This window comes from Bdellovibrio sp. HAGR004 (assembly GCF_055397015.1).
Genome location: NZ_AP029176.1, coordinates 2835307 through 2892977, shown reverse-complemented (window position 1 = coordinate 2892977; position 57671 = coordinate 2835307). Strand labels below are relative to the sequence as shown.

The 57671-nt window shown below is 49.2% G+C and carries 46 protein-coding genes and 1 pseudogene (2 of these 47 only partly in view); 34 read left to right on the top strand and 13 right to left on the bottom strand.

Annotated elements, in window-relative coordinates:
• Nucleotides 1-271, bottom strand: the start of a protein-coding gene (locus tag ACZ5ZV_RS14405; RefSeq protein ID WP_464117871.1) for an Mrp/NBP35 family ATP-binding protein. Its footprint begins 530 nt before the window's first position; only the first 271 of its 801 coding nucleotides appear in the window; the start codon lies at nt 269-271; the stop codon falls past the left edge of the window.
• 74 nt (nt 272-345) lie between these two features.
• Here ACZ5ZV_RS14405 and ACZ5ZV_RS14400 point away from each other — a divergent pair, with 74 nt between their 5' ends.
• Nucleotides 346-741, top strand: coding sequence for a hypothetical protein (locus ACZ5ZV_RS14400; RefSeq protein ID WP_464117869.1), 396 nt, complete (start codon nt 346-348; stop codon nt 739-741).
• Between the two features lie 5 nt (nt 742-746).
• Here the strand turns inward: ACZ5ZV_RS14400 and ACZ5ZV_RS14395 are convergent, their stop codons facing one another.
• The 5 genes from ACZ5ZV_RS14395 to ACZ5ZV_RS14375 form a co-directional block, all read right to left on the bottom strand.
• Nucleotides 747-5384, bottom strand: coding sequence for a CUB domain-containing protein (locus tag ACZ5ZV_RS14395; protein ID WP_464117867.1), 4638 nt, complete (start codon nt 5382-5384; stop codon nt 747-749).
• Nucleotides 5385-5706: 322 nt separating this feature from the next.
• Nucleotides 5707-6162, bottom strand: a complete 456-nt coding sequence (locus tag ACZ5ZV_RS14390) for a hypothetical protein (protein ID WP_464117865.1) — start codon at nt 6160-6162, stop codon at nt 5707-5709.
• Nucleotides 6163-6274: 112 nt separating this feature from the next.
• The gene (locus ACZ5ZV_RS14385; protein ID WP_464117863.1) at nt 6275-6658 is read right to left on the bottom strand and encodes a YbaN family protein; all 384 of its coding nucleotides are present in this window, start codon (nt 6656-6658) and stop codon (nt 6275-6277) included.
• Nucleotides 6655-9723 carry an efflux RND transporter permease subunit gene (locus ACZ5ZV_RS14380; protein WP_464117862.1) on the bottom strand — a complete coding sequence of 1023 codons (3069 nt, stop codon included), beginning with the start codon at nt 9721-9723 and terminating at the stop codon, nt 6655-6657. Before ACZ5ZV_RS14380 ends, ACZ5ZV_RS14385 begins: the two co-directional genes overlap by 4 nt.
• Before the next feature lie 138 nt (nt 9724-9861).
• Nucleotides 9862-10218: a photosynthetic reaction center cytochrome c subunit family protein gene (locus ACZ5ZV_RS14375; protein ID WP_464117860.1), complete on the bottom strand. Its 357-nt coding sequence runs from the start codon at nt 10216-10218 to the stop codon at nt 9862-9864.
• A 105-nt stretch (nt 10219-10323) separates the two neighbouring features.
• On the opposite strand from ACZ5ZV_RS14375, the gene ACZ5ZV_RS14370 reads away from it, so the two are divergent.
• Nucleotides 10324-11664, top strand: a complete 1341-nt coding sequence (locus tag ACZ5ZV_RS14370; RefSeq protein WP_464117859.1) for a glycine--tRNA ligase — start codon at nt 10324-10326, stop codon at nt 11662-11664.
• Nucleotides 11665-11879: 215 nt separating this feature from the next.
• On the opposite strand, the gene ACZ5ZV_RS14365 is transcribed toward ACZ5ZV_RS14370, so the two are convergent.
• Nucleotides 11880-12368 (bottom strand): hypothetical protein, encoded by a 489-nt coding sequence (locus ACZ5ZV_RS14365; RefSeq protein WP_464117857.1) that lies wholly within the window; start codon nt 12366-12368, stop codon nt 11880-11882.
• Nucleotides 12369-12473: 105 nt separating this feature from the next.
• Nucleotides 12474-12788: a hypothetical protein gene (locus ACZ5ZV_RS14360; RefSeq protein WP_464117855.1), complete on the bottom strand. Its 315-nt coding sequence runs from the start codon at nt 12786-12788 to the stop codon at nt 12474-12476.
• A gap of 274 nt (nt 12789-13062) precedes the next feature.
• On the opposite strand from ACZ5ZV_RS14360, the gene ppdK reads away from it, so the two are divergent.
• The 11 genes from ppdK to ACZ5ZV_RS14305 all read left to right on the top strand — a co-directional run bounded on the left by ppdK (nt 13063) and on the right by ACZ5ZV_RS14305 (nt 30305).
• Nucleotides 13063-15774: a pyruvate, phosphate dikinase gene (gene ppdK / locus ACZ5ZV_RS14355; protein ID WP_464117853.1), complete on the top strand. Its 2712-nt coding sequence runs from the start codon at nt 13063-13065 to the stop codon at nt 15772-15774.
• Nucleotides 15775-15963: 189 nt separating this feature from the next.
• Nucleotides 15964-17451 (top strand): catalase, encoded by a 1488-nt coding sequence (locus tag ACZ5ZV_RS14350; RefSeq protein WP_464117852.1) that lies wholly within the window; start codon nt 15964-15966, stop codon nt 17449-17451.
• Nucleotides 17452-17466: 15 nt separating this feature from the next.
• Nucleotides 17467-17949: an ankyrin repeat domain-containing protein gene (locus ACZ5ZV_RS14345; RefSeq protein WP_464117851.1), complete on the top strand. Its 483-nt coding sequence runs from the start codon at nt 17467-17469 to the stop codon at nt 17947-17949.
• 310 nt (nt 17950-18259) lie between these two features.
• Nucleotides 18260-18781 (top strand): hypothetical protein, encoded by a 522-nt coding sequence (locus ACZ5ZV_RS14340; protein WP_464117849.1) that lies wholly within the window; start codon nt 18260-18262, stop codon nt 18779-18781.
• 398 nt (nt 18782-19179) lie between these two features.
• Entirely contained in the window at nt 19180-22767 is a 3588-nt protein-coding gene (gene smc, locus ACZ5ZV_RS14335; RefSeq protein ID WP_464117847.1) for a chromosome segregation protein SMC, read from the top strand.
• A gap of 141 nt (nt 22768-22908) precedes the next feature.
• On the top strand, nt 22909-24420 hold the full coding sequence (locus ACZ5ZV_RS14330; RefSeq protein ID WP_464117845.1) for an AarF/UbiB family protein: 1512 nt from the start codon (nt 22909-22911) through the stop codon (nt 24418-24420).
• A gap of 173 nt (nt 24421-24593) precedes the next feature.
• Nucleotides 24594-24866, top strand: coding sequence for a hypothetical protein (locus tag ACZ5ZV_RS14325; RefSeq protein ID WP_464117843.1), 273 nt, complete (start codon nt 24594-24596; stop codon nt 24864-24866).
• Nucleotides 24867-24942: 76 nt separating this feature from the next.
• On the top strand, nt 24943-26127 hold the full coding sequence (locus tag ACZ5ZV_RS14320; RefSeq protein ID WP_464117842.1) for a hypothetical protein: 1185 nt from the start codon (nt 24943-24945) through the stop codon (nt 26125-26127).
• 222 nt (nt 26128-26349) lie between these two features.
• The gene (locus ACZ5ZV_RS14315; protein WP_464117840.1) at nt 26350-27897 is read left to right on the top strand and encodes a hypothetical protein; all 1548 of its coding nucleotides are present in this window, start codon (nt 26350-26352) and stop codon (nt 27895-27897) included.
• Nucleotides 27898-27909: 12 nt separating this feature from the next.
• On the top strand, nt 27910-29592 hold the full coding sequence (locus ACZ5ZV_RS14310; RefSeq protein ID WP_464117839.1) for a twin-arginine translocation signal domain-containing protein: 1683 nt from the start codon (nt 27910-27912) through the stop codon (nt 29590-29592).
• 8 nt (nt 29593-29600) lie between these two features.
• Complete coding sequence (locus ACZ5ZV_RS14305) at nt 29601-30305, top strand: hypothetical protein (protein WP_464117838.1); 705 nt, start codon at nt 29601-29603, stop codon at nt 30303-30305.
• Nucleotides 30306-30447: 142 nt separating this feature from the next.
• On the opposite strand, the pseudogene ACZ5ZV_RS14300 reads toward ACZ5ZV_RS14305, so the two are convergent.
• A pseudogene (locus ACZ5ZV_RS14300) lies at nt 30448-31089 on the bottom strand (NAD(P)H-dependent oxidoreductase).
• A gap of 147 nt (nt 31090-31236) precedes the next feature.
• Here ACZ5ZV_RS14300 and ACZ5ZV_RS14295 point away from each other — a divergent pair.
• The 8 genes from ACZ5ZV_RS14295 (at nt 31237) to ACZ5ZV_RS14260 (ending at nt 39186) form a co-directional block, all read left to right on the top strand.
• Nucleotides 31237-31650 carry an RrF2 family transcriptional regulator gene (locus ACZ5ZV_RS14295; RefSeq protein WP_464117836.1) on the top strand — a complete coding sequence of 138 codons (414 nt, stop codon included), beginning with the start codon at nt 31237-31239 and terminating at the stop codon, nt 31648-31650.
• A complete protein-coding gene (locus ACZ5ZV_RS14290) occupies nt 31647-32201 on the top strand; it encodes a GNAT family N-acetyltransferase (RefSeq protein ID WP_464117834.1) in 555 nt (184 codons plus the stop codon). The genes ACZ5ZV_RS14295 and ACZ5ZV_RS14290 overlap by 4 nt, the downstream gene beginning before the upstream one ends.
• The gene (locus ACZ5ZV_RS14285) at nt 32191-32400 is read left to right on the top strand and encodes a DUF5522 domain-containing protein (protein WP_464117832.1); all 210 of its coding nucleotides are present in this window, start codon (nt 32191-32193) and stop codon (nt 32398-32400) included. Before ACZ5ZV_RS14290 ends, ACZ5ZV_RS14285 begins: the two co-directional genes overlap by 11 nt.
• A gap of 120 nt (nt 32401-32520) precedes the next feature.
• Nucleotides 32521-34077, top strand: coding sequence for an OmpA family protein (locus ACZ5ZV_RS14280; RefSeq protein WP_464117830.1), 1557 nt, complete (start codon nt 32521-32523; stop codon nt 34075-34077).
• 12 nt (nt 34078-34089) lie between these two features.
• Nucleotides 34090-34995, top strand: a complete 906-nt coding sequence (locus ACZ5ZV_RS14275) for a hypothetical protein (protein WP_464117829.1) — start codon at nt 34090-34092, stop codon at nt 34993-34995.
• The gene (locus ACZ5ZV_RS14270) at nt 34996-37341 is read left to right on the top strand and encodes an FHA domain-containing protein (protein WP_464117828.1); all 2346 of its coding nucleotides are present in this window, start codon (nt 34996-34998) and stop codon (nt 37339-37341) included. It begins immediately after the preceding gene.
• A gap of 107 nt (nt 37342-37448) precedes the next feature.
• The gene (gene ftsY / locus ACZ5ZV_RS14265) at nt 37449-38651 is read left to right on the top strand and encodes a signal recognition particle-docking protein FtsY (RefSeq protein WP_464117826.1); all 1203 of its coding nucleotides are present in this window, start codon (nt 37449-37451) and stop codon (nt 38649-38651) included.
• 97 nt (nt 38652-38748) lie between these two features.
• A complete protein-coding gene (locus ACZ5ZV_RS14260; RefSeq protein ID WP_464117825.1) occupies nt 38749-39186 on the top strand; it encodes a hypothetical protein in 438 nt (145 codons plus the stop codon).
• A 15-nt stretch (nt 39187-39201) separates the two neighbouring features.
• Here ACZ5ZV_RS14260 and ACZ5ZV_RS14255 read toward each other — a convergent pair whose 3' ends face one another.
• Nucleotides 39202-39873, bottom strand: coding sequence for a Rossmann-fold NAD(P)-binding domain-containing protein (locus tag ACZ5ZV_RS14255; protein ID WP_464117823.1), 672 nt, complete (start codon nt 39871-39873; stop codon nt 39202-39204).
• 15 nt (nt 39874-39888) lie between these two features.
• The gene (locus ACZ5ZV_RS14250) at nt 39889-41439 is read right to left on the bottom strand and encodes an SH3 domain-containing protein (protein WP_464117822.1); all 1551 of its coding nucleotides are present in this window, start codon (nt 41437-41439) and stop codon (nt 39889-39891) included.
• Between the two features lie 167 nt (nt 41440-41606).
• Here ACZ5ZV_RS14250 and ACZ5ZV_RS14245 point away from each other — a divergent pair, with 167 nt between their 5' ends.
• The 13 genes from ACZ5ZV_RS14245 (at nt 41607) to ACZ5ZV_RS14185 (ending at nt 56929) form a co-directional block, all read left to right on the top strand.
• Complete coding sequence (locus tag ACZ5ZV_RS14245) at nt 41607-43235, top strand: hypothetical protein (protein ID WP_464117820.1); 1629 nt, start codon at nt 41607-41609, stop codon at nt 43233-43235.
• A 657-nt stretch (nt 43236-43892) separates the two neighbouring features.
• Entirely contained in the window at nt 43893-45227 is a 1335-nt protein-coding gene (locus tag ACZ5ZV_RS14240) for an ISL3 family transposase (RefSeq protein WP_464117818.1), read from the top strand.
• A 133-nt stretch (nt 45228-45360) separates the two neighbouring features.
• Nucleotides 45361-46617 carry a hypothetical protein gene (locus tag ACZ5ZV_RS14235; RefSeq protein WP_464117816.1) on the top strand — a complete coding sequence of 419 codons (1257 nt, stop codon included), beginning with the start codon at nt 45361-45363 and terminating at the stop codon, nt 46615-46617.
• Nucleotides 46614-48032 carry a hypothetical protein gene (locus ACZ5ZV_RS14230; RefSeq protein WP_464117815.1) on the top strand — a complete coding sequence of 473 codons (1419 nt, stop codon included), beginning with the start codon at nt 46614-46616 and terminating at the stop codon, nt 48030-48032. Before ACZ5ZV_RS14235 ends, ACZ5ZV_RS14230 begins: the two co-directional genes overlap by 4 nt.
• A 125-nt stretch (nt 48033-48157) precedes the next feature.
• Nucleotides 48158-49876 carry a L,D-transpeptidase family protein gene (locus tag ACZ5ZV_RS14225; protein ID WP_464117814.1) on the top strand — a complete coding sequence of 573 codons (1719 nt, stop codon included), beginning with the start codon at nt 48158-48160 and terminating at the stop codon, nt 49874-49876.
• Nucleotides 49876-50724 (top strand): hypothetical protein, encoded by an 849-nt coding sequence (locus ACZ5ZV_RS14220; protein WP_464117813.1) that lies wholly within the window; start codon nt 49876-49878, stop codon nt 50722-50724. The genes ACZ5ZV_RS14225 and ACZ5ZV_RS14220 overlap by 1 nt, the downstream gene beginning before the upstream one ends.
• A 64-nt stretch (nt 50725-50788) precedes the next feature.
• Nucleotides 50789-51379, top strand: a complete 591-nt coding sequence (locus ACZ5ZV_RS14215; RefSeq protein WP_464117811.1) for a hypothetical protein — start codon at nt 50789-50791, stop codon at nt 51377-51379.
• A 135-nt stretch (nt 51380-51514) separates the two neighbouring features.
• Nucleotides 51515-51823, top strand: coding sequence for a cell division protein ZapA (locus ACZ5ZV_RS14210; RefSeq protein WP_464117810.1), 309 nt, complete (start codon nt 51515-51517; stop codon nt 51821-51823).
• Nucleotides 51824-51849: 26 nt separating this feature from the next.
• Nucleotides 51850-52413: a 5-formyltetrahydrofolate cyclo-ligase gene (locus ACZ5ZV_RS14205; RefSeq protein ID WP_464117809.1), complete on the top strand. Its 564-nt coding sequence runs from the start codon at nt 51850-51852 to the stop codon at nt 52411-52413.
• Nucleotides 52414-52420: 7 nt separating this feature from the next.
• Nucleotides 52421-53986 carry a ribonuclease Y gene (gene rny / locus ACZ5ZV_RS14200; protein ID WP_464117807.1) on the top strand — a complete coding sequence of 522 codons (1566 nt, stop codon included), beginning with the start codon at nt 52421-52423 and terminating at the stop codon, nt 53984-53986.
• A 138-nt stretch (nt 53987-54124) separates the two neighbouring features.
• Nucleotides 54125-55345, top strand: coding sequence for a tyrosine--tRNA ligase (tyrS, locus tag ACZ5ZV_RS14195; protein ID WP_464117805.1), 1221 nt, complete (start codon nt 54125-54127; stop codon nt 55343-55345).
• Nucleotides 55346-55401: 56 nt separating this feature from the next.
• Nucleotides 55402-56058 (top strand): 2Fe-2S iron-sulfur cluster-binding protein, encoded by a 657-nt coding sequence (locus ACZ5ZV_RS14190; protein WP_464117803.1) that lies wholly within the window; start codon nt 55402-55404, stop codon nt 56056-56058.
• A gap of 61 nt (nt 56059-56119) precedes the next feature.
• Nucleotides 56120-56929 carry an alpha/beta fold hydrolase gene (locus ACZ5ZV_RS14185; RefSeq protein ID WP_464117801.1) on the top strand — a complete coding sequence of 270 codons (810 nt, stop codon included), beginning with the start codon at nt 56120-56122 and terminating at the stop codon, nt 56927-56929.
• Nucleotides 56930-56984: 55 nt separating this feature from the next.
• Here ACZ5ZV_RS14185 and ACZ5ZV_RS14180 read toward each other — a convergent pair whose 3' ends face one another.
• Both ACZ5ZV_RS14180 and ACZ5ZV_RS14175 read right to left on the bottom strand, forming a co-directional pair.
• Complete coding sequence (locus tag ACZ5ZV_RS14180) at nt 56985-57311, bottom strand: HesB/IscA family protein (RefSeq protein ID WP_464117799.1); 327 nt, start codon at nt 57309-57311, stop codon at nt 56985-56987.
• A gap of 108 nt (nt 57312-57419) precedes the next feature.
• Nucleotides 57420-57671, bottom strand: partial view of a cysteine desulfurase family protein gene (locus ACZ5ZV_RS14175; RefSeq protein ID WP_464117797.1) — the end only. 936 nt of this gene lie beyond the right edge of the window; only the last 252 of its 1188 coding nucleotides appear in the window; its start codon lies off the right edge, out of view — the gene reads right to left on this strand; it ends in the stop codon at nt 57420-57422.

Genomic DNA, 57671 nt, shown 5'->3' with positions numbered 1-57671 from the left:
TCAGTTTGATGCCATAGCGAACGATCGGCTCCAGTTGATTGGTGTCCGGGTTGATATGGGGCTTTTGTGCCAGAGTACCTAACATACGAGGAATGCTCGGGCCGTAAATATCAGCATCCAAAAGGCCGACTTTGTTTTTTCTGCCTAACGCCATAGCAAGGTTTGTGGCCACGGTACTTTTGCCGACGCCACCCTTACCGGAACTGACGGCGATAATGTGTTTCACTCCGGGAATGCCTGCCTGTTTTTCAAAGGGATTTGGGGCTGCCATGAAGGTGACTCCTTGCTAATTTGGTCCACACCACCAATAATAGAACTTGGATGAATAGCCAAGACTTTTTGACATTGAATCTAGTGGGAGCAGGGGCTTTCATATTCTGGTATCTCGTTTCTCGGGGCGGCAGCCGTCGTCCGACGCAACTGAACCTGAAGGCAAAGGACAGTGCCCCGCCTTTAATCGATCCTGCGCCATCTCAGACGCCGGCAGTCGAGCCTTTGCGTCGAAATGTTGCACCCCCTCAGGTTCACCCTGATCTTGCGGGGAGCCAATCCAAGAATCTGAATGTGATGTTTAACTACAATGGGCATTCCTGGGATGCCTATGAGGTTTTAGGGGTTCCAGCGGGGGCCTCCATCAAAATTGTGACCGAGGCCTATCAGGCCGCCATCCATCGCAGCGACCGCGAATCGCTGGAGTTTTTGGAGACGGCTTACAAGGCTATCCTTAATAAATCGGCTTAGAATTTTTACTGTCTTCGGTAAGGCATATAGCGTGGGGTGGATACGAAAGTTCCATCCCATCTTGCTTTTGAACACCACAGTTTTGAAGAGGTGTCCATGGCGCAGTAAGTGTACCCTGCGCCATGACCTTTGATGCTGGTGAAAGTCGTCGCAGGCTGAATGGCTATGGGTGCCTGGTCAAAGCGTGCGGTTGGCCAGTAGTGCAGTTTTCCGTCCGTGGTCATCGCCAGGGCGGAGCTGCTTCCAACCTTGATGTCCAGATAGGATGTTCCAGCGTTGACCACAGTGGGCGAAGTGACCGTCAAATTCCCAGTGTAATCCCCCCAGTAGCCCCAGCATTTCAAAACTTGTCCACTGGTGATCGCGCAGACCGGGCTGGAGCCAACACTTAGCTTGGTGAAGGTTTCAGTTGAGTCCACAGTGTAAGGAACGCTGGTGTTGGTGGTGGTACCATTGCCCACTTTACCTGTGCTGTTTGCGCCCCAGCATTTGACTTTATCCGCGGTGGTAATTCCGCAGATGAGCGCGTAGGCGACAGACACAAATCGATATTGGGTGCCGCTGTCCATAAGGGTTGGTGTGTTGCGCGAGACACCGCCCAAATGACCTGTTCCACCATCGTAGCCAAAGCACTTCAGTTGATCTCCGGTGGTGATGGCGCAAGCTAAACTGTCGGCGACGGCCAGGGTTTCAGGTTTGTACGTTGTGCCCGTATCCACCGCTGCCGGTGTGCGACTGGGGCAGCTTGATTCAGATCCCCAGGCGTAAAAGGTGCCGCTGGTTGATATGCCATACCCGCAATAGAAAGTTTCCCTGGCTGTGTTGGCAAAAGCAATTGAGTGAGCAACCGGAGACATATAAGGGACATACGATTCCGTCGCACCATTTCCGACGGCACCAAAGCCATTGGCTCCGGAACAGAACATCTGCCCGCTGCCATTGATGACACAACTGCCGTTATTCGAAGGAACCGCCTTGCCTCCGGTAAAGTTAGAGCCGTTGTCGACAATAGCGGGGGTGGACACTGTCGATCCCGCTCCGGCATGTGCGCCAAGGCACAGGGCCAGGCCGTCGGACTTAATCGCGCAGGCACCCGCAGACCCGACGCCGTAGTCTGATACGGTGGTATCGGTATCCACAAGGGTCAGGTCAAAGAGGATCGCGGGCTCAAACCAGTTGTTGTAGTGATCGCCCATGCAGACAATCTGTCCATCCGTAGAAACACCACAAGCCCCATAACCAGCCATCGCAATCTGAGAGTACTTGATCCCGTCGTTAACAGCGGTGGGCGACGTCAAAAGTGTGGTTTGATTGGAGTTGACCGTGCCGCGAACCTCGCCCCAGCACTTCAGGTCATTGTTAGAGGTGATGGCGCAGCGATAACCCATATCATCTGATATAAAAAGATAATTGGTGGCGCCGTCGATGGTGGCCCGTGTGACAACGGGGTTGGTGCCAGCATAAGCTCCGACATTTGAGTTGTTGTTCCATCCCCAACATTTCAATTTGTTGGCTGTTGTAATCCCGCAGACAGTGGACCCGCCAGTCGCAGAAAGATACGTCGTTCCGGCGTCGACCACGGTCGGTGTCAGCACATTGCTGGTGCTTCCGACAACAATCTGCTGGTAAGAGTTCCCGCCCCAGCATTTCAATTCCTGAGCCGCCGTGATTCCGCAGGCAGTACCGGATTTTCGGTGAACACTGGTATAGGTGACAGAACTGTCAATCAACTGAGGCGTGGAGCTGTTGGCGGTGGTGCCATCTCCGTTCGTTCCACTCACATTTCGCCCCCAGCATTTCACTTTTCCGAGTTCGGTCAAGGCGCAGGCCCCATTGGCTCCAAGGGATACCTGCACATAGTTTTCTGCACTGTCGACATCTGCAGGAGAGGTCTGATCTGTGGTGGAGCCGATCCCCAGATCGCCGTAGTAGTTGTATCCCCAGCACTTGAGTTTTTTGGCGGAGGTGATGGCGCAAATGGATTGGGTCGTGATGGAGACATCGATGAAGGTGGTTCCTGGAAGGGGCTCCACAATAGTGCCAACCCGATTTTTGTGACCCAAACCAAGTTGACCGTAGTAGTTGTCACCCCAGCAGAACAGGCGGTTGTCAGAATAAATAGCACATTGATTGTTGCGGGCGGCGACGACTTTGAGGACGGTTTTAAAGACTGCGTCGTTGTCCTTGATCAGATGAGAGACCAGACTTGTCGCGCCAATGCGGACGGCCGGCTGGTCGGTATGCGATATATAAATTCTTAAGTCCCGATCGCTGTCGTTCAGTCCGTTATCGAAAGTATCATAGCTGACGGATGCAGTGAGAGTTCCCGCCGGGATTGTGACAAATCCGGGAGCCAGGTTGTGATCCGCCATGTAGATTTGTCTGCCGAAGTAGTCGAAGTAAATTTTGACGTCATAGGTCTTCGTGCCGGAAAGGGCGAAGGTGATCGTGTTATTGGTGGTGCCCTCGTCGACGGAAATATTTTTTGAAGTGATGGTGGCGACCACTTCGGAATCCTTGGTCCAACTGACACTGCTGGCCGAAGCGAAGTCCTGCCATAATCCATTGACCGGATTTTTACCCACGGCACACAGAGTGACGTTACCATTGCTCAGCCCGGAAATATCCAGCGTTCTTGTTGCCGGAGCTGCAGTTTCCGTTGAATAGCCTGTTGACGAAGAGCAATCGGTGGAATTTCCTATTTTGTAGCGAACCGAGCCGACGTTGGTGCCGCCAAAGTTGACATTTACAGAGCTCAGAACGCTGACGCCAGAAGGCGCTCCTGTGATCTGCACCGTCGGCGGAGTGGTGGACAAAGTGTAGGTGGCGGATTTTGTCTCTTGAACGATTGAATTGTGCAGAAGCTGCGCGGTTAAGGTGATGGTGGCTCCGTCAGCTCCAGGAACATTGATGGAAGCCGACCAGCTTCCAGCCGTACACGTGGTCGTTGTCGTCACCGGACTTGTGATATTGATCGTCGCCCCTGAAATATTGCACGAACCGCCAAATTGAGTTGTGGGTCCGATCGTGGTTGCGGGAGCGGGCGTTTGCAGTGAAAGAGTTCTGGTGATTGTATAGGTCTTGGCATTGCTGGCCAGGGTCTCGCTGCCGTCTTTGAGGGTGGCGGTGACATTGACCGCCGAGTTGTTAGCCAGAGCGCTGGTGTCCAGCGTAAGCTCCCAGCTCTGGTCCGGGGCGCAGGTCGTACTGCCTGTAAGAGTGCCGCTAATTTGGACTTGTTTATTGGGGATCGAACAATACCCACCGATCACAAGCGAATTGCCGATCTGATCCTCAGTTGCGGGATAATCAATGGAAATCTCTGGAAGTTCCAGACGGATGCTGGCCGAAGAACAGAAGGTCTCCTGGTTAAAGGCGTCTCGAAACTTGACAAAAAGTTCTTTGGGGCCTGAGCTGGCAGTTGCAAAAGTCCAGGTTGTCGCAGCGGTAAATGCTGTCCAGGTTCCTCCAGAAGAACAACTAGGGTCTTCGGTAAGATAGGTTTGGAACATGGGAGAGGGTGTGCTGAGCGCGACATCAACAAGATTTTTGACCGCGATCGCATCGCCGTTATTTAAAGAGATGGTTTGAGTGGCGCCAGTCCCAGCGCTTTCCCAACGAAGATTAAAGCCGGCTTGCGTGTAACTTACATCTGATATGAATTCGACCCGAACGTTGTTCGAGGTCGTGGTGAAAGAATCTGGCAACTCGGTGCCGGAGTGATCTAAAATCTTGGTCTCGCCGTCATAGATTTTGATGAAGTCATAGCCTTCTTCTGTATCAAAAAGGTCAAATGTGAAGTTTGTTGGGCCAGCAAGTGTCAGGTTCAGTGCGCAGTTTTCGTTGTTTTGATAAGGTCCCGATGTTCCACCGGAGTCGACGATACGTCCGCGAGAAAGGCTGGAGCTGGTGCTGGTGCACATAGTGTGGGAGGTGTAGATAGGCCACTGAATGGAGTCGTGGTAACAGGCGGATTCCTGCATGGTTGCAGTTCTAAACTTTACACTGACATAGGCAGTGCCACCTTCAGCGGTTGGGTCCAGTGCCCAGTTAGGCACAAAGTTTTCGGTGCTGATCCAATTCTTGGTCCCAGAACAAGTTTCATTGTTGAACAGGGCCATCTCCGGAAGGGAGGCCGGGGCCAGGATATTCAGATCTTCGATACCATTCAAAGTCAGTTCTTTTGAAAGCGCGCCGATGAATATTTTCGGCTGGCCCACGTACAGTTGGACTTGGACCGGAGCAGACAGATTTTGTGCCTTATCAGTGGCTTGGATGTATAGATAACGAATGCCCGGCGTAGACAGTGAAGCGCTGGCGGTGCTGTTGAAGTCTTCAGCAACGAAGACAAAGGCTGGAGAATCACTTTCCTGAACGCGGAACTGGCACAGATCCAGAGGGTCGAGGCAGCTCCAGGAGGCTGTTTGCGGTAGAGCAGGTATAAGCTGGCTGCTCAGGGGAGTGAGTTGCGGTGGAAGAGTGTCTTTAAGGAGCACGGCTGTATCTGTGAGAAGTTCTCCATTGACGGTAGTTTCCTGGACTGTGAGAGTCAGGTTGTCACTGTCCGGAGTTGGTGAGAAGTCATGAAGAATGGACCACTGATTGTTGTTGCAGGCAGCGGATGCAAGGGCATCAGTGTTCAACGTAATTTGGACGGAGCCATCATTGTTCGTGCAGGTTCCTGAAATGGATTTGGCTGCGACATTGGCGGCATTGACGATAAGATAAGGATTTTTTCAGAGATCTTAAGTTGAATGGGGCCTTGAGATTCCGCTTCCAGAAGGTCTTGAATCTGTGCGCTAAGGTTGCATCCTGATAACGCCAATATCAGAGAGAGAAAAACACCAATTTTTCCGAGACGTGCCTGGCAATTCATGACTATTTATTCGGAATAAAAAGGACCTGCAATTAGCCAATAAGCTCATATTCCCACTTTGAGACAAAAAGAATGTTTCGAGGAATACACTACCTGGTGTAGAGACAGCTGTAGCCTCGCCCATTACGGCTGTGTTCCCATAGGAATTTTTTGGGACCGTCCTGAATGACAGTGTCCTCTTGCAGCAAGCTGAGAGAGTTGTCTTTATCCAAATAAAGGGTCGTCTCTTTTTTAGTGATGTAGTTGTCGCGACTGACCACTTCGCGCAGAACCTTTTTTCCCGGTGATTGAAGAACCTTAAATCCCCGGTTGATCTGGCAGAATCGAATGGTGTCCATGGAGGCTCCCTGCGAAGAAGGATACAGAGCGAAGCCGTCGCAGTCTTCCGCCCACTCCACTTCTGTGGGGCAGTTGTCGGTACCACTGATCAGGCGGTAGTAACCTTCTGCGGTCTCAGCGCCAGGCAAGGGGGGTGAGGCCGTTAGCGCCAGCGCAACATCGGACAACAGCAGTCCCAAAATGAGAATCAAACGAGGCCAGTGCATGCACACTCCTTCATTCCTTTTTCAAGGAGCAAGCTTCGTGCACACGTCAGATGGGTTATAGCTGAGGTCACAGGCAAAATCTTAGGTTGATACGTCGAAATGCCGTCTCTTGTCAGTCTCGGGCCGAAGGACGGGTCCAGATAAAAGCCAATACGCAGGAGCAAACCACAGCCGCGCTGACCTTGGCGTACAGTGGAACGTCGCCAAAGAAAAGGGAGATCGACACCAAAGGAACCATCAGCACCGTGGCCATGATCTTGGCCCGCGTGCGGATGACACCGTGTTTTTGCCAGTCCAGAATCATCGGGCCCAGGTGGGGTTGCGTCAGCAGCCACTTGTGCCAGCGAATGGAGCTGCGAGCAAAAAAGAACGCTGTCAAAAGCAAGAACGGTGTTGTGGGAAGCAGAGGCAGGAAGACACCAATGCCCCCCAAGACCAGAAACAGCCAACCCAACACAAAATAAATTGTCCGTCGGGTTTGCTTTAAAATCTTCACAGTTCGACCTTTTTCCTTTTGCTTTCAAGTGGTGAAAGCATCAAATACAAAGCTGGGACCACAAACAGGGTCAGCAGTGTTGAAACAATGGTTCCCCCGATGATGGAAAGACCCATTGGAATGCGCGTCTCAGAACCGATACCATGACCGATGACCAAAGGCAAAGCCGCAGCGACGGTGGCGACAGAGGTCATCAAAATCGGGCGCAGGCGGATCGGGCAGGCCTCGAGCAAGGCCTTGGCGATGTCGGTTTGTCCATGGTGCCGCACTTGGTTGGTGAATTCGACCAGGAGGATAGAGTTCTTCTTGGCGATACCCATCAAAACAATCAGGCCGATGAAGCTGAAAAGATTCAGGGAAATATCAAACATCCAGAGAGCCACCAATGCTCCGGTCACCGAGAAGGGCAGCGCCACCAGAACCGAGATGGGATGAATGAAAGAATTAAACTGCACCGCCAGAATCAGATAGGCCACCAGAATTCCGACCATCATGGCGGAATAAAGGCTTTTAAAAGAATCAGCAAATCCGGCCGAAGCCCCTTCCAGCGCAAAAGAATACCCTTGAGGCAGAATCTCTTTAGCAATGGCACTGGCACGTTCCAGCACCGCGGCCTGGGATTGACCTGGCGACAGGTTCCCGAAGACCGAGATCGCACGCTGACGGTTTACGCGGCTGATGCCCTGGATGGCTTTTTTCTCTTCAATCTTCACCAACTGTGAAAGCGGGACCAGATTGCCGAAGTTGTTGCGCACATAAAGACGTTTGAAATCCGCGGGTTTTTGGATTTGCTCTTCCAGAAACTTGAAGCGGATGTCGTAGCGTCGTCCATCGGCGGTGTAGCGTCCCTGACGAAGCCCACCCACGCCGGCGGAAAGAATGGCGCCGACGTCCTCGACAGAAACACCACGGGCCGCCATGGCTTTCCGGTCCGGGGTCAGAACCAGTTCAGGGATCCCTTTGCGGAAATCCGTATCCAGATCCACGGCCAGATTTTCTTTTTCCAGGCGAGCCATCAGCTCGTTGGATTTTTCAAACAGCACATCCAGATCCGGCCCTCGCAAGTTGATAGCCAGCGGATTTTGTCGTCCGGAGGAAAGATTTCGCGCCGAGATGTCTCGCATGGACACACGCATATCCTTGATCTTGCGGAATTCCTGACGCCAGCGATTCATGATCTGCAAATGTCCTTCGCTGCGATCGGCGCGGGGTTTTAAGGCGACAGGCATAAACACCTGATTGACGTTGGATCCACCGCCACCGCCGCCGACAGACACAACAAATCCTTCAACCGTGGCATCGCCCTTCAGGACGGCTTCAAGTTTTTCAGCGGCTTTGCTGGTGGCCTCCAATGACGTGCCCGGCGGCATTTGCGCATTTAAAATAATAAAATCCTGATCCTGTGCCGGGACGAATTCCTGACGGACCTTGCTGACTAAAACCAAGGACACGACAAAGAAGATCATCGAGCCCAGAACCACCAGATACTTGAAACGTAAAGTCCCGTGCAGAACTTTTTGGTACGAGTGGGCGAACTTTTCAAACAACTCATCCAGGAAGTGTTCCAGTTTTGAAACTTTCGGTTCTGTACTGAGAAGGGCCGCCGCCCGCATCGGGGTGATGGTGACTGCTTCAAGCAGTGACAATGAAACCGCGGCACTCATCGTGACGCCGAATTGGAAGAAGAATTTGCCGATGATCCCGTCCATGAACACCACAGGCAGGAACACGGCGATCACCGCCAGCGTGGCGGCAATGGCGGCAGGCAGAACCTCTTTTGATCCATCCGATGCGGCTTTGGCGGACCCTTTCCCCATGCGGTAGTGGCGAATGATATTTTCCAGCAGCATGATGGCATCATCCACGACGATGGAGATCGACAGTGTCAAAGCAAGCAGAGTGAACAGATTCAGAGTGAAGCCTGAGAAGTAAAGAATGATAAACGTTCCAACAATGGAGGTCGGAATCGAGAAGAGAATGTTGATGGCCGCCTGGACGTTTCCAAGGAACAGGAAGCAGATCAAAATCGTAATCAGGGCTGCCACCCATAGTTTTTCAATCGTCAGATTGACCGTGGCCTCTGTCGGACGGGTGAAGTCCACATTGACCCGGAAATTGAAACCTTCGGGGAAAGAACTTTTGATGCTTTCCAGTTTTTCACGAACTTCATTGGCAACGGTGACTTCATTGGTGCCACGCTGCTTTCGCACGATGATGGAAACGGCCTGACGTCCATCCACACGAGCGGTTCGACGGATGTCTGAAAGGCCGTCTTCCACGCGGGCCACATCTTTGATGAAGATGTCACGATCAAAAATGCGTTGACCGCCCCGGCGCAGGATCTGGATATTAGCGACCTCGTTGACGTCAGTGGCCTCGCCCAGCCAGCGCACGCGAAGTTCGCGCTGACCTTCAGTGAACTGACCTGCGGCACTTTCCAGGTGCTGGGTGTTGATCGCTGCCACGACATCGTTCAGGGTCAGATACAAGGATTCCAGTTTTTTGGTGTCCACCCAGATGCGCAGGTTGCGTTGACTGAATCCACCGATACTGACCTCGCCGACCCCCGGCAGGAAGCGGACCTGGTCCAGCAGGTAATTTTCAGTCCAATTGATCATGTCACGCAAAGGCGATTCACCAAAGACGGACAAAATGATGATCGGGTCCTCTTCGGGATTTTGTTTGCGGATGGTGGCTGGATCGACTCCGGGAGGCCAGCGCATGCGGCCCAGGGCGGTTTGGACCTCTTGCAGGACGACATCGACATTGCGGTTGATATCAAATTCCAAAGTGACAGAGCCAGACCCTTGTCGGGCGGAAGAGCGCATTTCCTTGATGCCTTCGATGGCGAGCAGACGCTCCTCGATGGGGTCCAGGAGTTCGGCTTCGACGACTTCTGGCGCAGCGCCTTCATAGTCGACGGAAACACTGACCACCGGGAAGTCCACATCTGGAAGTTGACTGATGCCCATGCGATTCATACAGATGGCTCCGAAAACGATCAGAGCGAACATAAGAACCCATGCAAACACCGGGCGTCGGATCGAGAGGTCAATCAAGTTCATGGCAGTCCTTTCGCACAATTCATTTTTCCCCAAGTTGAGCGAGAGTCAACGAGGGGACTGGAGGGCATGTCACTTTAGACGAAAGAGCGACCCGGAAGGTTCATGGAAGAGTGGACTTTTTGTAAGACCAGAGGAAATCTAGAAAGCCTTTGCGTTAGCAGGCTCTTTGTAGTCGGGCATCATTTTCCCACGATGACACATGTAGCAGGTGGCTTTGGGGCCTTTTTTTCCGTCCAGGCCATTGTCCCTCAGCATTTGCGTCAACTTCATGTGCTCTTTGCTGACTTTAAAGGCCTTTTTGTCGTCGGCTTTGAAGTTCTGAACATTGTGGCAGGCGTTGCAGGTCACTCCCAGTTCGCGGGAAATGCCGATCATCTCTTCACGGATCTTTTCTTCGTTCGTCACGAATTTAGACACGGACTGCGCCTGTGCGGGCTGGATGGAAAGGCTCAAAAAAAGGGTCAGAAGATAGAAGCTTTTTCGGATGCACTGCATAGGAATAGCTTCTCCGAGGACCCGGCCTCAGGCAAGGGAGGACCCTGATTTCTTGACTGGTTCTAGACCCCATATTAACTTGAAACCCAACCTGTGGAGTTCTGTATGAAAATTAAGCATTGTGAGGACCTCAATACTCTTGTCAGCCTCAGCAAACGTCGTGGTTTTGTTTTCCAATCCAGTGAGATCTATGGTGGTCTTGCAAGTTGCTGGGATTATGGTCCTCTGGGCTCATTGATGAAGTTAAATGTGAAACGTGCATGGTGGAATGCCATGACCCGTCGCCCGGATATCGTGGGCTTGGATGCAGCTATTTTGATGCACCCAACGGTATGGAAGGCTTCGGGCCACGTCGATGGATTCTCGGATCCTTTGGTGGATTGCAAAGACTGTAAGACTCGCTTCCGTGCCGATAACACGGATTCCTACATCAACGAAAAGAAATGCCCGAACTGTGGCAGCAAAAATCTTTCTGAAGAGCGCAACTTCAACCTGATGTTCAAAACCCACATGGGTCCGTTGGAAGATTCAGGCAGCGTGATTTACCTGCGTCCGGAAACGGCTCAGGGGCACTTCGTGAATTTCCTGAACTGTCAGCAGTCCTCTCGTAACAAGATTCCATTCGGTATTGCGGCGATCGGTAAGTCCTTCCGTAACGAAATCACGCCGGGGAACTTTATCTTCCGCACACGTGAATTTGAACAGATGGAAATGCAATACTTTGTCGAGCCAGGCACGGATGAAGGGTTCTTTAACGAGTGGAAAGAGCGCCGCTGGAACTTCTATATCAAGTACGGTATCAAGCCGGAAAATCTGAAATTCAAAGACCATGACAAGCTGGCGCACTATGCGCGTGCGGCGGTGGATGTGGAATACAAGTTCCCAATGGGCTTCTCGGAGCTGGAAGGTATTCACAACCGTTCAGATTTCGATTTGACTCAGCATATGAAGTTCTCTGGCAAAAGTCTGGAATACTTCGATGAACCGAACAAAAAGAAATACATCCCTTACGTGATTGAAACAGCCGTGGGTTGTGACCGTTTGTTCCTGGCCTTCCTGTGCGATGCTTATCGTGAGGAAATCACCACGGATGAGGCGGGTAAAGAAGACGTGCGCGTGGTTCTGGGCTTGCACCCGGAAATCGCTCCGTACAAAGTGGCGGTATTGCCTTTGTCCAAGAAGGAAGAACTGACGTCCATTTCCGACAAAGTTCGTGACCAATTGGCAGAAGATTTCGATGTAACTTTGGATGAATCCGGTTCTATCGGTAAGCGCTACCGTCGTCAGGATGAGATCGGCACACCGTTCTGCGTGACGGTGGACTTTGACACCATCAACGACCAGGCTGTGACCGTTCGTCACCGTGACAAGATGACCCAAGAGCGTGTAGCGATCTCTCAACTGGGTACCTACATCGCGGCAAAACTGAAGACTTTCAATCAATAAACTGCCCGTCAGAGGCAGAGTTGAAGCTCGGCTCCAGCCCGGCAGAGCTGAAGTTCGGCTCCAGCCCGGCAGAGCTGAAGCTCGGCTCCAGCCCGGCAGAGCTGAAGCTCGGCTCCAGCCGGCAGAGCTGAAGGGCCTGTCGGCCCGTAAGCTGAAGCAGCAACAAAAAAGGGAGCGTTACCGCTCCCTTTTTTATTTCCATCTCATTCGAAAAACTACTTGTTCAAGCTCCAGCAGGAGTAAGGACCGTTCTGAGTCAGAAGCACGATGCTGTCATCGCCATTGTGAGCCAGTGTTTTGCCCGTCTTTGCATCAAAGATCAGTCCATAGGGATTGTCACCTGGCCAGGTTTTAACCTGAATGTAAGTGCGACCGGTCACTTTGGATTGGAAGGTGATGATGTGCAGGTCATTAAAAGGTTGTTCACCCTCTTCAGAGAAGAACTTTTTAATTTCAGCAAAAGTCAGAGCTTTTGTTGTGTACTGTTCCTGCACCAGGTGCGCATTCACTAGTTTCAGCTCAAACGCGGTCAAAGAATTGATTTCTTTGATGTCCAGAGTGCCCAGCTCTGCAAAAGTGTTGTCGTAGTCCTCTTCGTGTTCAGCTTCCAAGGCACAAAGTTCTTTTAGGTTTTCCAGTTTTTGGCCTTTGGCGAAGGATGTGGAAACCGCGAACAAAGACAGGACAAAAATAAACAATTTCATTTAATAACTCCCCATGTGTGATGACGGATAGGCTTGTAACAAGCGGTGTGATTTTTGGTAAGTGAATAAGAAATAAGTTATTATTCAAAAATCACATGAATGTATTTAGTACAATGACAGGTGGGCCGGATCACCATCGACATTGCGATAAACGATGCCGTCAATCTGTGCTCCCACCTTGTAGTTGCAGGACGTGATCACCCCAAAAGAGCTGGCTTCGTCGATATCCAAAGGGCAGACATAAGAAGGATTGAACATCCAGTTGCCAGTCCACGCCAGCTTTACGCGGCATTGGGTCTCGGAAACAGGTTCCACCGAGGCTACCTGGGCCATCATTTGGGCTTCCAGCTGAGTGCAGGTTGGGAAGGCAAAAGACGAGCTGGCCACAAACAAGGTCAGAGCGAACGCAAGTGTTTTCACGGTTTTCTCCTTTGAATTTTATGAATGCGCTCTTCTAGCACGGTGGGCGGCTTGTTGGCGTCAGGAATGTGTCAGTATTGTGTCAGCCTGTAAAAATGCCTAAGTATTCGATAAATGAAAGCTTTTCCGAGAGTCTCCGCAACCCCGGAGGGTGGAATCTTAGCTCTATTAAACAGAGCCTCGGTGCGCCAATAAATTTCATTGATATTAAGGGTTTAGCGATGTTTTATTACATCGTATAGACGATAAATTTACTTTTCGGTGGGGGAGACTAATGCACCAGAATGTAAACTCTGAAAATAAAACGACCAAAACCACCATTCCTCAGAAGTTCGTGTACTTCTTTGCCGCCGGGGATTCCGAAGGCAATGCGGGAATGAAAAACATCCTTGGGGGCAAAGGCGCCAATTTGGCGGAAATGACCTCTTTGGGTATTCCGGTGCCTCCGGGTTTCACAATCTCTACAGAGATCTGTGCTCACTTCTATGAAGCCGGTGGAAAACTGCCAGAGTGGGTTCGTCCCTCTGTTCTGGAGGCCATGAAGAAAGTGGAAGCCAAAATCGGCAAAAAGTTCGGCGACGTGGCCAACCCGTTGTTGGTCTCCGTTCGTTCCGGAGCTCGTGCTTCCATGCCGGGTATGATGGACACCATCCTGAATCTGGGTCTGAATGATCAGACTGTTGAAGGTTTGGCGAAGTCCTCAAATAATCCTCGCTTTGCTTGGGACTCTTACCGTCGTTTCATCCAAATGTACTCTGACGTTGTGATGGGCATGAATTCTTCTCTTCTGGAGGTGACTCTGGAGGACATGAAGGAAGAAAAACACTACAAGCTTGATACTGATCTGACAGTGGATGACCTGAAGCTTCTGGTGAAGAAGTTCAAAGACCTGGTTCATCAGATGACGGGTCAGTCCTTCCCGGCGGATCCTTGGGATCAGTTGTGGGGTGCTATCTCTGCGGTCTTCCATTCCTGGAACACACCGCGTGCGATCACTTACCGTGAATTGCACTCCATCCCGGCTTCATGGGGTACGGCCGTAAACGTTCAGTCCATGGTCTTCGGAAACATGGGTGATGACTCTGCAACGGGTGTGGCATTTACACGCAACCCGTCCACGGGGGAAAAAGCTTTCTACGGTGAATTCCTGATCAACGCCCAGGGTGAAGACGTGGTGGCGGGGATCCGCACTCCGCAGCCGATCACTAAGGTCGCAGCGGCAGCAGCCGGTGTGATGTCTTTGGAAGAAGCTCTTCCGCAGGCCTACAGTCAGTTGGTCGATATTTATAAAAAACTGGAAGCCCACTATCGCGATATGCAGGACATCGAGTTCACCATTGAACGTGGTGTCCTGTGGATGCTGCAAACTCGTAACGGGAAAAGAACAGCGGCAGCGGCACTGAAAATTGCCTGCGATATGATCGATGAAAAGTTGATCACTCAGGATGAGGCGATCCTGCGCCTGGATCCTGCTGCTTTGGATCAGTTGCTGCACCCGACGTTGGACCCTAAGGCAGCCAAAACCACGTTGGCCAAAGGTTTGCCAGCGTCTCCGGGTGGTGTGAACGGTCAAATCGTCTTCACATCCGAAGAAGCGGTTGAATGGAGAGAACAAGGCAAGAAAGTCATTCTTGTGCGTATCGAGACATCTCCGGAAGACATTGCCGGCATGGTGGCAGCTCAAGGTATCCTGACGACTCGCGGGGGGATGACTTCTCACGCGGCGGTTGTGGCGCGTGGTATGGGTAAATGCTGTGTGGCGGGTTGTGGTGACATTGAAGTGGATTATCGCAACGAGACCATGAAAGTGAAAGGGTACGTCCTTAAGAAGGGCGATGTGATCACTTTGGACGGATCCACCGGGGAAGTCTTCCTGGGTGAAGTTAAAACGATTGAACCGAAGCTTGATGGCAACTTCGAACGTATCATGAAGATTGCCGATGGCATCCGTAAGTTGAAGGTTCGCACAAATGCTGACACGCCGAAAGACGCACAAACTGCGCGTAACTTCGGTGCCGAAGGTATCGGTCTTTGCCGTACCGAGCACATGTTCTTCGGCGCGGACCGCATTGATGCCGTTCGTGAGATGATCATTGCTGACAACAAAGCGGACCGTGAAAAAGCATTGGCAAAGCTATTGCCAATGCAGCGTGAAGACTTCTATGGCTTGTTCAAGATCATGGATGGTTTGCCAGTGACGATCCGTTTGTTGGATCCACCATTGCACGAGTTCGTTCCTCACACAGATGAAGAAACGAAGGAATTGGCAAAACGTTTAAATACAGACTATGAACGTCTGCGCGCCAAAGTTAAATCTTTGCATGAGTTCAATCCAATGCTGGGTCACCGTGGCTGCCGTTTGGCGATCACGTTCCCGGAAATCTATCAGATGCAAGTTCGTGCGATTGCGGAAGCCGCGGCACAGGTGATCTCTGAAGGTAAAACATTGGCTCCGGAAATCATGATTCCGCTTGTGGCGACGGATAAAGAGCTGGATACCCTGCGTGGGCAGGCGATCAGCGAAGTGAAGAAGGTTCAGACTGAAAAGAACGTGAAGTTTGAATACACTGTTGGAACCATGATTGAACTTCCTCGCGCCGCCCTGACAGCGGATGCGATTGCAGAACATGCTGACTTCTTCAGCTTCGGTACGAACGATTTGACTCAGACGACGTTGGGCTTGTCCCGTGATGACTCGGGTCGCTTCCTGGGTTCCTACGTTTCTCAAGGCATCCTGCCGAAAGATCCGTTCATGTCCATCGATCAGGTGGGTGTGGGCTCTTTGGTGAAGATGGGTGTGGACTTGGGCCGTCGCGCGAAGCCGGATTTGAAAGTCGGTGTGTGCGGTGAGCATGGTGGTGATCCGGATTCTATTGAATTCTTCCACCGTGTGGGTCTGGACTATGTGTCCTGCTCTCCGTTCCGTGTGCCGATTGCCAGACTGGCGGCAGCGCGAGCTGCGTTGGTTGGCAAGAAGCTGCACTAGTTATAAGATTGTAAGACATCTTTTAGAAACCCTCCCTGCCGGAGGGTTTCTTTTTTTCGAGAGCTGTATTTCCGCAGAGACAGGCTGAATTGCTTCGTCAACCGACACAACTTTAAAATACACCTTCATCTCAACTTCGAGCTTTTACTATCCTGTGTGAGTTTTCCTAATTCACGAAAGGATGCAAGTATGGCTCGCACGAAAAAAGGACTGACCACGACTGCGGGAGCACCCGTGGCGGATAATCAAAACTCAATGACGGTGGGCGCACGTGGCCCCTTGGTTTTGCAGGATGTGGCCCTGATTGAAAAGCTGGCGCACCAGAATAGAGAACGTGTTCCGGAACGAACAGTGCATGCCAAAGGTTCTGGTGCATACGGAGAGCTGACCATTACGGCGGACATTTCCAGATACACCCGGGCCAAGTTTCTGCAAAAGGGTAAAAAGACAGATATGCTGATTCGTTTTTCAACGGTGGCCGGAGAGCGGGGGGCTGCCGATGCGGAGCGCGACGTGCGGGGCTTTGCCATGAAGTTTTATACCGAGGAAGGGAACTTTGACCTGGTGGGAAATAACACTCCCATTTTCTTTGTGCGTGATCCTTACAAGTTCCCGGATTTCATTCACACTCAAAAGCGGGACCCGCGCAGCAATTTACGCAGTCCCACAGCGATGTGGGATTTCTGGTCACTCAGTCCGGAAAGTTGTCATCAGGTGACGATCTTGTTTTCGGATCGAGGCTTGCCAGCCACCTATAGACACATGCACGGCTTTGGTTCGCACACGTATTCATTTATTAATGAAAAAGGCGAGCGCCATTGGGTGAAGTTTCATTTTAAAACTCAGCAGGGCATTCGTAATCTTCGCAATCATGAAGCGGCCGAGCTGGTTGGGCGCACCCGGGAAAGTCACCAGGAGGACCTGTTTAATGCCATCGAGGCCAAGGATTTCCCCCGTTGGAAGTTCTATGTGCAGATCATGACCGAAGAGCAGGCCAAACAGACTCCTTATAATCCGTTTGATTTGACCAAGGTGTGGCCTCACGGGGATTTCCCGATGATCGAAGTCGGTCACTTTGAACTGAATCGCAATCCGACGAACTACTTTACCGAAATCGAGCAGGCGGCCTTTAATCCCAATAATATGGTTCCGGGGATTTCGTGGTCGCCGGACAAGATGCTGCAATCGCGTACCTTTGCTTATGCCGATGCTCATCGTTATCGCATTGGGACTCACTATGAAATGCTTCCGGTGAATAAACCCAAGGTCGAAGTGCATCACTATCATTTGGATGGAGCCATGCGCTTTGATACCCCGGAATATCATCACGCCTATTATGAGCCGAATTCTTATGGCGGCCCGGTTCAGCAGGAGCAGTATCGGGAGCCGCCTTTAAGATTCGATGACGCCACCATGGATCGCTTTAATCATCGCGAGGGCAATGATGATTATTCCCAGTGCCGGGCGCTGTTTAATCTGATGACTCCGGATCAGAAGGATCAGTTGTTGAATAATATCGCTGAACACATGAAGGGCGGGCAGGTGCCGGAAGAGATCGTGCGCCGGCAGATCGACGTCTTTATGCGGGTTCATCAGGATTATGGACTGGGGCTTGCGAATTTGATGGGGATTCGTGTGTACACGGATGCAGAACAACGGGCCCCTTCTCATCACTAATTAAAGGAGTTTTTTATGCCTACTTGGGAGGAATTTAAAAGAACAATGGTGATGGAGCCGCAGATCTTCGAAGAGGCCCGCACGGGGAACTGTGAGGCCCTTCGGCAATATCTGGCATTCGGTGGTGATATTGAGATCCGCAACCACAAAGGTCACACGTTGTTGATGCTGGCAGCTTATCATGACCAGGAAGAGGCTTCGGAGCTTTTGATTGAGCATGGAGCCGATGTGAATTCCCTGGATGATATGGGGAACTCCATTTTGATGGGCGCCTGCTTTAAGGGGCATGTGCGGGTGGTGGAGCTGTTGTTGTCTCAAGGGGCAATGACAGATCTTAAAAACCCGCACGGAATGACTGCCTTGGATCTGGCACGGGTCTTTGGGAGAAAAGAAGTGGTGTCTTTATTAAGCGATCGTCCCGCGGCCTGGAGTGACCCGATGGAGGTCGCCTGTCGTCTGATTGCGCGCAAGCTGCCGCGCCCGACACCAGAGGCGTAGAGCCCGGGATAAAAGTGTGAATTAGACCTCGTCAATTTCGAGCCAAGGAGTTGACGAGGGGCTGTCTATAAAGTGTTTAAAATTCCTGCACAGTCCTAAGTTGTTTGTTTCATTGTGGAACAACCATGAAGTGATTAATGCCTTTTCAAAACGACAATTGTCGTCACTGTCAAAGTGGCAGACGATTTAAATTTGCTCCATCTTTCTTACACGGTCTTATAACTCCTTGAAATCTTAATTGGATTTGTCCTTGGTGCCGCTGTGGCCGTGGATTTGCTTTAGGGATAGGCATAGAGAAGGAACAAATTTTATGAAAATCAAAAACTATATTCTGACGATGATGAAAGCCTTGGCGCTGACTGCAATGACAGTTGGCTTGGCAAACTGTAGCAAGGATAAAGGGAATTCGACGACCACCACGACGACAGCCTATCGCTGCTTCCAGGTGAACTCCTATAATGGAACAAGCACTCAGGTGGACAATTCATACTGCTACAACAATAGTTATCAGAATGGTTATTCCACCTATCAATGTCGCGATGTGAATAATGCCGTTGTGACAAACACTCTTTGCGCAAACACGGGCGTGGGGAATGGCTACTCTTACAATGCTTACGGTCAGTGTGTTCAGACTTCCACGGGCCAACAAGTTCCGCAGAACTATTGCACAACGACGTCAGGTAATGGTTCGGCGATTAACTGTAACGGCCAAACAGTTCGCTGGCAGAACCAGTATGGAATGATTGAACAAGGGACATGTGGCGTAACTCATACTTGCCACCCTGGATCTGTGGTTCAGACGACTTCTGGTCAAATTGTTACCTGTATGTAGTCTGAATATTCCTTCTCTAAAATCAGAATATTCAACGGCGCACCGACCCCCTCGGCGCGCCGTTTTTCATTCCCCGAAAAGGTGCCTGGTTGTTTTTTCTGGCTACAACGCATCAGGTGAGATCTGTTGTTTTCTTAAAAGTCCGTGGGCTCAGTCGATGTGGGACTTGTAAGAAGCTCCGATTTCTGCTGCGCCGTAGCCAGAAAAAACAACCAGGCACCTTTTCTTAATGCGACATGTAAATCGGTTGTAAGTCTGCTTAAGTTTTCAGCGTTAGGGGCTCTTTTGAGAGGCTCTGGTTGACATGCTTCCCAACACTCGCGAAATTCTAATGGTCTTTGGTCTAGCTAGACCTTGGGCTTGTATTTGAGGGGAAGTACTCAAGAGGGGATTGTACCTTGAGAATTAAAAAGATTGAACTGATTGGTTTTAAGTCATTCAAAGACCGCACAGTGATCCACTTCGATGCTGGTATCACGGGGATCGTCGGACCTAATGGTTGCGGTAAATCCAACATCGTTGACGCACTTATGTGGGTCATGGGTGAGATGTCTGCCAAGGACCTGCGTGGTTCCCAGATGACGGACGTTATCTTCGGTGGTGCGGAGGGGTATGCGCCATTGGGGATGTGCGAAGTTTCTCTGACTTTGGAAAATGACGGGGGCGCGTTCCCTGCCAAATACATCAAACATTCCGAGATCATGGTCACTCGTCGCCTGTACAGAAGCGGTGAGGGTGAGTACTTCGTGAATAAAGAACCTGCACGTTTGAAAGACGTTCAGGAGATCTTCATGGACACCGGTGCCGGTGCCAAAGGTTTCTCCATTATCGCTCAGGGTATGATCGGTAAGATCATCACTGCGAAACCGGAAGATCGTCGTATGCTTATCGAGGAAGCTGCGGGTATCACGAAGTTCAAAGCTCGTAAAAAAGAATCCCAGCGTAAATTGATTTCCACCGACCAGAACCTGGTGCGTTTGCAGGACATCATCGGCGAGTTGAAACGTCAGATTGATTCTTTGCAAAGACAAGCTCAGCGTGCGGAACGCTATCGCAATATCAAAAATCAAATTGAAGACCTGGATCTGTGGTTGTCTTCGGCTCAGTACATTGAGCTAAAGCGTGCCGCGGATGAAGCTCAGGCGATCTTTAATGAAGCGCAAAGCATGGAAGTGGAAGGCGAAACCAACCTTTCCACTTTGCAGGGCCAACTGGAAGTTCTGAAACTGCAAATTCTTGAAAAAGAAAAGATGGTGGAAGAACAGCAGACCCAGTACCACGAAAAACAATCCACGGTTCAAAAGAAAGAACTGGAAATCCAGGAACTTCGTTTTGAAATCGAACAGGCCCGTCGTAACGAACAAATGACCGGCACGATCCTGCAGGAGCAAGAAGCCCGCAAAGAGCTTCTGACTCGTGATAAAGCGGCTTTGGATGAACAAGTGGCTGAACTGAAAGAGGAAGCCGAAACACTGGCGGCCACTTTCGCTCAGAAAAATGAGATCTTCCAAAACTCCAATTCTCGTATCTCTGTTGTGGATGAAGAGCTGACGACCAAACGTCGTGAGTTGTTCGCGGTCGGTCAGTCTGAGTCTTCCTTGGATGCCCGTGTGAACTCTTTGACAGCACAAATCGCTGACATCACCGAGCGCCAGGATAACGAACAACTGGTTCTGAACGAACTTCGTGAAAAACAAGTTGAGTTTGAAGCCCGTCGCAAGAAGGTCTTCAACGAACTTGAAAAAGAACGTCAGATGCAACTGGATCTGGCGAACGACGTTGATTCCTTCGAAGCTAACAAAAAGATCCTTATGGATTCCGCGGCAGTTAAAAAAGCTGAAGTGGAACAGTTTAAAGACAGCTTGAACGAAGTGGCGTCCCGCTTGTACGGCTTGGAAAACCTGCAAAACAACTTTGAAGGTTTCCAAGAGGGTGTGAAGCAGGTCATGTTGTGGCAGAAAACCCGCACTCAGGAAATGATGGCGGATGGTTCTGTTGTGACTCACTTCCAACCGGTTTCTGAGGTTGTTGAAGTTCCGGCTGAATATGAAGTGGCTATGGAAGCGGCATTGGGCTCTCGCCTGCAGATGCTTCTTTCTTCCGACGCGAACATCGCGATGGATGCCGTCACTCATTTGAAAGAAAATAAATCGGGTCGTTCCAGCTTCTTGTCTGCAAATGACAATGGCAAAGGTCTGAACCGCGCAGAGGCTCCGGTTTCTGAAGCCGGTGTTCAGGCGATCCTGAAAGACGTTGTTAAATCGGCTGACAAGTTCCAGAACACAGTGGCTTACCTGCTGGATGGTGTGGCGATTGTGGATTCCATCCGCACGGCTTTGGCTTTGCGTCCTCGTTACGAGGGTTGGACGTTCGTGACTGTTGACGGGGACACCCTGACAGCTGACGGAGTTTTGACAGGTGGTTCTTCTGAATCTGCAGACTCTGGCGTTTTGAAACGTCGTCGTGAAATCAAAGAATTGTCCGAGAAAAAAGACGAATTCGCAGGCAAGCTGGCGTTGGCTCAGGCCGCTCTCAAGAAAACTGAAGAGCAACTGGCAAACGTTTTGAATGACTTCGAAGGTGCGCAAAAACGCAAAATTGAACAAGAAATCAAAGTCACTGAGCTTCGTAAGGACCTTGAGCGCGCTGAGAATGAATTGGCGAATGCTCAAACTGCTGTTGAAAGACAGGAGCGTGAGCTGAAGAAGATCACGGAACAGGTTGAAGTTCAGGAAGCCAAACTGGAAGAACTGAATTCGGCGTTGCTGGAAGCTCGCGAGAAGAAAGTTCTTCTGGAGATGGAAGTTGAAACTCTGAACACAGAGTTGAACAGCACCCGTCAGGGCTTTGACGGTTTGCAGGCTGAAGTGACAGAACTTCAGGTGAAATCCGCTTCCAAAACTCAGGAATACCAAGGTGTCCTGAGACAGCTTGAGATGGTGACCAAGTCTTTGAACGATTTGGACAGCCAGTTGACTCGTATGAGCGAAGAGGCTCAAGGGTACAACTCTCAAATGACTGAAAGCCAGATGGCTTTGGAAGAAAAGAAAATCGAATTTGAACGTCTGTTGGATGAAGTTGAGCAGTTAAAACTGCAAGTCGGCCGCACCAAAGACGAATACGAAGTGATGTCTGAATCTGCCCGTGCCATCGAAGAAGAAGCCATGTCTTCTCAGCGTGCACGCAACGAAAGACAGCACAAAATGAATGACTCCCAGTTGAAGCTGGAGCAAGCCAAGATGAAAGAGCAGTACCTCATCGATCAGATCCGTGAGCGTTACATGCTGAATCTTCCGGACGTTATTGAAAAATACGCGGGCCGTGAAGGGGACTTCCTTGAGGCTGATGCCCAGTTGAAAGACCTGCGTGAAAAGCTGGCTAAAATCGGTGAAGTCAATCTGTCTGCGATCGAAGAGTACGAAGAAACAGCTCAACGTTATGAGTTCCTGACAAAACAGCACGCTGATTTGACAGAAGCCAAAGAGCAGCTTCGCAAAGTGATCGATCGTATTAACAGAATCTGTTCCAAGCGCTTTAAAGAGACCTTCGATTTGGTTAACGACCGTTTCACTCGCGTATTCCCGGTTCTGTTCGGTGGCGGTGAGGCGAATCTGACCCTGATCGAAAACGAGGAAAAAGGCGAAGCGGGTATCGAGATCATGGCGCGTCCTCCGGGCAAGAAGACACAAAACGTGTCTTTGATGTCGGGTGGTGAAAAAGCCCTGACTGCGGTGGCTCTGGTCTTCTCCATCTTCCTGGTGAAACCTTCTCCATACTGTTTGCTGGATGAGGTTGACGCTCCACTTGATGACGCCAACGTTTTCCGTTTCAACGACCTGGTTCGTGAGATGGCAAAACGTTCTCAGATCATCGTTGTAACCCACAACAAACACACCATGGAAGTGGCTGGTAAGTTGTACGGCGTGACGATGCAAGAGCGTGGGGTTTCCACGATGGTTTCTGTGTCCTTGCAGGACATCAAGTAAGTCAAAATTTATTGAAGCTGAATCGGAAAACCCCGTTGAATTTATCAACGGGGTTTTTCTTTTGCGGACGGGAGAGGGTTTTATTTGCCCGTACTTCGCGTCGCTTGCGAAGTTCTAAACTCTGACTATAATCGTGAAGCTATGGACATAATGAAGAGCTTGCACCCTGCAGAGCGCCTTGTGCGTCTTCGAGAACAACTGGGACTTTCACAAAGAGAGCTGGCGAAAGAGTTTCAGGTTTCCAGTGGGGCTATTGCGTGCTGGGAGACTGGGGCGCGTGCGATACCGGGGCCCATCTTAAAGCTTATGGAGCTCTACGAGGACTCGTTGCCGTCAATGGGAAAACAGCGGACCTCCTCCGAAACTCAAAAACTGTTGGAGCGTATTCGTGACTCTTTGAGTTCCGCCACGCAAGACCGGGACAGTCAGACCGTGCGCTCTTTGTCCGAGGGCATGGAAGAGTATCTAGAAGATGCCATATCCATGAACAGTCTTAGCGGTAAGATTAAGCATTTGTTTATTCAGCGTCTGGTAAATTCTTTGCACAGTCGAAAGGGTGTATCAGTCAAAGTGGCTCAGTTGGCCAGTTTTCTGGAAATGGGTTTACCCATGGAGATTCGTCAGGCACTGGGTACTTTGCAGTCCCGTGCAATTCCCGAAAAACCCAAAGTGATCCAAAAGATTCTTGAGGAAGAGTACGGTAAGCCCATGAAAGAAGTCTTTTCTTACTGGCGGGAAGAACCATTGGCCGTCACCAGTCTAGGCCAGGTCCACTATGCCCGGTTGCTTGATGGCGATGAGGTGGCTGTGAAGGTCCAGCATCCCAACATCCGTGAAACCTTAAATAAGCAGATTCAAAAACTCGAGTTGGTGCAGTCCTTGGCGGCATTTTTGGGTAAGGATGCGGCAAATATCACACCCGAGATCAGCCGGTCGCTGCTGCAAGAATGCGATTATCAGCAAGAGGCTTTGAATCAGGAAAAGTTTCGGAATCTTCTGTCAGATTTTCCGGGGGTCATTGTTCCGCGTGTGCATCGCGATCTGATTCGCGAAAGAGTTTTGGTAAGTCAGTTCATCAAGGCTGAAAGTTTTCAGAGTTTTGTAACCCGAGCCACTCAGGAACAGAGGAATGTCGCTGCCGAAAGTCTTCTGGGAGCACTTTCGACGGCGGCCTTTGGCTATTGTTTAACCTATAGTGATTTGCATCCGGGAAATTTTCTTTTCACCGACGGCAAAGTGGTTTTATTGGATTTTGGTCGAGTCATCGATTATCCCCGGGAACGCATGAAGGTTGAAAGTCGCTTCTATCAGCATTTCTTAGAGCGAGACTACGAAAGATGCAGTCAAATGGCTCCGGCCCTTTTCGCCAAAGAGGGTGCAGAGTTTGACTTTGATGCTTTCTGGAACTTTTTGATGAAGGCCAACGTCCATCTTTTGACGGAAGGGAAGTTCCGATTTACACGGGACTACGCCAAAGCCATTTCCCGTGAGGGACGTGTTTTCAATAAAAAATATCAGCTTCAAATGAACAAGGACGTCTTTTGGGCTTTTGTGTACTCAGCCAGCACATGGGCGATACTTGCTGATCTGGATGCAGAGGTTCCGATGCGTCGAATTGCACAAAAAACAATACGTCTTGGTTTGGATCTGTAGCGCTTGCATTGTAAGCGCTTTTTGCGGCACTCAGCATTGTCCACAGAATTTTAGAGCTAAAATGGTCTGGTTTTCAGGCCTTTTTCTTTTTTTTCGAAGTCGGTATCCCGACGTCAAATAGCATAAACGAGGATTTTCGGCGCAGTTGAAAAACTGCTGCTGGGGGGAGCTTCGTGACAAGCAATTCAATTTTTTCTGCAAAAAAAGTGGTTCTGCTTTTCTTGGGACTAATCGTTTCCAGCAGTGGTCTTGCTGGCGAGGAACAAAGGGTCCAGGCCTTGTTGTTGAAAAAACAAGAGGAAATCCACGCCATCGAGGCAGAGCTGTCCAATAACTCGGAGTCTGTGCATCGTGAACAACGCTTACAGGCGAAGTTGCGACGACTTCAAGGTGAACTGAAAAACCTACAAAAGCGTCAGAGCAGTTTCCTGGAAACTAAAGAGTAGAAAACAGTCCAGACCTTCGCTTTTACACCGTTGGATTTTAAAAAGTTACCTTTTTTAACCAAACCAAAAGGAAAACATGAAAGTTATGGTTAAGTCTTTATTGGCAGTCACAGCCATTTATCTAAGCGCTTGCAGCTCGTCATCTGACAGTGAAGCGCCACCAAGTACCACTGTGAACGAAGTCAGTGCCTTGATGACCTCGATTAACAAAACACTGGATACAGCCACGGCGAGCAGTAACATTGTTCCGGGTTTTGTGCCGTTAGCAAAGACGACTCAAGCCCCGTTTTATCTTGCAGCGGCGATCACATGTTCTGATGGCGGCTTCTTTGAGGATCATAATGATCCGGACTGGGCATCCAAACAGCTTTATTGTCTGACAAGAACTCAAGGGACCGGGCCAGACACTCTTCTTGGTGCTTTTGCACAAGCCACGGGCTTTGTATGCTCTGTTGGAAGTCTGACCTTTGATGGTGTCGAGCGTGCAGCGACCATGAAGATTTCCGCCGCATGCTTCCCGCAGAATTTCGTCGATATGGTTCAAACAGAGTTTGGTAAGACGTCGTTCAATGTCGATGTCACGGCCTTGGACATTTCGGCCACTCATAAGCTGGGTGAAGTCACTGTGAACGGTGCTTGGACCAAAGCTTTACAAATCAAATTTGGAACCGATCTCAGCGCGCAGGTCGGTTCAGGTTACACGATTATGGTCAAAGATGATGCTGGTGCGAAAGCGGTTGCTGTCCATGATGGATTGGTTCTGGCCGGTGGAACGACTTCCAAAGAAGTATTTGCAGTGTATGTAAATCCCGGAGCCTCAGGCAGTCTGGCTTATGAAGGCCGATTTGCAACACCAGATGCAAGTTTTAGCCGCCACTTGCGCCTGTATTTGGGGGGCAACATCAATGCGACTACTTTGGTCGCTTCGGATGTCAATGACATGGCCTTTGTTTGGGGCGATGGCGCCAATAGCGACAATTCTACTTATGCATCCTTTGCGTCTATTAAAGGAACACCAGCAGCGGGTCGAAAGGTTCTAAGCCAATGGTGGAACGGCAGTGAATGGCAAAATGCCAATGGACATGATGAATGTTATGGCGAAGGCACACCACTCTGTACAGGTAACACTGGTATTGATCTTGCCGCCGACAAGAAATTTTTCTTCCAAGGCGGATACACAACTTCTTACGACTGGTTTATTAATAATTCTTATCTAAGTCACTTTGATATGGATGTGACTATTGAAGATATTCAGCAATAGAAATGGGAGAAAGACAATCCCCAGAAGCCAAGGCCCGGAGCTATCCGGGCCTTCGCCGTTTGTAAATCGTCTTGGTTTGAATCGTTGACTGCGTTTGCCTGTTCCCCCGGAACAACTTAATGAAAATTTGACCAATCAAGCTGTTTCATTTTGAGAACGGTGGTCGCGCTATCGAGGAATTCTCCGATAAGATAGAAGTGTCGCGGAAACTTCTATGGGGGAATGACCGTGTTAAAATATCTATCAATAGGCTTGCTGTTTCTGGCAGGGCCCGCTTATTCGCAAAAAATGAGCGAGGTTGGCTTATACAATCGATGTTATTCCCATCTGACCGGAAAACCGGTTCCGTTGGGACATTCCACAATGGCGCAGATCCGAGCAGGGAAGATGAATGCGTTGGATGCGTGCAATGCTTTGCTGGACAAAGCTGAGCTCGATGCCAGCGGTCCTTTAATCAATCGTAATGACAACGAAGCGCGTTCTGTCCTGAACACCTTCTATAATTTTCATCGTACCTGGTTTACTTCCAATACCATGGAACAGATTCAGGAATACAGCGAGGAGATGTCCCGAGGGACGGTGGATATCTATGATTCCACGGAGCCCAGTCTGGCTTTGACCCGTGCGATGTTTGCGCGTGGTTCCCGGTATGCTGATGTGATCACTGCCAATCAAGGAGTTCGTGCGCAGAGGGAAGATGACCCCCGTGTTCGTTCGTCCATCGGCTGGACGGTGAATTTTCCGGGTCGTCGCCTTTATGGCAACAATGGCGGCTTGAATGAAAATCTTTTCCATTTCCGGGCCTTGAGTGGTGGATTTAATGGGAACTCTGACACGACCAATTCGATTTTCATGAATCTGCCTAAGATTGAAACCGGAGAACTGGTGGGAATTCGTACCACCACAGAGACCGCAGTCATCCCGAATATGTCTTTGCAGCCCTTGGGTGCTGACAAGCGGGCGAGTGACCAGCCAGGTTTGGATTTCAGCTTTGATATCCTGAAGAATCTTGGTGGCGGTGTTCTGGGATCTCCGATCTATTTGATGTTGAATTATGGTCATGGTCGAGGGCTTGAAGCCAACGGAACGACAAAGGTTCCGCGTCGGTGGTCCCAGGCCAATATGGAATCCTTCCTGTGTGCACAGCTTCCGGCTTTGCGTGAATCAGATATCACTCAGTATGTTGTGGGGAATTCCTCGGCCCCTTTCCGCAATTCCGCCAGCTGTGTGATGTGCCATGCTACTCTGGACCCTATGGCCTACACGGCTCGTAATGTGGTTGTAGGGAATTCAGACTATGCCGAGTTCAGTGCTGGAAGTCGCACGCATGCCAAATCGGCTTTGCATCTGGCAAGCTACCGTCCTGAGTTTGCTTCAGTCAGTGGATGGCCTTCGGAGCCGGTGGCAAACTTCCACCGTCAAACTCCGAACGGCCGTCTGTTTTTCCGTTCCATGACCGGTCAACTTATTGACAAGTCTGTCAATGGAATCGGTGGTTTGGGCCTGGCGATGAGTGAAACCAAGGACTATTACTATTGTGCTGCTAAAAGATATTTCCAGTACTTCACAGGGATCACGGTGGCTCTCTATGACCGCTCGAATCCCGCGAATGAAGTTTTGAACATGCAACTTTCCAAAGAAGCCATCGAAGATCGCAAGTTTGTGGAGTCTCTGGGGGATGAGCTTCAGCAAACTCAATCCGTGCGTCAGTTGGTGAAACGGATTATGGCTTCTAAATACTACGGCGACGTGAACTATCGCGAAAAATAATCCGGGGGGATTATGGGGGACAAAAAAAATCTGACACGAAGAGGCTTCATTGCCGGTGGCGCTGTCGTCGGGGCTTCAACTGCTTTGGCGCTGACACCTTTTGAGCGTCTGATGAATGTCCTGAGCACCGGGTTTATTCACAAAGCGCAAGCCGAAGCCAACGGCACGGAAGGCTCTCGGAATTATATTAACATTCTGATGGCCGGTGGGCCGATGCGCTATACGTTTGATGCGTGGATGCGCACGAATCCTTCCGACCCACAGCTGGACTATAACCCCATGGTGGCCACGAAGTTTGTTTCTTCCGGGGGCCGTGTTGTGGGGACTGAGTATGCCACATTCAACTATAATGGTGTGCTGGTGCCGCATATGTTTTCCCACTCGGTAACGACGTCTGCAGGAAACCGCGCTTTGACGGAGCTTCTGAATCACATGCTGGTGGTTCGTGGATTTGGCACCGGGTTTGATGGACATTTATTCAATGCCACCATTCAACAGGCCCCAGTCGGTGGCGTGGCTTCTTTGATGGGCTTGGCGGCTGACTATTCCAAGAAAACTTTTGAAGCGATTGAATGGCCGGATCGGGGCGGTTATGGCAACTATGCCTCGATGAACGGTAAGGCGTTGAACAAACTCACTGGCAATCCTCTGAATTCGCTTCTGGAAGGATTTGGTGGACCTCAAGGGGGGCGGGTTAAAGGCCGCACTTTGAAAGAGCGCAATCAGGAAGCTTTTGATCTGGCCCAGGCACGGCTGCGTGCCTATGCGCAGTCTGATTTTGCCGGCTCTACAGTTTTGGCAAAGAACTTGTCTAACGCCTCGGCATTGATGAAAAGAGGCATCGGAGATATCGGTGCCTACTGGGACGCAGCCGTGGCGCGCTATCGCGGTTTGATGGAAGCTAGTTTGCGCCAGCAGGGGTTGGTCGGGATTAATGACGTTCCGATGATTTCTGCTCAGAATGAACATTGGCGTGTGCACGTGGCTGACGGGAATCGTGGTATGACCATCAGTGCGAACTCGGACCTTCGTGATTCCATCAAGACCATGACCTGTCCGGGTGCTTTGGCTGAAGGCTTTGCTTTGGCAGAATATGTTTTAAAAGAAGGCCTGGTCAGCACGATGAATCTGCAAATGGGTGATCCCACCGGTTTGACCATGATGGATGCTGCGAACGGTGTGACGGCAAGTCACACGGCCATTAAGGACATGCATGAAACGGGCTCCATCCCAGGGGTCTTGATCACTACGGCTTATTACCGTGCCCTGTGTGCAGGTATGTTGGAGTTGATTGACCAACTCAAAGCCAGCAAGGTCAACGGAGTGGACCTGTGGTCCGAAACGGTGATTCAGGTGATATCTGAATTCAACCGCTCGGCGCGGGCGAATGGTTCTGGCAGTGACCACGGCTTTGATCAGCTGGTCACCAGCGCCTTTTCCGGCGCAATTCAAAAAGGTCCGTTCGTTGTGGGTAATATCTATAAATCCGGCCATGGCGGAGGCTATACCGGCACCCAAGGTCGTGCCGCACCAATTGAAGGTTACAATCAAAAAGGGATGCCGTCGCCAACCATGGCGGCGTCCACTGTGGCGGCTTTGCTGCGCACGAAGAACCCTTATGAGAATCTGGCGGAACCATTGATTCGTTTGAACGGCAATGATGTTCAGATTCTGAAAGCGGCGAAAATCGTATGAGGTGGTTGATGTTTACCAGCAACAAATACAAGATCTTCGGTTTGCTTTTGCTTGGGACCGTGATGACCCAGTTCTATCAAAACTGTGGCGAGATGGGCGGCTTTGCCGTTTTGGATCAATCGTCATTGAACTTGGATATGGGCTCCACCGGAGACACGGATCAGAATCATCCTCCACAAAAAGACGTGGTTCTGCCGACGCAAAAAGTTCAGGTGGTCAATCGAGAGTATGTGGCAGCGTTGATGCGCGAGATATTTACAACCTCCAGCGGTCCGGTTCCGAATCTGGAGGGCCTGCTGAATCAGTGGGTTGTCAATCGTGGCGCCCAGTACGGACTGGGATGCAACCCTTACAACAGTTATTCCGGGCGGGACTGTGGTGGGGATGTCTCTAACGCCAATTTGCCGATCAAAGTGGATGGTAATACCGTGCGCGAATCCTTCCGGGTGCAGCTCTGCGAAAATATTCTGGGGATGGACGAGGGCGTGAATGCGATTCTGGAAAAGATTCCGAACCGTCCGGCGGCTCCGACGGCCGAAGCAGTCCGTCAGGTCTATGGTTTGTTCTATCGTGGTGACGGGGCTTCCGATATCACCGTCAGTTCGTTGCTGGAATTGGATAAGGTTCTGGCGCAAAAAGGAGAGCCCGTCATTGAAAGATGGCGAGCTCTGTCGCTGCAGGTGTGTGAATCGCCAGGCTGGCAACTGCAGTAAACTCATTCAATCCCACCGTTGCTTCGTTGCTGCATCGGCGGCGTTGACTTGAGTTTATAACGGAGGTCCGCTGTCGAAATGAAATGGCAAAGCGTCTTTTGGGGGACCTTGCCAGTTCAAGTCAGCAGCGGAAGTTGGAACATTATTTAATGTAGTGAATAAGGTCTGCTTCAGCGAAGCGGACCTTTTTTTGATGCTGCAAAGGATCTTCGCTGTGGCGATAGCCCAGCGCTACGGTGGCGACTGTTTTCCAGCCGGAACCTTCGGTGCCCAGGATCTTGTCGTACGCTACAGGATCGAAGCCCTCCATCGGGGTTGCATCAATTCTTAAAAGCGCCGCTGTTTGCAACAGGAAGCCCATCGCAATATAGGCCTGAAGCTGGGACCATACGCGGATCTTTTCTTCGGGGGCTTTCACCAGGTTTTAAATCAGCAGATTTTTGTATCCATCCAAAGACTCTAAAGAAGTCTGGCGAACGTCGGCCACGCGTTGAATGTATTTTTGAATAAAATTCGGGTCCATTTTCTCTTTGTACTGGAAGACCACATAGTGGCTGGCATCCGTGACTTGGGTTTGATTCCAGGACACGGGCTTCAACTGGCTGCGAATCTCGGGATTTTCCACGACCAGAAATCTCCATGGCTGAACGCCATAAGAAGAGGGGGCCAAGGTCAAAGAGTTTCTCAGTTGGATCCAGTCCGCGTCTGAGATTTTCTTAGTGGCATCAAACTTTTTCGTGGCATAGCGCCATTCCAGCGCATCTTGAAGGGTCTTATGTGTCATCGGGAGGGTCTCCTATTTAATGTAACCAATATGAGCACATTATGTCTGGGGTTGATTCTAAATGTAACTATAAAAAGCACATTTAAAGGAACCTTCATATAATTCGACCCGGTTGTTTATTTTTGAGGCTTGGGGTACAGTCTATATATGGTTGACCAAAGATTTTCTGTCTCAGTCCATATTATGACCGCCCTGGCTTATCATAAGGGTGAGCTCATGACCTCCGAGGAGCTGGCCGCGGGCATCCGCACCAACCCTACGGTGATCCGCCGTTTGATTTCCAGACTGGTGGAGGCTGGCCTGTTGACATCCTTCAAAGGAAAATCTGGCGGTGTGAAGCTGGCCAAGGCACCTAAAGAGATTTCGCTAAAAGATGTCTATGTCGCCATTTCTGAAAAACGCCTGATCGCCACACCTGATAAAGACCCCAATAAAAACTGCATTGTCAGTTGTTCCATGAAAAAGTTGATGTGCGAGGTGGTCGATGGCATGGAAACAAATTCCATGCAGTACCTGCAAGGCATCCGTCTTTCTGACCTGACCTCCAGGATTTCAAAGTGACGCCCGTTTCGTTGCCAGAGGAAATCCAAGGTCCGCGCATCACTCTTCGTAAGCATGCTCTATCCCAAGCGGCCTCCATGTTTCAGTATGTGGATCAGGATCGGGAACGTCTGGGGCAGTTCTTGCCATGGGTGAAGTTCACCAAAGGCATCGATGATGAACGTGATTATATTGAAATGACCCACAATCAGTGGGATGAACGCCGCATGTTCGACTATGGCATCTTTCGCAAAGAGGGCAATCTGTACATGGGGAATATTGGTGTTCACACCATCAGCTGGGATAACCTGCGCTGCGAGCTGGGATACTGGATTTTGGGTGGATTTGAAGGCCAGGGCTATGTCAGCGAAGCCGTTCAGACTCTGGAAAATGTTTTGTTCAAAACAGGTTTTTATCGAATTGAGATTCAGTGTTCGGGTCTTAACAAAAAGTCCAGTGCCGTGGCAGAACGCTGTGGTTACAAGTTTGAAGCCCGTCTGCGCGAGCACGCTGTGGAGAACGGCTTAAGACGAGACACGCTGATTTACGCGAAACTATTACATGAGCGATAAGAAAATATCACAGAAAGCTTTGCAAGAGCTGCATCAGCAGGCCTGCGAGGCGAAACAAGAATTCTACATCGACCCCGAAACAGGTTATACAGTTTTCACAGCTTTTTATCATTTGAAGCGTGGGCACTGTTGTGGTTCAGGTTGTCGTCATTGTCCTTGGAAAAAGAATAGCCAGAAAGATTCAAAAAACATCGACTAGCCTTCTGTAGTGTCGAAAGCTTCGCCACTTTACCAAAAAGAAAAACACTCAATTCTGTTCTTGATCCACCGAAAAGAAGATCGACGCTGTTATTCTTAAATGCAGGTGGGGTGCGTAGGTATGTCGTTTAATTACCAAAAAAACAAAGAACATTCGAGCGACAGCTTTTGGACGTCGTACTCGGATCTCTTCTTGGGTTTAAGTACGATCTTCCTTCTTTTGTACGTGACTTCCAGTCTGCGTACGGGGACTGATGCCTTGCGCGGGCAGGTGGAAAATCAAAAGCTTTCCATGAAGGTCGAAGAACTGCAGAGTCAGTTGAAAATGTATGAATCTGTCAAAAATGAGTACCTGGCCAATCAGGCCCCCAAGGATGAGCTGCAAGAGTATCAGGAGCTGATGGACAAGCTGACACTTTTGCAAGAGGACGCAAAAAACGAAAAAGAGCGTTTGATCCAGGAAGCTCGTGAAAATGGCGAGAAGGTCAAAGCCCTGAACAAATACCAGCAGATGGTGCGCAACGTCCTTAATGCGAACAAGATGGCGAAAGCCAAAATTATCAACCGTGATGATCTAATCAAAGAACAAGACGTTGAAATCGAGGCTCAGGAAGGTCAGATTGCAGAGTTGAACAAAGATATTCAGCAGAAGAAACAGTTGATCGCTCAGGGTGAACAGAAAATCGAACAGACACAAGCTCAGTTGCAAAAGCGTCTGGCAGAACTGCGTGGAGCCTACAAAGCCAACAAACTGTCCAAGAAACTGTTTGAACAGAAGATGGCCCAGGCCCGTGCTGAAGGAAACCAAAAGGTGGCGCAGTTAAGCCAGGTCAATGCCCAGTATCAGGCGCAGTTGAATCAGGCCAATGCCCAGTTGGGTCACGTTCAGGGAGAACTATCCAAAACTCAGGGGTTGCTGTCACAGAAAGAGGAAGAGGCCACTCATCTGGCAGGGGCTCTTTCCAGGACCAAGGCTGAATCTGCGGCGAAGATTGCGGGTTTAGAAACCGGATTGGCTGACGAACGGGCGCGAGGAGCGCAAAAAGTGGCGGCTTTGCAAGGGGCCTTGAGTGACACTCAAGGTCAGCTCGCCAAGGCTCGCGCTGAAATCGAAGCGAGAAAATCTGTTGCGGGCGAGATTCAGAAGGGTTTTGCCAAGGCGGGGATCAAAGCAGACATCGACATGCAAACCGGGGACGTGGTTTTGGATTTCGGTCAGGCTTACTTTGACAGTGACTCGGACCGTTTGAAACATGAAATGAAAGGTGTGCTGGAAAAAGCCATGCCGATCTATTCGCGGTCACTGTTTGGCAATCCTAAAATCTCGGACAAAATTTCTGCGGTGGAAATCATTGGATTTGCTTCGCCGACTTATCAAGGCCGCTACGTCGATCCACAAAGTGCCAAACCCGAAGACAAAGCTGCTTTGAAGTACAATATGGATTTAAGTTATCGTCGTGCGAACTCCATCTTTAGCTACATGCTGGATGAAGGAAACATGAAGTTTGAACATCAGCGCGAGCTTTTGTCTTTGATGAAGGTTTCAGGACGAAGTTTCCTGGAAGTCATGAAGGTGCAAAACCGCAACGTCGCCTCTGCTGCAGAATTCTGCCGTCAGAACGACTGTAAAAAAGCGCAGCGGGTGATCATCCGCTTTAACATGGATCAAAAGAAATAAAAGGGGTGGGTTGTGACAACGAAGGCATTAGCTGAATATTTTATTATAGGTCTGCCGTATGCGATGGCCGCTGTTTTTCTGGTCGGTCTGTTCTTCCGTTCTGTGATCTATTACACAGTTCGCCGCCACGAATGGTTTGCCAAAGAATTTGAAAAACGCGTGAACCGCTTTATCGAGGCCGAAGTTCCCGGCAAAGTCGAAAACGTGTCTTTCTATGTTCTAACCAAGAAAACCCTGGAAAGAACTTATTACGAGGTTTTTGAAATTCGTGACCGTATGAAACGTCGCAAGCCGGATTCTGTGATGGCCACCAGTGACCGTATCTTTTTAGTGCGTCAGGGCTGTGCCTGGCTGGTAAAAGACATCCTGAAGCAGGTGAAGTTCCTGCGCTGGACACACGACAATCCAAAGCTGCTGAACATCACCAAGGCGACATTGCAACATAATCCTTGCTTCAATCGCGTGTTTGGCATCTTCCCGATGGTTGGGATGAATGATCTGATTTCCATTCTGCCAGGTTTGTTTGTCGTGGCGGGTATCTTGGGGACGTTCATCGGTATCGCCGGTGGTCTTCAAGAGCTGGGCACGATGAATCTTCAGGACCTTGAAAACACCAAAAACATCATGGACCGCTTCCTGCACGAGATTTCATTTGCAATGAAAACATCCATTGCGGGAATCATCTTCTCGTTGATGGCTCACGTGGCGAACGTGATTTTGTCACCTGAAAGAGCATACGTGTCCATGATTGACCGCTTTGAAAGTGCTTTGGACCTGCTATGGTACCGCAGCGACAACAATGAATACCCAGCCCATGAACGTCCTTTTGATGAGCACCGTGACGCCGTAGAAGCTTTGGCCGAAGATGCACTCAATAAGGAGATTGGAAAGACGACTGTAGTCTCCCGAGGAGCTTAATTGAATAAGTTCATTGTCACAATCCATAGGAAGGATCAGGTATTAAGCCGCGAGGTGAATAAAGATTCATTCACCATGGGCCGCTCTTTGGATTGTGACTTGTCCTTGAACGACACGAACATCAGTCGGGTGCATCTGGTGGTCAGCCGCCGCTGGAACCAGATCTGGATCGAGGACAAAAACTCTTCCAATGGCACCTATATCAATGGCACTCGCATTGTGCAGGGAACCCCGGTCAATGTGGTGCCTTCAGACCGAATTCAATTGGGCCGTTCTGAATATATTCTGAATGTTGATCTGGAGCTGGACGAACCTGCTCCAGAACCGGATCCAGAGCCCTCTTACCAGCCGGCCCCGCCAGTTGAAGAGGAGGACGCACCTTTGGAAGCCACGGTGGCCATGCCCGCTCCGAACATGGCTCCTTTCCAGGCGGAAAAAATACTTCACGAAGCCAAACGCAAAGCCGCCCAGATCATTCTGGAAGGGGAAACCCAGGCAGAAAAGCGCGTTCAGGTGATTTACCAAAAGGCCCGGGAGGCGCAGGCACAAGCCGAGATTTTCTATCAGGCGCGCATGGCTGAGGCTCACAAGGAAGCCGATGCAATTCTTATGGACTTCCAGAAACAGGGACAAAGTCTGTTGCACGACGCGCGCAAAATGGCGCAAGAACTGCGCGAGGAAGTGGATTCCTATGTGCAAGGTTTGCGGCAGAAAGCCAAGAAAGATGCCGAGGAAATTGTTTCTGAAGGGACCTTGGCCGCTGAAAAAATGAAAGATGAAGCGCTGGCCAGCGGGCGTGAACTGGCGCGCCAGGAAAGTCAGGAACTGCTGAAAACCGCACGCGAGGAAGCTGATCGAATTCTGGATTTTTCCAAATTACAGATCGCGGAAACTCAAGCCCGGATCCGCAGTGATCTGGAAAAATCCCAGCAGGAAATTCAACTGACGTTGCAAAATGCCAAAGAGGATGCCGCGCGCATACTGGCCGAATCCGAGGAGCTGCTGGCAAAGAACAACCAACGTATCAGTGATGATTCTGCGCGGGCCAAATTAGAAAATGAGTCCTTGATTGCTGCTGCGAAGACTGAGGCGGAGCAAATGATTCAAACGGCCGAACAAAAAGTGGCCGAGATCAAGTCTGTCAGTGATGAAAAGCAGGCGATTCTGAATGAGCTTCTTGAAAATGTGGCGGCACGAACGGCAGAGCTGCAGAAAGCCACTGAAGACTTGAATAAAACCCGCACCGATAATGCAGACTTGTTAAGTCAGGTCGGCAATGCGCAGGCTTTGTTGAAGGATCTTCAGGTCTCCCATGAGGAACTTGAAAAGCAAAAGACTTCTTTGGAAACCTCTTTGAAGTCTTTGCAGGAAAAACAGGCTCACCTGACCATGGATGTGCATGACATCGAAAGTAAGAAGACACATCTTTTCAAAGAATACGAAGCACAGAAGATATTCTTGAATGAAAAGCTGGAAAAAGAAAAAAGTCAGATGGCCCGTTCGGAAGAAGAGCGTCTGGAAGAGCTGCGTCTGGAAATGGCCAAGAAGATGCAGAAGATGGAGCGCGACCTGCTGGACGACGTGATTCGCAAGAAATCCTCGCTGGTCAAAGAAATCCATGCGGCCATTGAAAAAGAAGTCGTGATGCTGATGGAGCCGGAAAAATGGCGAAATATTTCGCAGTCCGTGGAGAATCACATCACAGAAGCCATCGAAGGCAAGGTGGCTACCCTGTCCCAGTCCTCGATGGCTGAAAAACCTGTGGACCTGATGAAAAAGCGCAAAAGCGAAAAAATGCGTTGGGTGACTCTGGGGCTGGCTATGGGGGCTATTGGTTATTTCGTCAGCCAGATTGTCGTCAATAAAGTCATTCGTGATCAGACGCCGATGCAAACCATGGTCAGTCTGGAGGCGAAGAAGCGCCAGGATGAACTGGAAAAACGCCGCTTCAATCCTGCTCAGGCCGAAGAGATCAAAGACACCTATACGGATGCGGTTATATACACCCGGAACTATCTGGACATCTACACGGATGCCCAGTTCCAGCAAAAGCTTTACAAAGCTGCCTCTGCCTATTTGTTGAAGACCTGGCGTGTGGACGAGGATAAGTCCATTCAAGTGATTTCGGCCTCTAACGCGTTGGTGAAAGAGCTTGCGGAAAAGCGTGCAAAGATCCATCCGGACTTTATCAAGGAAGGCATCGAAAAAATGCGTGAACTGGAAAATCAAACCCTGGCCCGCATGAAAACGACGCTGGGATCAGAGGTCCGCCTTGAATCCTATCGCCGCTTTGAAAAAAACTTCTATATGGAAGAAGTCAAACGCCGTCGTATGGCGAACTATTGATATTCAGGGCCTTAAACAAGCAGAGAATGCTCTGGTCTCTGCCTCTAAAATACGGTAAATAGGGGGTGTCTTTCAGTTTCTTTTGACGCGTATGGTTGGAGGTTTCTATGATGTCCCCGGGGCATGAGCAACAAATTACTATTTTGGCTGGTTTGGTGGTGTTGATCTTTGCGGTGATTTTCGGCGCATTGATTCTCAGCATGGTTCGTAACTCCAAAAAGAAAGTGCAGGAACTTTCACACGAAGCCAAACGTGAAATTCCAACAACCACACAAGTGGAAGAGCCTGAAGGCGTGCGTCTGGCGCACATTGATTCCACGGGAAATGTGGTCTCTGACTTGTCCGTGCCGGACCTGCATGATGCCGCCGTGGCTTTGGAAGAAAAAGCGGTCGATCTGCGCGAGGCTCTTCGTAAGACAGAGGAAAATCTTTTCGGCCGCATTCGCAATCTGTTCAAAAGTGAAACCAGCAACAAACATCTGGAAGAGATCGAAGAGATTCTTTACACCAGCGATCTGGGGCCAACAACGGTTCAGCGCCTGATGGGCGCCATCGAAGACAAGCTTTCCAAAAAGGAACGCGCCGACTACGACACAGTTCGTGAGGCTTTGAAGGAGGAGATTAAAAACATCTTCTCAGACTCTGCTTCTGCGGCTGTGCAAGGCGGAATCCTCTCAAAAATCAAATTTGCCTCTGAAGGACCGACTGTTCTGATGATTGTCGGAGTCAACGGGGCAGGCAAGACAACGTCGATCGGTAAAATCTCGGCCCAACTGGCCGGTGAGGGTAAAAAGGTTCTGGTGGCGGCGGGTGATACCTTCCGTGCGGCAGCAGGTGGGCAATTGAAAGTCTGGACCGATCGTGCCCATGTGGAAATTTTCTCTCCGGAAGGTGTGACGGACCCAAGTGCGGTGGCCTTTGATGCTGTGGCCAAGGGGAAAGCGCAGGGTTATGATGTGGTGATTGTGGATACAGCAGGACGTTTGCACACGCAGGCCAACTTGATGGAAGAAATCAAAAAGATGAAGCGCGTGATGACCAAGGTGATTCCTGAAGCTCCGCACGAGACTTTGATTGTATTGGATGCAAACTCAGGGCAGAACGCACTGATGCAGGCCAAAGAATTCCATAATGCACTGGGTTTGACCGGAGCCGTTTTGACGAAAATGGATGGAACTGCCAAAGGGGGAGTGGCTGTGGGGCTTGCGCAAGAGCTGCACATCCCGATCAAGTTGATTGGTGTCGGAGAGCGTATTCAGGATCTTCGCACATTCTCATCCCAAGAATTTGTGGAGTCCTTGTTCCAGTAAAATAGAAAACACACAATGCTCTGACAGAATACTGACGATTCTGCCGGAACATTTCAGCTATAAGGGAGCCTCGAAACTTTCAAAAGCGAGGTTCCTGATGAAGCTATTTTTTGCGGCTCTTTCCCTATTGGCTGTGCCGGCGTTTTCCCAAGCACAGACTTGTTATAAAGCGACAGAGTCTGTCCCTCATGAAATCCCCAGTATTATCTGTTTTTCCGAGCTGAATGTGACTTCCGATGAACAGAGTATCGAATTGATCAGTCCGGATGGATCTGTTCCCGCTGTTTTGTCGATTGTAAAAACCAGCCGTCATAATGAAGACAAACTGAACTTTGTGGCGCAGGCCAAGATGATCGATATCTGGGAAAGTGGATGTGGATTTGGTGTGTCAGCGACCTTGAACGTGGCCGGGCGTATTGAATATGGAACTATCTATCCGGCCGCTTTGAAGGTGTCGGTAGAAGTGGCCAGCACGCATGACACTTGCCATTCATCAGAAGAAAAATACACGGTTTCTTATGTTGAGATCAGATAGTTTGATCTGATCCGTTTATCTTTGGTCAGCAATTCTTTGAATGTGATCTGACTTATAGACATGAAATCCCGGGTGAAAGTTTAAAGTGGCAATAGCCATCGCCCGGGCAATATCATTGGCAGAAATCGCGCGGTATTTTTTCAGAGGGCCCACAAGCAGGTGGTTGAGCACCGGACTGATCTTTTGCGCAAACTCTTCGCCGCGTCGGACTTCTTTGCGTTCGCCCAAGATCAAAGACGGCTGAAAGATCTCAATCTGCGGAATCTTAAGGTTTCGCAACGTCTGTTCCATTTCGCCTTTGACCCGGTTATAGAAGATGCTGGATTCCGAGTCTGCGCCCAAGGCCGAAATCACCAGCAGCTTTTGCGCGCCGACGTGTTCGGCTACCTTGGCGAATTTCACCACATAGTCATAGTCAACTTTGCGGAAGGCCTCTTGAGAACCGGCTTTTTTGATCGTGGTGCCAAGGCAACAAATAAAGATGCTGGCTTTCAAGGCCTCCTGGTGTTTTTCCAGGTTTTCAAAGTCCAGGATGATATTGTCGGTTTTGGGCGGAATACGGCCCAAAGGACGTCGCGAAACGGCTTTGATGCTTTTGATTTCATCGATATGGCCTAAAAGCAGAAGGAGCTCGTGTCCCACGAGCCCCGTCACGCCTGTCATACAGACATCAGTTGGATAGATCATTGATCTCCAGTGGCACTACCTGCTGTTAGGAGTGCCGTTGTCGTTCTCAGTTCTGTAAGTCACTTTCGGTGGATTGTGCTTGCCGGAAGTTTTCAGGAATTCAGGAACAGATGTTCTGAAGTCTGCCAAACCGCTGACACGGATCGCACCTTTTGTTTTTACGCTATCAGGATGAGCGTAGTCCACGAAACGACCTTCGTCCACCAGGAAGTATCCTCTGAAATTTGTTTTCGCGGCATCTTTTTCCCAACCGGAGTCAATTTTATAGCGATCTCCAGATTCTCCAGATGCTGCAGACTTGCCATAGTTTAGAGCTGCTGCATTTGGATATTGATCCACTTCGTAGGTACCTTGCTCAATCAGGTTCTGGCCCGCAATAACTGGAATCGCTTTGTTGATGATTTCCTGTGCATCGGCAGTCAAACCATTGGTTCTTTGTGCACCATCAGTCAGAAGGATATAGTTCCAAACGGCTGGCTTTTCGAAGTTATGTGCATAACGCGGAAGTGGAGTCACTTTCTTCTTGAAGACGCCAGTCACCGTTTCAAGCTCGCGAGTCGATTCACGTGCATAGACACGATAGATGTCCGTGCCTGGAGCCAGGATCGAGCGCAGGTAGGCAATCGCGCGGTTTTCCAGACGAGTACAGCCAGAAGAGCCCGGATTTGTGAACATGTTGGCAAAGAAGCCGCGAGTCAGCTCGATCGCTGCGGCGCCATCTTTACCCCAACCGATAGTTCCGTGCATCCATTGATAGTTCATGCCATTGATGTCGTCAGCCGGAGTGACTTTGGCGGCATACCAGCCGAAGGCACCGTGCATGGTAGTGTTGCCTTTGGCATCTTTGACCATCCACTTGCGGGAGCCCAAGGTTTTAGTCATGCTGTCAGTGATTGGATCCGGGATGTACTTCAAAGATTCGCCAGCTTTATACCAATGTGGATAATGTTGTTGCCCATCTTGATAGAATTTCACCCACTCTGAAATCTTCGAGTGGCCCAGCCAGGTCTTAAAGGCGTGAGGATCTGTTTTTGTTCCCTCTTCCGGGCGACCCACGACCATGTCCGTTTCCATCACAAGCTTGTGGGCACAGTCTGGAGTCGCTGTACAGCGTTCATAAACGCGTGTCTTTTCAGTGGCCACGTTCTGGATCACAAAATACTTTGTCGCCGCAGTCACCAGCTCTTTTTTACTAAGATAGTCTTTGGAAACAAAAAGTTCAGGTGCCGCATCCGCTTTCACTGAAGCTGAACGGATGATTTTGATCTGCACCAGGGGAGTTCCTTCGTTAAGAACGTCGATGATTTCGATTTCATCATTCAAAGAAAGTTTTCCTACGATATTCCCGGTGGTGGCATTGCTGCTTCGGACATTCAAAGCGTCCGCAGAAATGAAGTATCGTCCGCCGACCTGCAATTCAGATTTTTGCAAACTTTGAGGTTTGGCAGAAGAAGTGGCGTTCGCCTCTACGGCTGAGATTTCCTGCGCGATACTCATCAAGGGCGAGCTGGCAATCAACAAACTCAACAAGGCTGAGCACAGTCTGCGAGACTTAAACTTTGTCATGATACGTCCTCCGATATTTCCAATATCTATTAAACTTCTGTCATTGACTCAAATCCCCTCAGCAAGAAGCGTGACAGGTGTTCTTGCTGCGGTATTTTTTATAAGAACGTTTTTCGCCCGTCGAACAAGTAGTCAAAGCGCCCATAAAGGGCACATGGAGGTACATGATGAAGAAAAGGATTTTGATGTTGAGCTTGTTGATATTGCCGGCTTTTGTGCAAGCCCAAAGTAATTCAAGATGGCGTATTACAAAGCCGTCTTGGACGGCAGTTGCTGAACAACGCTTTGGTGAGTTTGTCTCTCGACTTGGCGGTGCAGTGGAACGACGGGAATGCGATAAGGTTGATACCTGTCTGCGCAGTCCTGCGAACCCTTATGCCGGAACAGACCCGGCAAGTCTTCGGCTCTTCGCTGATTGCGCAGACCTTCCTTATTATCTGCGCAGCTATTTTGCCTGGAAAAACGGGCTTCCCATGTCTGTGGTCAGCAGTATTGCGTCTCGTCCTGGAAATACGAATAAGGATGTTCGCTATTCCACGATGGGGAACTACGTCACCGGCCGCTATGATGTGATTCCCAGTCGCAACAGTGCGCCTAATGCCGTGGCTTTGTTGAACAGTACTTTGATTGACATGACTTATTCAGCCACCTTCCGGATGATTGGTCTGGAGGATACGGGCCGCTTTACCGACTTCTATCCGGTGAAGTTGAGCCGGGAAACCATCCGTCCTGGGACTGTCATTTATGATCCGAACGGGCACGTGGCGATCATCTATAAGGTCACTGATGATGGGCGGATTTTCTATATTGATTCTCATCCGGACAATACTCTGACCTCGGGTATGTACACTCCTAAATTTTCACGAAGCCATCCTCAGCACGGAGCGGGCTTTAAGAACTTCCGACCTCTGGCGCTGCAAGGGGCCAGTCGGAATTCAGCGGGGGAGTACTACGGCGGAAAGATCGTGGGCGCACGCAATGATCAACTTGCGGGCTTCAGCACGGAGCAGTTCTATGGCAACAGCCCGGATCCGGAAGGAGTCTGGAACAAAGGAAAATTCCTGTATCGCGGGGTGGCCTTCCCTTACTATGATTATCTGCGCATTATGATGGCCAGTGGTGAATTGCGAATAGACCCTATCAAAGATATGCAGCAAGTTCTGGCTGATATTTGTGTGAACTTGAAGGATCGTGTGGTGGCGGTGGAACAGGCACGCAAGGCGGGGGTAGATATGAAGCCCCATCCCGAGCGTCTGCCGACGAACATTTACGGGACGACCGGAGAATGGGAGGACTATGCCTCGCCATCGCGGGATGCCCGTTTGAAGGTGTCCTTCATGGACCTTCTGAATCAATCGCGCAATCTGATTCAGCGCCATCGTGCCGGCGATCCGGCGATTGTGTATTCAGGAGCAAACCTGGCCGCCGACCTCTTGGCTACTTATCAGCGTGAATCAGCAGCCTGTCAGTTCACCTATGTGAACTCCAGCGGGTCTCCAGTGACGCTGAATCTGGAAGAGGGGCGCCAGCGTGTGTTTGCCATGAGCTTTGATCCCTATCATTGTGTCGAGCTGCGCTGGGGGGCAAGCAGTCCGCAAGAGCTTGCATCCTGTCGTGATGATGAGAACAAGCGTTTGTGGTATGACCGCGAGAAGTGGTTGCGTTATCAGTGGGAGCGCCGTTATGACTCGCGCATGGACTATTCCCTGGACGAGCTGACCGGGCCCAAACCAGGAGCAGGCATTGCTCAGCCACCGGATGTGGATATCATTCGTTTATTGAATTCTTTGCGATAACGTTAATTGTGGGTCGTGTGTTTTAAGCAAGAGTCCAATTCTCTTGCTTAAAATTGCCAAGGTGGGTCTCGGGATTTAGCTGTAGGTAAATAAAAAGTCCGGGTTCCTGCCTATGGGAGCCAATCAGACCCTGGAGAAAAGCCGGTCACTATGACCGTCTTTCCTGCAACGTGTCGTCTGAAATGCAAAAGGCGGTACGCACCTCAGGTCAGGAAGTATCGGATGAAGATTGAAGCCTACATACATTTCAATTTAACGACGGCCATTAGAGAAATCCATAATAACAAGAACAGAGCTATAAAGGCCATGGCCTATACATACAAAACTGAATCATGGTGCTAAAGATCGTTCAACGGTGTGGATTTCTCAATTCGAGACACATGGATACTCGGCGCCTATTCAAATACAGTAGCCTGGCATGAAACCTACCCACAGAACAAACCCGAGAGGCTTCTCCTGGGGTTCTCGGGATTTAGCTGTGGGTAAATAAGAAGAAAGACATCCTGTCATAGGAGCTTCCCGCTCCCATACCCTGGGGAAAAGCCGGTCATCGTGACCAGCTTTTTGCGTTGTGGCGTGGGAATAAAAAAGGCCCATCTTGGCTGACCTTGTGATTTGATTTTTTTACCACAAATCACCAAATTACAAAGGCCAAGGATGGACCTTCATCATTTGATCAACAGCTTGTTGGGTCTGCAAGACTTAACGATTACCAACGCGGAGCTTTCAGAAGACTTTGTATCTTGTCGGATCAAAGCTGAGCTTCCCTGGGCGCGAGCGCGCTGCGCTAGTTGTGAGCATCCACTATTGGAGTTCCATCAATGGAGTCATCGTGAGCTCAAGGTCCCTCCACTTGGACTTTTTAAAGACGTAGTTATTCAACTACGTTATCCACGAGGCCTTTGCCCCATTTGCAATAAAATCCAACGCGCATTTGTGGCAGGAGTCCACTCTAAGTTTAAAGGCCATAGCTGTAGTTTCGTTGAAACTGCTGGTCGATTGATGGAAGAAACCACTTGCGCTGCAGCCAGTAGGACCTTGAGTTCAGATCCAAAAACTTTATGGCAAATAGATCAGTGGCGTATGCGAGAAATGCAAAAGAATTTGGATCTAAAGAAGTTCACGCAAGATATAGATGTGTCACGTATGAGCGCGGATGAGGTGCATTTTAAAACTGAAACGGAAACAAAGAGAGACCACCCCTTTGCACCAAGATGGACTGTAAAGTTCGTTACCAATTTAGTCTGCACTAAAGAGGCCAAGATCATTGCAAATGCCGCTGGTCGGGATGCAATGGCGTTAGCCAACTGCCTGCGTTCGCTCTCTCGTCCTCAGCGATTATCAGTAGAGTTTTTTTCAATAGACATGAACCCAGGATACTTCCAGGCCGTTAGTAAGCTTTGCCCAGATGCTGAAATCGCGGTTGATAGATTTCACTTGATTCAGAATATGAACGAATACTTTGAAAAAATCAGAAAAGAGGAGTTTCAAAGAGCCAAGAAAAACAAAAAAGAATTCGAAGAGATCATGCTATCCCCTTCGAAGCGGTTCATGTTTTTAGAACGCAACGCTGTTTTATCTATTGAGGAGCATAATATGCTTGGTAAATTAAAAGTACTAAATACGAATATCTCAAATGCCATGATCATCGTTGAATACTTTCACAAAGTATTGGAAGAAAAAGGTGTTCAAGGTTTTAGATCTCGGCTTACGAAATGGTACGGCTTGGTTCGTGACTCAAAACTCCTTCCGCTGCGAAAGTTTGCTCTTCAAGTGAGAAAGTATCGAATGAATATTGAGGCTTATATACGATCTAATTTGACGACGGCTATCAGTGAAGGACTCAATAATAAGATCAGAGTTTTAAAGGCGATGGCTTACAATTATCAGAACGAGGAATCATTCATGCTTAAGATCCTTCAACGGTGTGGCTTTCTCAATTCGAGACACATGGATACGAGGGCTCTATTCAAATATAGCCAGTTGGCATAAAACCTACCCACAGTTAAAACCCGAGAGGCTTCTCCTGGATTTACCGAAAAGTGTCTCATGTAGACTTTTTGTACAGCATCTTCTTCTTTGGGGGCAAATCATGTCGGTATAGGTATTGCAGTATTTAGGGGTGATGAAAAAGTCACTTCATGACGCCATTCTTGGAATTGCTTTTCTGCTTTTGGCGGTGACCTCCTCCTGTGCCTTTAAAAAGAACCCCAATGCGGATAAGGGCGGAGCTATAGTAGTGGAGCGAGCTGAAGCGAAAGCTCTTCCGACAATAGAAGAGCTTATATCTAGTGAGGATGAGGATAAAGTCATTGAGTTATTGACTGAACGTAAAGACGAGGTTCAGCGGCTAGCCGAAAGTAGCCAAGTCACTCCAATGGATTTGGCCATTAAATATGAGAAGCCTAATATTTTGTCCTATCTGCTTGTTCTTGGGCATAGCCCTTTTGGGATTAGTTCAAAGAGTTACGAGAAGTTGAGCTCAAATGCGACATGGAGCAGTCTGATTGCATCGGCCCAGGAAGATGCGTTTTTAGATATTCTTCGACATTATCCACAGAGACTTTCAGATGTAGTCCCTTCGGACAGTTCCTTTGAATTGTTTAGAGAGTTAATTGATAGATATCGATTGGGCTCCAAAGGGTGTGAACGCTTTAGCGATTACCTGATGGATCTAGGGTATCTTCAGGAGAAGCCGTCTTTACCAGGGGCTTATTACGAAGTATTTGAGAGAGTGAACACGAAAAAAGTATTTCGAGATCTGCTGAGTCAGAGTTCTTGCTCTAAAGAAGTAGCAGGTTTTTCGATATCGCTTGTCGCAAAATGGATCTCTTTGGAAATTTATGAGCAGTTAAACTCAAGCTTTTCTTCGAGTGACTTCTTGAGTTTTCTAGTGTCTCTGAAGAAGACACCTCATGTTGATCTGGCAGTCGCTCCGGTGCGGTCGCATTCTTCACGAGCCTCATATCGGCCACAAGTGGCCAAAGTGAGTCCATTAAGCTTCTTGATGCTTAAGAAGCCGTGTCTGGATGTTGCTGAGTTTCGAATGTGGTTTGAGCTTGTAAAGCAGATATCTCAATTTGACAAAGAGTCGTATGCTTATGCCTATAAGCTTCCGACGGACGCGACGGATGCTGAATGTGTAGGTGATCGGGAATATTGCTATCAGAACTATGAAAATCTCAGAAACTTACATACAGTTTTTGAATATATGTATCCTGGCTATAGTATTAGTGACACAGAATTTATACGTCTCTTTCGCGATCGGACATCGGATGAAATTAGATTGTATAAGCAACAAGGCGACATAAAAAAAAGACTAACAGCGGATGAATTTTTCAGAGAATACTGCAGTGATATGAATCAAGAGAGGTCCTTGTGAGATTGGCCTTATTGTTTATATCTTTAGTGGTTATGATAGGGTGCTCTGTTGCGAAAGATTCAAAAACAAATTCGCAGGCTAACACGCGCCTGCTAATGTCCGACCGAAAAATGAGTTCTGTGCAGATAAATATTATTGCTGCGGTTCGCAGGAGCGAGGTTTCTGCTCTTTTGCAGGAGCTGGAGAGGGCTCGCCCTGCTGATCTGGATTTCTTAGGTTTGCCTGAGACTCCAATGCAGGAGGCATTAAAACTTGGAAGTCTGGAAGTTATCAAGATTCTATTGGACCGAAATGTTGATCCGTTCAATCTTGGAATGGATCAACAGTCTTTGCAGAGATCATTTATTTCGAATCGATCTGTCGATGTATTGGAAAAGTTGAAATTTCAAAAATTACCAAATCGTCCTTCATGGAATGCCGGAGAGGCCTTCTTTTTTGAAAAACTAGGGGAGATATTCCGCAATATTGTAAGTCAGGCCAGTAATAATGTGGCAGTTGCTAGCAGTCTGATGAAAAAAACAAAGCTTTCATGCGATTTCCTTACGGAAGGTCTGATTCAGGAGGCGCAGCTTGGGGAAGCCAAAGATGGTTCGGTGGCTCTTCAGCTTTTGAAGCAGCAAAAGTGTGAAAAGACTTTAACTGCAGCTGGTGCTAGGGCCTTGTACGAAATAGAACTGAAAAGACAGTTTGTGGGCAAGTTTGCTGATCCGGCTTTGATGGTCTATATTGCCGGATTAAAAAACCTCGGAACGACCATGTATAATATCGACAGGTCAGGTATATGGGTTTCTCCGACTTTATTGTATAGAATCGCTCATGAGCCGTTTGATGCCTTCTGTCAGTACGCAAAACTTGCTGGAGCTAGCTGTCCAGTTGACAATTCTAATAATTTTAAAGAGTCCGAGCTGTTTATGGAAAATGTTGGTATGCCAAAAGAAGAGTTTGAAGTAATTCATCTTAAGGCAGGCAGAGTTGTTGGAAGTTATAGACTGTTTCCGAAGCAGGAAGTTCTTGGGCGAGAAGATAGTTTCTTTTTAAAGGTAAGCGCTTACATGCGAGGAACTATTACTGGAGCTTATGAGGAAAATGAAAGTGGTGAGCGTGAATTTGTAGCAAGGGACATTAACTGGGACGTGGGTGTTCAGAGATCTCGGCGAATGTATTCGGCATCGGAAGAGCACGATTTCGCCTGGGGGATTGATCAGGAAGTTGAATTGTATATGAGTAGTCGTGGGTATAAAAAGGGAGAAGATGGTAGGTACCTGATACCTGGCAAGGTGAGCGTTATTCCCCATCTCCCTCCGCCGCCTCCCCTAGATCTAGAGCCTGAGGAGCCTCGGAGACGAGCTGAGGATGATTCTGTCGATGAAGACTCAGGCGGGGGCGTTATTGATGATCTACCAATGCCTCCTTGAGAAATCTCATTTTGAGGCGAGCTGACAATTCGCGGCTCCTGTCTAGAAAACTTTTCCTGAAATCTGCTAGAACGGGATCTGGGGTGGCACTTAAATTGGATGTAAGAAGCCTGAAGAGGTTTCTTATGTCTATGAAGATATGGTTTAAAAAATCAATTTATCTGAGTTGTGGCTTGAGTATCTTATTGTCCGCCGCTGCCGGGGCGACGACGCCGGATCAGATTGAGGCTCAGTTGACCAGACAGAGTCCTTCGCCACTGTTTAAAATTGGTGACTACTTCCTGCACCAGGCCCCACTGCTGACTTTATATAAGTTGCGCGGCTATCGCCCCATCTGGGTGACCGCTGACGGCAAGTTGACACCCATGGCGGTCAAACTGAGGGCCGTTTTAAAAACGGCCCACTTGCATGGACTGAATGTGGCGGACTATTGGGATGCAACGTTGGAAGGTTATTCAACCAGCCCAAAGCTTGCCAGCTTTTCCATCACATTAGAGTTGATGATGAGTGAGGCTTTGCTGCGTTATGTGGATCATCTGCAAAATGGCCGTCTGGATCCGCGCCAGGTGGATTCTGATATCAAGGTGGATCGAAAAGCTTTTAAGGACTTTGAAGTCCTTAAGAAAACCTTGGATGCCGCTGAATCCAAATCTGCATCTGCAGAAGAACTGCGTGCGATGTTGGATAAGTTTGCTCCGAACGGTGCAAATTATGCTGACCTAAAGCAGCTTTTGGCTTATTTCCGAAGTATTGATGATGATAAAGAGTGGTCAGAGATCAAAGTCCCATCCAGCAAATTTATGATGGGCTTCAAGGGGCCCCAAGTAGTTCAGTTGCGTTTGCGTTTGCTTTCTTTGGGATATCATCTGAGTAATTTTGAAAGCAGTGTCTTTGACAGCGAAGTAGATGCGGCGGTTCGTAAGTTTCAGGAATCGAACAATCTGACCAGCGATGGAGTTGTAGGGCCTCAGGTTCTTAGGTTTATGAACGTTCCGGTAAATGAGCGCATCATGCAGATTGAAGCCAATATGGAACGCTTGCGCTGGTTGCCAAGTGAAATGCCCACGCGCTATGTCTATGTGAATATCGCGGCTGCAGAGTTCCGTCTTTATGACAACTACAAACGTGTGATGAAGTTCCAAGCGATTTCCGGCCGTGAGCACTGGCGAACGCCTATGTTATTTAATGATCGAGTGACTTATGTAGAGCTAAACCCGGAGTGGGTTGTTCCGGATGATATCGCTAAGACAAAGATTCCTACAATAAAGGAAAATCCTAATTATTTATCGCAGAAGGGTTTCAGTGTACGCAAGTGGGTGAAGGGATCATTGGTGGACGTTTCTGCAGGTGAGCGCGCCAATATAGACTGGGATCGTTTTGTCGGAAGGTATGTCCTAGTGCAAGAGGCGCGTACAGACAATGCCCTGGGTGTGGTGAAGTTCCCTCTAAGAAATGAATATTCTATCTATTTGCACTATACTGATAATAAGAATCTTTTTAAAGATACCAGTCGCCAGTTGAGTGCGGGATGTGTTCGCTTGGAAGATCCATTCCAGTTTGCGGAGTATATCCTTGCCGGGAATACGAAGTCGATCAGTCCGTTAGGCAATAGCTGGACACAGCAGGAAATGAAAAAGTTGGTTCCTGCTGATGAAAGTCAGCGTCCAGATCCACGTTATCAGAAGATGCGTATTCCTCTTATCACGCCGGTTCCTGTGTTTTTGACTTATTATACTGTCGATAGAACTGATGATGCTGAACTTCGCTTCTTGCCGGATGTTTACGGTCAGGACAAGCGTATTGTGAACATGATCAAGGTGAAATCGTCCGGGGAGTTGTTCTAATGAAACTTTTAAAACGATTCGGAACTTTTGCAGTTTATGCCTCTGTGTTGCTAGGCGCTTCGTGGGTGCAGGCACAAAGCTTGGGTTCTTTGACAGTGAACGGGCAGGCGGCTCCGTCGCAGGTGTTCAAAAAGGTGAAGGTCGCACAGTGTGTTCAAGGTCAAAGTGGCTCTTGTGGCAAACCGGTATTTTTTGATTTGAATGTGCGCCAGGAGTTGCCTGCAGGAACTTATCTAGTCGGATTCGAGAACACTCTTTATCCGGGATTGGTGACGGTTCAGGCGGGGCGGAACACAGTTCTAAGTTTGGAGCGTCTGGATGTTCCTGCTATTGCAGGAGATAGGGTAGTTGTTTATCGCAACTTATACTCCAAGATAGAGCAGGACAAATTTTTAGAGTCTTTCTTTTACTATAAGAAGTCCTTCTTCCGTTTGGAAAAAGGGAACTTTGGTGATCTTTACCTAACCGGGGTGTGGGAGAAGGACGTCATTCAACGCCTTTCTTATGAGGGGTGTCCGGCAAGATTATCTGAGCAAGACAAAAAGGTGCTGCCTAATGCAGACGCAGATAGAATTATTGGTGTTGACAATCTATGCAATGTACTTAGAGGTGCCACAACCCCTCGGGATTTGGCCGGACTTTTCGACTTCACTAATGACAAGAACGGCAGAATCTTTCAAAACTGGGTCTCGGCGCCGGGTATCAAGATGACCATCACTCATGACCGATACTTGGTTGCGACCCCGACCAGACCAGGCTCCTATGTCATGGTGTTCCCGGGTTCTTACACTGTCCAGGCTCTGGGTAAAGATGCGAAAGCCGGTGTCTCAGTCCAAGTCGGAATGTAGACCTGAACCCGGCCTTTCTTGGTTTTTGATTGAACCCCTGGGGTCTTTTCAATACCCTAGGTACATGCTCAAGAACGTACTTGGTTTGATTTTGGTGTTGGGGCCGCTGTCAGTGGCGGCCCAGGGCGTGAAGCCTATTTCCGTATCGTATGAAAATCTCATGCGCTGCTTCCCTGAACTTCAAGATGAAAAGCTGTCCTTTAAGGTGGATTTAAACCGTCTGAAGGATATTGCTGATGAAAAGTTTGTGACGTCCCAGTCGCAGCTGCGTCAAAGAAAGATCCACTATCTGGATGCAGAAAAACAGGCGATGAACCTGATTTTGCGGACCAAGTTTTCCGGAGCCAAAAAGGTCCAGACAGAGTTGATCTTGCAACAGGTCGACGAAAAGGGTGTGGTGACGGATGTTAAGCTGACTGAGAATCAGCGCATCAATCCCAAGCAAGACACCATCAATAACTTTCTGCTGAATTCCGTGATCAAAACAGATGAATACTCCTATAATGACACGAAGCTTAATGGGGTTTCTGCGTCGTATATGCGCAACTTCAAGGATGTCATCGAGTATGAGCTGAACGACGGTCCGGGCGGTCGGTCCATCGTGTGTGAAAATCAGAAGAATCTCGGCATTATATGCACCTGTTCTAAAAAATAAATCTGTTGAATATCGACCTTTTAGGGATATAATTTTAAGAGTGTTGATCTAGGAATTTTTCTAGAGTTTTAAAAGGTTTAGGCATTTTTACTGGCCGATTTAGGCCCCATAGATTCTGCAGCTGTTGAGGTGCTAGTGACATCTGAGAAAAAAACCTACAATTTCCTAATTGCGGGTGTCCCTTACAAATTAAAAACCTCTCACGACGACGCGACTGTTGAGGAGCTCGTTGAATTTGTAAACAACAGGATGAATCAAGCCATGTCTCTTACAAAGAATGGCTCTTTCCAGAATGCGGCCGTACTCACGGCGATGAATCTTGCCGAAGAACTTATTCTATTGAAACGTAAGGCGCACCGCGAGTTGGAAAAACTTGAGGAAAGAGCTTTGCAGCTTTCAATGGATCTAGAAAATTCCAAGAGCAACAAGGTTTTGAACAACTGACTTTGTTTTGATTTCTTGGAGTGTCCATGTCTGTTTCCTGGAGCTCTAAAAAGGACTGTCGGTCCTTCTTTAAATCTCTTTGCGCTCAAGAGTTTGCGCAAGGTCTTGTTCAACATCAAAAGCAGCTCAACGCTCACTTGCACGATTTTCTAAAATCGCAGGCGGGCGTGTGGGGAGCCTATCGGGCATTGCCGGAAGAGGCGCAGGTCGAGGAAGTGTTTCACATCCCACACTTGCGCTGGGCCTTTCCGAAAATGATCGAGGGGCATTTGGAATTCTTTGAGACCCGGGATTTTGTTCTGGGCCCCTTTGGAGTCTGGGAACCTCAGCCCGGCTCTGTGCAAAGATTCCTTCCCGAGATTTCGGGACTGCTTATTCCCGGTTTGGTTTTTAATAAGAATGGCAATCGCCTGGGTAAGGGTAAGGGGTTTTATGACAAAACTCTGCAAGACTACCAGGGGATCAAGGTCGGAATTTGTTTTGATTTTCAAGTCGCAGCAGATCCGCTTCCTACCGAGCCTCATGATGTGGTGATGGATTATCTTGTCACAGAATCAGGCTGGGTCGATTGCAAGAAGTATCAGGAGTGAATGAATCATGGAGATCGTAATCAGCGCCATTATTGGCCTGTTCATTGGTGCCACCGTTGTTTTCGTTATCAAGCGTCTGCAGGATAACAATAAAAAGAAATCAGCTCGCTTTGAAGCGGAACGAATCATCAACAAAGCCAATGCTGAGGCTGCTAAGCTAAAAAAAGAGTCTGAAAATAAAGCCAAGGACTTTGAATCCCGCGCCCGCAAGAATGTCGAACAAGACATCCACAAGCAAAAATCCACATTAAAAAACAAAGAAGCCCAGTTGGACCGTCGTTTGAAAGAGGTCGAAGATCAGTTCAAACAAAAGATGGAAGAAAACGAAAGATATCTGAATTCCTTGAAGGATCGCGAAGAAAAAGTGGCGATCTCTGAAAACCGTATCAAAGATCTTGAGAAAAAAGGTGAACAGCACGCGATTGAGCTGAAGAACAAGCTGGAGTCAGTGGCAGCAATGAGCCAGGATGAAGCCCGTCGTCAGCTTTTGACTGCTTTGGAAGATGAAGCCAAGCAGGAAGCTGCGAAGAAAATTGCGCAGATTGAAGCTGAAGCTCAAAAAGAATCTGAAGTTAAAGCCAAGCGTATTCTGGCGACGGCTCTGGCGCGTTTTGCTTCTGAATACACCTCTGAAAGAACTGTCAGCGTTCTGGCTCTGCCAAATGACGAGATGAAAGGTAAAATTATCGGCCGTGAAGGTCGTAACATCCGTACCTTGGAAGCTCACTGTGGTGTGGACCTGATCGTGGATGACACGCCAGAGGCGGTAGTTATCTCCGGCTTCGATCCGGTTCGTCGCGAACTGGCCCGTCGTACAATTGAAAAACTGATGGAAGACGGTCGTGTGCATCCGGCGCGTATTGAAGAAGTCGCTGAAAAACAACGTAACGAGCTGATGAAGTCCATCAAAGAAGAGGGCGAGCGCCACGTGATGGAACTGGGTATTCCAAACATGCACCCGGAACTGATCAAGATCATCGGTGGTCTGAAATACCGTTCTTATCAGGGGCAAAACGCCCTGAATCAGTCCTTGGAAGTGGCGACGATTGCGGGTCTTCTGGCCGCGGAACTGGGGGTCAGCGTGAAGCTGGCTCGCCGTGCAGGTCTTTTGCACAACATTGGTAAGGCAATCGATCACACCGTTGAAGGCAGTTATGCTTTTGTTGGTGCTGAGGCTGCTAAAAAATACAACGAATCTGAAGATGTGTGCCACGCGATTCGTGCTCACAACGAAGAAGAAAAACCGCACTCAATCCTGGCGTGGATTGTTCATGCGGCTTACACCTTGTCTGTGTCCCGTCCGGGGGCTCGTCGTCCACAAATGGATTCCTTCATCCATCGTTTGGAAGACCTTGAAAGCATCGGTAACAGCTTCGACGGCGTTCTGAAAACTCTGGCGTTGCAGGCGGGTAAAGACATCCGCGTTTTGGTTGAATCTGCGAAAGTGACTGACGATCAGGCCGTCATGTTGTCTCGCGATATCGCTCGCAAGATCGAACGCGAAGTCCCTCAGGCAGGACAAGTCAAAGTCACCGTCGTGCGCGAAACCCGCTCCGTGGAGCACGCGAGATAATCCGCGGACGCGGAGGATGCCGCCTACGGCGAGGATGTCGTAGCGGCCCTGGCCGCGAAGACTGGACTAAAACCGCCCACGGCGAGGATGTCGCAGCGGCCCTGGCCGCGAAGACTGGACTTAATTGGAGTTAGGTAAATGTTTTTAGACCCTAAAGAACAGTTAGAAAGAATCAAGTTCGGTGTCGCTGAGTTTATCAGCGACGAGGACATGCTTAAAAAACTAAAGCGTTCCAAAGAAACCAACAAGCCTTTGAATATTAAATTGGGTGCGGATCCGACTCGTCCGGATATTCATATCGGGCACACGGTTGTGATCAACAAACTGAAGACCTTCCAGGACCTGGGGCACAAGGTGTCCTTCCTGATCGGGGACTTCACGGCGATGATCGGGGATCCGTCTGGAAAGAACACAACTCGCCCGATGCTGACTCGGGAAGAGATCGAACAAAACGGTCTGACTTACGCCAAGCAGATCTTCAAGATTCTGGACCCGGACAAGACCGAGATTGTGTACAACTCTTCCTGGATCATGAAAATGAATCCGGCGGAGTTCATTACGATGACTTCCAAGTACACGGTGGCTCAGATGCTGGAGCGTGAGGATTTCACCAAGCGCTATAAGTCAGGAACTCCAATTGGTATTCATGAGTTTATCTATCCACTGACCCAAGGTTACGATTCTGTGGCTTTGAAAACAGACGTGGAGCTGGGGGGGACTGATCAGAAGTTCAATCTTCTGGTGGGCCGTGCGATGCAGGGTACTTACGGTCAGGAGCCTCAGTGTGTGCTGACGATGCCGATTTTGGAAGGTATCGATGGCGTGAATAAAATGTCCAAGTCTTTGGATAATTATATCTCTGTGGTTGATACGCCGAAGGATATGTTCGGTAAGACCATGAGAATTTCTGATGAATTGATGTTCCGTTGGTATGAACTTCTGACGGATATCACGGGCAATCAATTGGCACAGTTGAAGACCGATGTGGCTGAAGGCCGCAAACACCCAAGAACGGTGAAAGTGGAGCTGGCGAAGTTCCTGATTAAACGTTTCCATTCCCAGTCAGAGGCTCAGGCGGCGGAAGACGAATTCAACCGCATCTTTGTTGAAAAAGGTCTGCCGGATGAAGTTCCTGACTTTGAAGTTGCGCCAGAGTCTCAAGTTGGTTTTGCGGCGTTGTTGGTCAAAGCAGGTATGGCTGCTTCTAACAGCGAAGCGGGCCGTTTGATTCAAGGGGGCGGTGTTCAGATTGATGGGGAAAAGGTTTCTGATCCTCGTTTGAAGATGGATCTGCTTTCCGGCAAAAGCTTTGTAGTTAAAGCTGGTAAAAAGAAGTTTGTTAAAATCGTAGTTAAGTAATGTGCCCTGGGCCAGAGGAATGGCCCGGAGCTTGTTTGTTTCAAAGGATCTTGGTTATGAAAATCAAATTTTTCCCTCAGAATATCGAAGTCGAAGGAACTCCCAATAAGAGCCTTTTGCAGATTGCGACGGAAAATAAGATTGAGATCCGCTCGATCTGCAAGGGTGTCCCATCCTGTGCGGAATGCCGTGTCCGCATCACAGAGGGGGAATCCAATATTCTTCCTCCGAACAAGGCCGAGCTGAATTTGATCGGGACCAGTCATTTTATCGATGGTCGTCGCTTGAGCTGCCAGGTTCATTGTTATGGTGACGTGACAGTGGATTTGACTGAGCAAGTGGAGCGTATCGAGAACCAAACCAAGAAGATTCGCGGCTTCCGTGCCAACAAGCACATCGAATCCAAGGCTGTGAACGACACGATGCTATTGACTGAAAAGCCGGAAGATAAGCCGATCCAGGACAAAGTCCAGGCTCAGCCGCAAGTGCAAGGGGACGAAAAACGCCCTCAGCCGCAGCAGCAAAAACCGCAGCAAAAGCAACAACAGCAGCAAAAGCAAAAATCGCAGCAGCAGAATCAGCAGAAGGCTCAGGCCGGGAAGAACCAAGGTCAGAATCAGGGGCCTCGTCAACAGCAGCAGCAAAAACAGCCGCAGCAGAAAACGCAACAACAACAACAGAATCAGCAGCAAGACAGAAAGCCGCAGAAATAGTCTGCGGTCTGGACTTAAGCGCAGTGTCCTGTAAACAGATCTTTACCGATACGTTTCATGGATGTCACACAAGATCACTTTCCGGGAACGGGGACAGGGGCCGCTGCTTATACTTCTTCATGGTTATGGAGGAAGTGTTCACCATTGGGATTCCATTGCGGAAACCCTGTCGCAGACCTATCGGGTGGTCGTTCCGAATCTAAGCCATGTTTATATGAGCAGCGATAAGCTGTTTTTCACAGTGCAAATTGAAGTGCTGGCGCGCTTTATTCAGGAAAACTTCCCGAATCAGCGGGTGAATGTGGCCGGCTTAAGTTATGGTGGGGCCCTTTGTTGGGGGTTGGCAACACACCATCCTCATCTTGTGAAAAAGACGGTCTTGATCAATCCGATGGTGACGGACCCTATTCGTTATTTCCTGCCTAAAGAGTTGAAATTTTTCTTCTCGATTCCACTGAATCTGAAAAGTGTCTATGTGATGCTGTCGACACCCATAGGGCGAAGTTTCCTGAAAAGATCGGCGCAGATTTTCCGTGATGAACGCAGCGAAGGGGCTGTGTCGGTGGAAACGTTGAAGGGACGCAAACTGCAGTTTGTGGCTCATATGATTCATCATTTTTCATGGATTCTTCGGTCAGAGGACTGGGCCTACTGGAACACGCGTCTTTACACTTACCGTGGGGACTGTCGTCTGATTTTCGATGAGCAGGACTTGCTGTTTAATCAGGAAGCCTATCGGCAATTTGCCCGCCATATTGGCTGTGAGGACGTGGTGGCCCTGACCGGGGCGGGGCACTTGGCCATTAAGACAAAGCCGGAAGAAGTGGCACGACTGATTCAAGAGTTTATCAGCACCGCTGTTGCCGCATAAAAAAAGAGAGCTCATACAAAGCTCTCTTTTGCATCTCAATCTTTAAATTCAATAACTAAACGTTAAAGCTGGAACCGCAACCGCAATGTTTGTTTGCATTGGGATTGTTAAAGACAAAGCCTTTGCCGTTAAGTCCTCCGGAATACTCCAGCGTCATGCCCAGAAGGTAAAGCATGCTTTGGGAATCAACAGCCACTTTCTGACCGTGAGATTCGAAGAATTTGTCCCCTTCACGGGTGACAGTATCAAAATCCATCTTATAAGACAGACCAGAGCATCCACCTTTTTTGACTTCCACACGCAAGAATGCGGCCTCTTCTTTGCCTTCTTCTTTTTTTAATGTCGCAAGCTTCTGTGCTGCCTCAGGTGAAATGTTAATCATGGCGAACTCCTTTAACCACTGTACGATGGGGGTAGTATAACACAGCTGTCAAGGGGTTGGGAGGCTTCAAATAAGCCTCGGGTTGATATGTGTAAATATACGAAAATACTACTTATTTATGGCGTTCTTCAGGATTTGGGCTGCTTTCGTCAGTTCTTCCTGTGTTGTCCAGCGGCCCAGGCTTAAACGCAAAGAACACTGCACTTCGTCGGTGGAAAGTCCCAACCCACGCAAAACATGGCTGACCACCATGGCTCCGGTGCCGCAAGCGGACCCCGTGCTGACTCCCAGCTTTTGCAGGCGAGGCAGAATCTGCTCAGTTTTGATACCCGGCAAAGTGATATTCAAATTGGCCGGAGA

Coding starts and splice junctions, on each gene's coding strand:
- ACZ5ZV_RS14215 (WP_464117811.1), top strand. CDS start 50,789: ATGCTCAAGAACGTACTTGGTTTGATTTTGGTGTTGGGGCCGCTGTCA.
- ACZ5ZV_RS14330 (WP_464117845.1), top strand. CDS start 22,909: ATGGACATAATGAAGAGCTTGCACCCTGCAGAGCGCCTTGTGCGTCTT.
- ACZ5ZV_RS14285 (WP_464117832.1), top strand. CDS start 32,191: ATGAGCGATAAGAAAATATCACAGAAAGCTTTGCAAGAGCTGCATCAG.
- ACZ5ZV_RS14250 (WP_464117822.1), bottom strand. CDS start 41,439: ATGACAAAGTTTAAGTCTCGCAGACTGTGCTCAGCCTTGTTGAGTTTG.
- ACZ5ZV_RS14380 (WP_464117862.1), bottom strand. CDS start 9,723: ATGAACTTGATTGACCTCTCGATCCGACGCCCGGTGTTTGCATGGGTT.
- ftsY (WP_464117826.1), top strand. CDS start 37,449: ATGATGTCCCCGGGGCATGAGCAACAAATTACTATTTTGGCTGGTTTG.
- ACZ5ZV_RS14305 (WP_464117838.1), top strand. CDS start 29,601: ATGTTTACCAGCAACAAATACAAGATCTTCGGTTTGCTTTTGCTTGGG.
- ACZ5ZV_RS14370 (WP_464117859.1), top strand. CDS start 10,324: ATGAAAATTAAGCATTGTGAGGACCTCAATACTCTTGTCAGCCTCAGC.
- ACZ5ZV_RS14205 (WP_464117809.1), top strand. CDS start 51,850: ATGTCTGTTTCCTGGAGCTCTAAAAAGGACTGTCGGTCCTTCTTTAAA.
- tyrS (WP_464117805.1), top strand. CDS start 54,125: ATGTTTTTAGACCCTAAAGAACAGTTAGAAAGAATCAAGTTCGGTGTC.
- ACZ5ZV_RS14190 (WP_464117803.1), top strand. CDS start 55,402: ATGAAAATCAAATTTTTCCCTCAGAATATCGAAGTCGAAGGAACTCCC.
- ACZ5ZV_RS14260 (WP_464117825.1), top strand. CDS start 38,749: ATGAAGCTATTTTTTGCGGCTCTTTCCCTATTGGCTGTGCCGGCGTTT.
- ACZ5ZV_RS14350 (WP_464117852.1), top strand. CDS start 15,964: ATGGCTCGCACGAAAAAAGGACTGACCACGACTGCGGGAGCACCCGTG.
- ACZ5ZV_RS14185 (WP_464117801.1), top strand. CDS start 56,120: ATGTCACACAAGATCACTTTCCGGGAACGGGGACAGGGGCCGCTGCTT.
- ACZ5ZV_RS14320 (WP_464117842.1), top strand. CDS start 24,943: ATGAAAGTTATGGTTAAGTCTTTATTGGCAGTCACAGCCATTTATCTA.
- ACZ5ZV_RS14375 (WP_464117860.1), bottom strand. CDS start 10,218: ATGCAGTGCATCCGAAAAAGCTTCTATCTTCTGACCCTTTTTTTGAGC.
- rny (WP_464117807.1), top strand. CDS start 52,421: ATGGAGATCGTAATCAGCGCCATTATTGGCCTGTTCATTGGTGCCACC.
- ACZ5ZV_RS14390 (WP_464117865.1), bottom strand. CDS start 6,162: ATGCACTGGCCTCGTTTGATTCTCATTTTGGGACTGCTGTTGTCCGAT.
- ACZ5ZV_RS14365 (WP_464117857.1), bottom strand. CDS start 12,368: ATGAAATTGTTTATTTTTGTCCTGTCTTTGTTCGCGGTTTCCACATCC.
- ACZ5ZV_RS14240 (WP_464117818.1), top strand. CDS start 43,893: ATGGACCTTCATCATTTGATCAACAGCTTGTTGGGTCTGCAAGACTTA.
- ACZ5ZV_RS14315 (WP_464117840.1), top strand. CDS start 26,350: ATGACCGTGTTAAAATATCTATCAATAGGCTTGCTGTTTCTGGCAGGG.
- ACZ5ZV_RS14255 (WP_464117823.1), bottom strand. CDS start 39,873: ATGATCTATCCAACTGATGTCTGTATGACAGGCGTGACGGGGCTCGTG.
- ACZ5ZV_RS14225 (WP_464117814.1), top strand. CDS start 48,158: ATGTCTATGAAGATATGGTTTAAAAAATCAATTTATCTGAGTTGTGGC.
- ACZ5ZV_RS14220 (WP_464117813.1), top strand. CDS start 49,876: ATGAAACTTTTAAAACGATTCGGAACTTTTGCAGTTTATGCCTCTGTG.
- ACZ5ZV_RS14340 (WP_464117849.1), top strand. CDS start 18,260: ATGAAAATCAAAAACTATATTCTGACGATGATGAAAGCCTTGGCGCTG.
- ACZ5ZV_RS14280 (WP_464117830.1), top strand. CDS start 32,521: ATGTCGTTTAATTACCAAAAAAACAAAGAACATTCGAGCGACAGCTTT.
- ACZ5ZV_RS14235 (WP_464117816.1), top strand. CDS start 45,361: ATGAAAAAGTCACTTCATGACGCCATTCTTGGAATTGCTTTTCTGCTT.
- ppdK (WP_464117853.1), top strand. CDS start 13,063: ATGCACCAGAATGTAAACTCTGAAAATAAAACGACCAAAACCACCATT.
- ACZ5ZV_RS14310 (WP_464117839.1), top strand. CDS start 27,910: ATGGGGGACAAAAAAAATCTGACACGAAGAGGCTTCATTGCCGGTGGC.
- ACZ5ZV_RS14345 (WP_464117851.1), top strand. CDS start 17,467: ATGCCTACTTGGGAGGAATTTAAAAGAACAATGGTGATGGAGCCGCAG.
- ACZ5ZV_RS14245 (WP_464117820.1), top strand. CDS start 41,607: ATGAAGAAAAGGATTTTGATGTTGAGCTTGTTGATATTGCCGGCTTTT.
- ACZ5ZV_RS14295 (WP_464117836.1), top strand. CDS start 31,237: ATGGTTGACCAAAGATTTTCTGTCTCAGTCCATATTATGACCGCCCTG.
- ACZ5ZV_RS14180 (WP_464117799.1), bottom strand. CDS start 57,311: ATGATTAACATTTCACCTGAGGCAGCACAGAAGCTTGCGACATTAAAA.